The organism is Halorientalis brevis, assembly GCF_023077655.1.
In genome coordinates this window covers 55,568-109,040 of the sequence record NZ_JALLGV010000001.1, presented here as the reverse complement: position 1 = coordinate 109,040, position 53,473 = coordinate 55,568, and the positions used below count along the sequence as shown (strand labels likewise).

The following is a 53,473-nucleotide window of genomic DNA, read 5'->3' as shown; positions in this document are numbered from 1 at the left end:
GGGCTTCGACGGTGATCGCAGTCGTCAGCGTTCGGGTGTACGACTGGCCGTCGCTGAACACGATGTTTCCGCCGACGATGAGGATCGACCCGACCTCACTGATCGCGCGTCCGAAGCCGGCCAGCACGGCCGTGACGATTCCGTAGCGTGCTTCCTTGATGACGACGAGGCCGACGTCCAGTTTCGTCCCGCCCATGGCGAACGCAGCGTCACGGATGGGTTGGCCGATGCTCTCGACGGCTGAGAGGCTGATGCTCATGATCACCGGCGTCGCGAGGATGAACTGCGACGCGATCATGGCCTGTGGCGTGAACGCGAGTTGGAGATCGCCGAGCGGCCCGCTGTTCGAGAGCGTCATGAGGACGACCAGCCCGACCACGACGCTCGGGAACCCCATTCCGGTGTTGATGACGGCAGTCACCACCCGTTTCCCGGGGAAATCGGTGAACCCGATCACGAGTGCGATGGGCAGACTGACCAGGGTGCTCAGTCCCACGGCCGTGACGCTCACGTACAGCGACACGACGACGATGCTGACGATGTATCCCCAGCCACCCTCGGGAAGCAGCTGTAGGAGCGTCATCAGCTCAGAAATCCGCGGGTACCTGTTCGTCGACCCAGTAGAGGAACTGCTGGTCTCTTCGGGAGAGGCTCTGTGCCTGTTGGGCGGAGTAGCCCTGCGGGACGTACTCTCCGAAGGTCGGCTCTTCGCTGACCGCGTTCGGGAAGAACAGCTGTGAACCGTTGGCGGTGTAGTTCTCGATCATCGACTGGCCCTTCGGACTCGTCAGGAAGCCGATGTACGCCATCGCCGCCTGGTAGTTCACGTTCTCGTACTTCGCGGGGTTGACCGCCATCACGCCGTAGGGATTCTTCAGGAGGACCGGACCGCCTTTGAGCGGGCCCTGGACGTGGATGACCAGCTCGATCTCGTCTTTCATCGAGAGGTACGTCCCGCGGTCGGCCAGCGTGTACGCGCCGGTCTGGCTCGCCTGGGTGAGCGTATCGCCCATCCCCTTTCCGATCGCCTGATACCACTGGCCGCTCGGGTCGACGCCGGCCTCGTCCCAGATGATGAGCTCTTTCTTGTTCGTCCCCGAGTCGTCGCCCCGAGAGACGAACGTCGACTGCTCCCGAGATATCGTGTTGAACGCGTTCGTCGCGCTTCCCATACCGTTGATTCCGGCCGGATCGTTCTCCGGGCCCACGATGACGAAGTCGTTGAACATGACGTCGCGCCGGTTGACACCGAACCCGTCCTGCATGAACTCGTCCTCGGCGTTCCGCGCGTGGACCAGAATCACGTCGGCGTCACCGTCCCGCGCCGTCCGGATACTCGCTCCCGTCCCCTTCGGGATCGTCTTCATCGTGATACCGTACTTGTTCTCGAACACGGGATTCAGCTCGCCGAGCAGCCCGGTATCGTACGTGCTGGTCGTCGTCGCGAGCACCAGCTCGTCGTCGCCGATGGCCCCGGACCCCTGCTCCGTGGTGGTGTCGTCGTTGCTCGGAAGGCTACACCCAGCGAGTCCGAGTGCTGCCCCGGCCCCCGCCGCTTGCAGAAACCGCCGTCGATGTATCGGCATAAGTATAACGGGCTTCTGCAGGTATTTAACCTTTTCACTGAGAAAGCGACGATCGGTTTCGGGACCGCGCTCAGGCGCCCGTCACGTAATGGATAGCAGTTTCGGAGTAGTGTCTGAGACGGGTCGTCTTTTCACCACCACGACATTCGACTCGCCGGTGATTTCGCTGGAGTCTCCCGTGAAAGAGCACAAGGCTGAGTACGCTGGCACCTGAGAGTCGACCAGATGGCGACCAAGACGGACACCCGGTTTCCGGTCGGCACGCTCGGCAGAGGGTCGATAGCTGCGGCTGTCGTCTCCGTCCAGATCGTCGCGTTCGCCGTGGCCTACAGTATCGGTCGCCCCACGTGGTACGCCCTGTTTCTGGTCGTCAGTGCTGCTGGGTTAGGCGTCGCCAGTCGGGAAGGACCGTTCGGCGTGGCGATGGCGACGCTCGGGAGCGTGCTCCTCGTCGCGCTCGGACTGCCGCTGTTCCTGTTTCTGGCGCGCCAGTCCCCGTCGCTCGTCGCCGAGAAAGCGGCGGACCCGGCCGTCCACAGAGTGCTGTACCTCGGCGTGTACGCGCCGTTCCTGGCGGCCGCCGTGAGCCTGCTCTTCGGCGTGCCGCTGGCGTACCACCTCGCCCGCGGGTTCCCCGGTCAAACGCTCATCGAGAGCCTGGTCGACCTCCCGCTGGTCGTCCCCCACAGCGTCGCCGGCATCATCATCCTCTTCGGGTTCGGACAGGGCGGCGCGTTCCCGGGACAGTCGATCCTTGGCACGCTCCCGGGGATGGTGCTCGCACTGACGTTCGTCAGCGCTCCCTACGCCGTCAACGCGGCTCGCGAAGCGTTCGAGGCCGTCGACGACCGGCTGGAGTACGCCGCGCGCGTCCACGGCGCGAGTCCGTGGGAGACCTTCCGTCGGGTCACCGGTCCGCTGGCCGTCCGCGGGATGGTCACGGGCGGCGTCCTCGCGTGGGCGCGCTCGGTCTCGGAGTTCGGTGCCGTGGCCGTCGTCGCCTACAGCGTCGAGTTCTTCTATCCGGTTCAGGGCGAGCAAGTGGTCGCCCAGCACGCCCCCGTGTTCGTCTACAACACCTACCTCCAGGGCGGCTTAGACGAGAGCGGTGCCGTCGCGGCGCTCCTGTTGGCCGTCTCGGCCGGCATCTTCCTGCTCGTCAGGTGGCTCACGAACGACGCCAGCAGTTCGCGGGGGATGCCATGATGCTCGACATCGACGTGGCAGCGTCGTTTTCGGCCGACGGAGCCGATCGGTTCGACGTGGCTGCCGACTTCGAGGTGGAAGACGGCGAGACGGTCGTCGTCCTCGGTCCGAGCGGGAGCGGAAAGACGCTCCTGCTGGAGACGGTCGCGGGCTTTCACGATCACACCGGTACCGTCCGAAAGAACGGGACGCTCGTCTCCGACGAGCCGCCCGAGACTCGCGACTTCGGCTTCGTCTTTCAGGACTACGCGCTGTTTCCCCACATGACCGTCACCGAGAACGTCGCGTTCGGCACGTCCTACCGGGAGAGCGATCGTGACCCGGAGCAGTTGTTGGCTGATCTCGGCGTGAGCGATCTGCAGGATAGGTATCCACCCACGCTCTCGGGTGGCGAGCAACAGCGCGTCGCGCTCGCGCGTGCGCTCGCGGTCGATCCCGAAGTGCTGTTGCTCGACGAACCGCTCTCGTCGCTCGACGTGCCAACCAGGCAGTCACTCCGTGCAGATCTTCAGGACGTGCTGGCGGAGGTGACAGCCATCTACGTCACCCACGACCGCACGACTGCACGTGCGTTGGCGGATCGAATCGTCGTGATGAACGACGGCGAAGTCGTCCAGACCGGGACGCCCGAAGCGGTGTTCTCACAGCCAGTGTCGCCGACCGTCGCCAGATTTACCGGCAGCAATTGCGTGTCGCTCGCGGAGACGCCGGAACTGGTGGCCGCACTGGGGCTCCAACCAACGGCAGACGAGACACACGCCGCCATCCGCCCGGAAGACGTCATTCTCGAGCGTGCCGATCCGGACCTCACTGGCACCGTCGACCGCGTCACCAGGGAGGAGACCGCTTCGCGGGTCGTCTTGACGCTCGCTGACAGTACCACGACCATCGAAGCCTTCGACGACGCACCGCCTGAACCGGGTAGCACCGAAGGGATCTCGTTCCCACGTGACAAAATCACGCTTCTCTGACAATTTCTTTGACAGGGTAATTATATAAGTTGTCCGTGGCTAGCTGACCGTATGAGCGGCGAGTTACTTTCGACTGGTATCGACGAGTTAGAAGACATCTTGTACGTGTTCTCGGTGGACGGTGACTTTCTGGAGTGGAACGAACAGTTACCCGAGATAACCGGCTACGACGACGAGGAACTCGGGTCGATGGAGCCGAGGGAACTGTTCTCCGGTGACGATCGGGAGGCCGTCGACGAAGCCATCGAGACGGCGATAGACGAGCGACGCCGGAGCGCGGTTCAGGCCAAGCTCGAAACCAAGGGTGGCAAAGAGATGGTCTACGAGCTGTCGGCCGCGCCGATCGAACGCGACGGCGACCTCGAGGCGATCGTCGGGATCGCCCGGGACATCACGGATCGGCTCGAAAACGAGCGTCGACTGCGTGAGATGGCCAACGAGATCAGAGACCTCTCGATGCCGGTCGTCGAGATCTGGAGCGGCGTCATCCTGACGACCATCGTCGGCTCGCTGGACACCCAGAAAGCCGAGAGGTTGACCGAAGACCTGCTCCAACAGATCGTCGAGGTGGAAGCGGCAGTCGCGCTGATCGACATCACGGGCGTCTCGGCGCTGGATACGGCGACGGCCCAGCACCTCATCGACACCATCAACGCCGTCAACCTCCTCGGTGCGAACGTCGTCATCACGGGGATTAGCCCCGACATCGCGCAGACTCTCGTGCAACTGGGCGTCGAACTCAACGACATCGAAACGCAGTCGTCGCTGATGGAAGGCCTCCGCGTCGCGCTCTCGTGGCAGGGAGTGGACTTCAACTGATGGCCGAACAGTCGACAGCGGTCACGCAGGTGTTCGACGTGCTGGTCGCGACGTTCCCGACCCGGCCGACAGACCAGGCCGTCGACGAGCTCCAGCGAGACGTCCTCGAAACGATGGAGACAGCCCAGCCACGTGGCGTCGTCCTCGACATTTCCGAAGTGACGACGCTGGACTCGTTTTTCGCCCGGGTTATCTCCGAGACGGCGAGCATGGTGTCGCTGATGGGCGGCGAAGCGATCGTCGTCGGGATGCGTCCGAGCGTCGCGATCACTGCGGCCGAACTGGGTTTCGATCTCGGCGAGATCGAAACTGCCCGCAGCACGGACCACGCGCTCTCACTACTCGGGATTCAGGCGGACGTCCCGGAGGAACGCAATGAATGAACGGACGGAATCAGCGGCCCAGCTAGATGGGTTCGATGGAGACGTCCTCCGTTCGGGGTCCGTCCAGATTCAGTCGGAAAACGACATTCTGCAGGCGCGAAAAACGGCACGGGAGATCGCCCAAGAGATCGGGTTCAGCATTACGGACGTGACCCGGACGGTGACTGCGGTCTCGGAACTCGCACGGAACATCCACCTCTACGCCGACGAGGGCGTCATGGAGTGGTCCGAGCTACAGGACGGCTCCAGGTCGGGGATCGAACTGACGTTCGACGACGACGGCCCCGGAATCGACGACGTCGAGGGCGTGTTGCGCGCCGAGTACTCGACGTCCGACGGCATGGGCCGCGGTATCCAGGGGACGAAAAAGCTCATGGACGAGTTCGGGATCGCCAGCAGCGCGGCCAAGGGGACGACGGTCACGATACGGAAGTGGCTCAAATGACTGCCGACGTCGACACCGAACGGACGGTCCGGGAAACGGTAGCCCAGGACGGGGACGAGGTACTCGTCCGCAAGGCCGCCGAAGACGTGGCGACTGACGTCGGATTCGACGAGACGGGCGCCGCGGAGGTCGGCATCGTCGCCGCGGAGCTGTCGACGAACGTCCTCAAACACGCAGGTACCGGCGAGGTGACGATCGAGCACGTGACGGACGACGACCGAGACGGCGTGCGGATCGAGTCCCTCGACGCGGGACCGGGGATCGACGACGTCGATGCGGCGTTCGCGGACGGAGCGTCGACGGTCGGCACCCTCGGGCGTGGACTCGGGGCCGTCAACCGACTCATGGATCAGGTGACGGTGGCAGCACCCGGGGAACCCGACTACGGAACGCACGTCGTGGCCGACCGGTGGCTCCGACCAACGTACGAGGCGACCACTCCGTGTCCGCTGGGGTTCGGTGCCGCGTCCCGCCCGAAGTCACCGGGGACGTCCAACGGCGATAGTTTCATCATCAAACGCTGGAACGATACGGCGCTCGTCGGCGTCATCGACGGTCTGGGACACGGACCGAAGGCCCACGACGCTGCGATAGCAGCCAAAGGGTACGTCGAGCGCCACTACGATCGGTCGATGGAGTCGATCTTTACCGGGACCGAGCGCGCCTGCCGGGGGACGCGTGGGGTCGTCATGGCCCTCGCTCGCTTCGACTGGGCTGCAGAGTCGGTCACGTTCGCGAGCGTCGGGAACATCAATTGCAAGGTTGACGGGCCAGCGGACCTGAGTATCGTGCCGCGGCGGGGCGTTCTCGGCAGTAACGGCCCCGATCCCGTCGTCACCACCAGCTCGTGGACGCCAGACTCTCGAATGGTCCTGTTCTCCGACGGGATGGTCTCACACTGGGACTGGGCGGAGTACGACGCTCTCTTCCAGGAACCGGCGACAGTCACGGCACGGAAGTTACTCGCGCAGTTGGGAAAGGACCACGACGACGCCACGGTCGTCGTGGCGACGGCTGGGCCGGACGAGCCCGTACCGGAGTCGTGACGCGGATACGCAGCGCTCGTGACGAGGCTGGAACGATTCCGGATGCTTTACTGTGCTCGGACGAGGGGCAAGTATAGGACGAATGTCGGATACGACGGACGATCTCGGGGATCGACTGACGGCTGCCGCGGAGGAGCACGACGGCACAGTCGCTGACCTCCTGACGGACGCTGCCGAACAGATCACTGCCCAGCGCGACCAGGTGTCGGAACTCCGGGCCGAACTGGAAGAGACGAACGAGGGGATGGTCGCGTTGACGCTCGAACTGGAGGAAGCAGAGGAACGGTATCGGTCCCTGTTCGAGAACGCCGTCGAAGGGATATACAAGACGACGCCCGATGGCCACCGCTACGTCATGGCGAACCAGTCGATGGCCGACGTGCTCGGATACGAATCACCGGCAGCACTGCAACGGGCAGTCAGCGACGTCAGCGAGGACGTCTTCGTCGACCAGGACCGGTTCGAGGAGTACAAAGCGGCGCTCCGTGAGGGCGAGGCACTCGAAAACTTCGAATACCGGGTTCGGCGGCGGGACGGCGAGATCCGGTGGGTGTCGGACAACGCGAAACCGCTGTACGACAAAGGTGTCTGCTCGGGATTCAGGGGCGGTGTCATCGACATCACCGAACTCAAAGAGTACGAGGAGCGCCTCGAAACGCGCAACGAGGAACTCGAAGCGCTCAATCGCGTCGTCAGACACGACATCAGCAACGACATGCAGATCATCCGGTCGTGGGCCGAACGGCTGGAGCGGCTCGTCGGTGAGGAGGGTGAGCGAGCCATCGAGAACATCCTCACCACGAGCGATCACATCATCAGTCTCACGGACGACGCACGCGAGTTCGTCGAGACGCTTACCGGGCCCGAAGAGCCCGAGATCGAACCGGTTTCACTGGACGAGATGCTCTCGTACGAACTCGAACGCCAGCGCGACGCCCACGAGGACGCGACGTTCAGGCTGACGACCGAGGTACCGACCGTGAACGTCACCGCAAACGAGATGCTGAGTTCGGTGTTCAGGAACCTCCTTCAGAACGCCGTCCAGCACAACGACACCGACGACCCGACCATCGAGATCACGTGTGACGTTCGGGACGAGACGGTCGAACTCCGGTTCGCGGACGACGGGCCGGGCGTCCCGGACGAACGTAAAGAGCAGATCTTCGGAAAGGGCGAGCAGTCAATCGACAGCGAGGGAACGGGGATCGGCCTGTATCTTGTAAACCAACTCGTCTCGAACTACGGTGGAGACGTGTGGGTGGAGGATAGAGAGGGACGCAGTCCCTCAGGAAACCGGCCGCAGGCCGGTGACAGATCGGAGCTTCGCTCCGCAGGCAGTCGGCCGCAGGCCGGTGACAACGAGCCCCGCGGGGCGGTGTTCGTCGTTCAGTTGCCGCGGGCCGACTCCTGAGACCACCGGCCCTCCGAGATTTGGTTGCAGAGATGAGAAAAGTAAAGGAATGACTTCTCTTACTGTTCGCATATGGATCTGAGCCTTACGCAGGAACAGCGACAGATCAAGGACATGGTGTCGGAGTTCGTCGACGAGGAGGTCAAACCGCGGGCCGCCGAAATCGACAAGAAAGACGAGTTCCCGTGGGACCTCGTCGACGAACTCGCGGAACTGGGTCTGATGGGAATGCCGTTCCCCGAAGAGTACGGTGGGGCCGGCCTCGACTATCACGCCTATCCGATGGCGCTCGAGGAGATCTCGCGGGGGTCGGGAGGTCTCGGCACCATCGTCGCCGCTCACATCAGTCTCGCGGGCAACATGCTCTACGAGTTCGGGAACGACGAGCAGAAAGAGGAGTACCTGACGCCGCTCGCGGAAGGGGACGACATCGGTGCGTTCGCGCTCTCCGAGGCGGGCGCCGGCTCCGACGTTCCCTCGATGGAGACGACTGCCGAGAAAGACGGTGACGAGTACGTGATCAACGGCAGTAAACTCTGGATCTCGAACGGCTCGGTCGCTGACACGGTCACCCTGTTCGCCAAGACCGACCCCGACGCCGGCAACAAGGGAATCTCCTCCTTTATCGTCCGCCCCGAAGAGGACGACGGCTTCATCGTCGAAGGCACGGAGGAGAAACTCGGTGACAAGGGCTGTCCCACGGCGGAACTGCGCTTCGACGAGATGCGCATTCCGGAGGATCGCCTGCTCGACGAGGAGGGCGCTGGCTTCGTCCACGCGCTGAAGACGCTCAACGGCGGCCGCATCACCATCGCCGCCCGCTCGATCGGGATCGCACAGGCCGCGCTCGACGAGGCCGCCAAATACGCCGGCGACCGCGAGCAGTTCGGCCAGCCCATCGGCGAGTTCCAGGCGATTCAGCACAAACTCGCCGACATGGACACGAAGATTCGCGCCGCCCGCCTGCTCATGCACGACGCGGCTGACAAGAAGATCCGCGGCGAGAACTTCATCAAGGAGGCTGCGCAGGCGAAGCTCTACGCCTCCGAAATCTCCCGCGAGGTCGCCAACGAGGGCATCCAGATCCACGGCGGCTACGGCTACACGAAGGACTTCCCCATGGAGCGGTTCTACCGCGACGCCAAGCTCAACGAGATCTACGAGGGTACCAGCGAAGTCCTGCGCAACACCATCGGCCAGCAACTCCTGGACTGAACGGTCTCACCCTTTCTGTTTGTACGCGCTTCACCCGACGAGTAGACCGAAGCCGACGAGTATCAACAACACGGCCTGCCACGTCGGCGTCGACGCCGCGATGCTCTCATCGCCCCCGATCCCCAGCGCGAAGATCCCCCAGACCATGGGCAGGCCCAGTACCATTTTCACGAGTGAGTTCACCCGACGATCGACCATGTACTGACTAGTAACTGAGGCGACAAAAGCACCAGGGGCGTTCGATCGACGCGAAAGATTGACTTAAAAAGTTGATTATCGAACCCACAGATTTCCTACAGCGCTCTCCCATGTCATGGGTAGACATGTCTGGAAAGACAGTGGTCGGACAGGGCGACGAACTTCCCGCACGGGACGACGCCGACGATGCGCCGACGCTCGCTGCGCTCGTCGACGATGCGCTCCGCGGCGCTGTCCCGGAGGCGATCGTGTATCGCGAGAACGACGGGACGCTCGAACAGCCGCGCGACGAGTGGCAGCGGTTCTCGTCTGTGGCGGAACTCCCGGAGCAACCGCTCGACGGGTGGGACGAACTGTACGTCTACACCGAGTCGTTCGTCTATCGGTGGGTCGGCGTCGGCTTCAACGCGGGCCCGGAGCGACTGCCGCGATCGCCCGACGTGCTTCCCGAGGCCTGACGCTGATTCGATCCCTCGCATCCCTTCTCTCCGCTCCCCGGACGGGAGTCGGAACGGTCTAAAGGGCGACCCGACTAGCGACTGTGATGTTGGCCATCTCCGAGCTGTTCCTCTCTTCGCCAGACCTCGTGCTGGCACCGACCATCGACGAGAACCCCGATGCGAGCGTCCGAATCGAGTCCCAACCGGCGATGGACCCGGACCAGCAGCGACTCTTCGTTCACGTCGAATCCACCGACTTCGAAGCGTTCGACGCCGCCCTCGAAACCGATCCCACCGTCGAAGAGCCGCTCACTCTCTCCGAGGGCGAGGAGTTCCGCATCTACCGGCTCACGCTGACTGACAAGGTGACGATCGTCTCCCCGCGCGTCGCCGAACTCGGTGGGATGGTGCTGGAAATGCGGAGTCGGAATCGCGGCTGGCAGGTCAAACTGCAGGTCCCCGACCGCGAAACGCTGGCGGCCTTCCGGGACTTCTGTGTCACACACGACATCGAGTACACGCTGGAACGGCTCTATCAGACCGAGCCGAACCGCGAGACGGACGTGTACCTGCGAGAGAGCCAGCGGGAGACGCTGCTGACTGCCTTCGAGGCCGGATACTTCAAGGTGCCACGAGCGGTCAGTCAAGCTGATCTCGCGGCGGAACTCGGCATCTCGGACTCGGCAGTCTCACAGCGGGTCCGCCGTGCCGTGGACACGCTGATCGCTAACACCATCGCTAAGGACTCCGCTCTTCGGGACGACCTGTGACACCACTGGGTCACTGCATCTGATCGCTGGCTGACTTGCACACACAGGCCGTGTCGTTTTCCGGATAGCAGGCCAATTCCTGTCACTCATGGTTGATATCATGGGGCACGTAGCGATGGGGCTCCTGTGGGCCCTTCCGGCGTGGTTCATCTGGAAGAAGCGAGTTGCGCTCGCGTTCGTCGGCGTGGTCGTCCCGACGGCGCTCCTCCCCGACGTTGACCTCTGGCTACACAGACTGTTCCCGGCGATGGTCCATCATCACGGCGTCACCCACACCGTCGTCTTCGTCGCAGGGCTGAGTGTCGTCTTCGGTGGCATCGTCGCTGCTCTGTTTACCGACCCGATCGACCGCTGGTTGCAGAGCGAACGGTTTACCTCCGGTAAGCTGTTCGGGTTCGCACTCGTCGCGTTCCTGCTCGGTGGCTTGAGCCACCTGTTCGCAGACATGCTCTCGGCGCCGGACATCGCAACGCCGATCGAGCCATTCTGGCCGTTCTTCGACAAGCCGTGGGCCGTCGACGTGATCTGGTACAACTCCCCGGTGTGGAACGCTGGGCTCCTGGCCGTTGCCGTGCTCCTCCACGTCGTCGTCGCAACCGTCACAGACCCGACCGACCATTCGTACCGACTTACGGACGTGTAGGCGGACGGGTCAGCACCGGCTGACACGCCAGCGTTACCAGTTTAAAGGATTGCATATCGAACCCAATCACTTCCGGAGTCGTAGTCCATCGAGAGACATAGTCATGGAGATCCGGACTCGCGAGTCGGCATCGAACGAGCGGGTCGGTACGGACGGCGAGTCGCGGTCCGTCCGGCGACTCGTCACGGACGCACTCGGGAACGAACAGTTCGTCGCCGGGTTTCATCGGGTCACCGAGGGGACGCCGCGCCATCCCGAGACGCATCGGGTGCGGTACGACAACCTCGGCGACCTTCCGACGGCGCCGCGGGACGACGATCCCGTCTGGGAAGAACTGGTCGTCTATTCGACGTCACACGTGTATCGATGGAAGGGGTCGCTGTTCGACGCGGACCCGACTCGTCTGCCCCGATCACCGGGCGACGTGCAACGACAGGGATAGGAGGCGGTGATCCATGAGCGATCCATTCGACATCGATTTGCCGACCGGGTGGGACGTGACGACCGAACCGGATCGCGTCGCCTATCACTCCCCGACAGACGACGTGACGGTCGCAGTCGCGGCCGCCGTCCAGGGGATTCGTCTCCACTATCGAATCGAGTGTGACTGCTCGTCGAACGTCGAGCGCGAGTTCGAGCCGACCGTCTACACCGACGAGTCCACGGCGGCCGCGAAGGCCGAAGAACTGATCGAACGACTGAGTTGAGCGCGGTGTTCCGTGCCGTCAGTTTTCGAGCGTGTCGCGCATCCACTCGTAGTGGGTCTGTAGTCTGCGGTGTCCCGCGTCGGTCAGTGTGTACACGTCAGTGAGCCCCTCGGTCCGAGACTCGACGAAGCCCTTCCGTTCGAGGTCTTCGAGCGAGCCGTAGAACCGTTTGGGCTCGATGCGGCTGTCGTAGTGGCGTTCGAGGCGCGTCTTGAGTTTTTGGGCGGGAATGGCCGCGTCGTCTGCGCCCGCGATGAGCACACAGATGTCGCGGCGGGTCCCGCTCTGGAGCCACCGGCTCATGTCCGAACGACGACACCGCGCCGATACGGGTCTTTCTATTCGACGCTCCGCTAACTGCTCACCGACTGCGGTGCGTCGCAGTCAGGTGCGCCAGCATTTCGTCGACCAGACCCGCGCGGTACGTCCAGAAGCCGCTGTAGACGTTCTCTCCCACTTCCTGTGCGAGCAAGCCGCACTTCTCCCGGTCGTCTCCGTCGCCGTCGAAGAGGACGAACCACGAGCGCGCGATCTCGTCGCTGTCGATCCCGTGGACGTTCACGTCGATGGCGTCGGAGACGGCAGCGTCGGACACGCCGTACACGTGCGTCTCGACCTCACTCTCGCCGAGTTTCCGGTAGATGCGGTGCTGGCTCTCGACGAGGGAGAGGCGCTGGAACCCCGTGTGGAGTTGGCCGTCGCCCACGTCCCAGGCCCGCTTTTCGATCTCCCGGGAGGCGATAATCATCCGTCGCTTCCCGAACTCCGAGAACGTCGTGTCGTCGACGTGTCGGAGCACGTCTGGATACTCGAACTCGCCCAGTTCCGTCGCCGTGTGGAGCCCCGTCTCGATGTCGACGTGCGAGTACACGTCGCGGAAGTCCGAGGCGGCGACGAACTCGCCGTCGTCGTGAAGGACCACGAAGTTCGTCGGCCGCCCCTTCTCGGACGTGTCGCTGACGAAGCGGACCTGCTGGGGTTCGAGATAGTTCGCCACCTGTTCGACGGCCCTCGGTGGTGCGTCGACGTTGAACAGGGTTATCGTGTTTCGCGACCCGTTGACAGAGTCGATGATCTCCCGGAAACTCATCGCCCACTAAACCTGTAGGCGTCGCGCTAATAAAAACGCGCCCGGACTCGGCAGTCGTCCCGCCGGAGGTCCCACGGCCGGTCACGGGCGCTCGGCACCGACGTCCTCGTCGGCCGGCCCCTGTCCGTCGAAGGTCGCCACGAACTCGTCCAGTCGAGCGGGGTCGTCAGCGGCCGGGAGCCGCTCGTCGGCCGTGCGACACTCCGCATCGACGGCGAGCCGGTCACAGACCAGATCGGCTGTCACCTCGGCCATCGCCCGGTAGGTAGTTAGCTTTCCGCCGACGATACTCGCCGCGTTCTCGACGCCGTCTGTCGCGTGGTCGAGGCAGACGTAGCCGCGTGAGATTCCCCGTCCCTCGCGGTCGGCTTCCGCTGGTTCGTACAGCGGGCGAACGCCCCACCACGAGCGACGTGGGTCCGCATCCGTGACGCCCGGAAGCAGCTTCGCACACTCGTCGAACACCGTCTCGATTTCCCACTCGTCTCGACGGAAGTCGTCGGGATCGTCGACCGGAACGCTCGTCGTGCCGAGGACGACCTCGCTCTCGTGCGGGACGATGATGTCGCCGTCGGCTGGCGGCCGACACCTGTTCAACACCGGTCCGAGACCCTCGTACTCGACTGCGATCATGAGTCCCTTCGTCGGCCGCATCTCCACCGTGAGTCCAGCCATCCGGGCGACGGAGCCCGCCCATGCCCCCGCCGCGTTCACGACGTATTCCGGCGCAACCGTCTCGTCGACGTTCCCGCCGACGGCGACTCCCGTGATCTGTCCGCCCTCGATGTCGATCCGTTGGACGGGCGCCCCGGTCAGTATCGTGGCACCGTGCCTGCGCGCGTCCTCCGCGTTCGCGGCGACCAGTCGCGACGGGTAGATCACCCCGTCGGGAACCCTGAGCACTCGCTCTGCGGCTTCCGCGAGCCCCGGAACGTCCTCACGGGCCGCTGCACTGTCTACGACTTCGGTCGGAATCCCGAGGTCCTCACAGGCGGCTCGCTTCTCGGCGAAGTACGCCGGATCGTCCTCGGCGAGTTGGACGAAAAAGCCGCCAGTGTCCCGCACGCACGCGCCGGCGATCTGTTTGAGTATGCGAGTCTCCTCGATGCACTCGACTGCACCCGCGCGGTCCGACTCCGCGTAGCGGGCGCCGCTGTGCAAGAGGCCGTGGGTGCGACCGGTGGTGCCGGCCGAGAGCCCGCCGCGCTCGACGAGCGTGACGTCTAGCCCGCGGAGCGCAAGGTCGCGAGCGACGCCGGCCCCGGTGGCTCCGCCACCGACGACGAGTACGTCAGTCTGTCGCATACCTCGTGGTTCGGTGTCGACGGGAATGTGAATGACGGCGAGAGCGCCCCGATTGCTACCCGGTGACGGGCGGCTGTTGCTCGGGGAGTTCAGGCCGTTCGGCCAGCGTCACGTTCACCTGCCGGCGCTCGCCGTCGCGCACGACCGTCAGCGTCACGTTCTCACCGGCGCGAACGTGCGTGAACAGGTAACTCGTCAGCACTTCGCCGGAATCGACGTCCCGTCCGTCGACAGAGACGATGACGTCACCGCCGACGGGGACGCGCGTCCCGTTCACGAACGTGAACTGGGAGGCACCCCGGAGCTTGTCTGCCGCCGGCGTGCCCTGGACCGTCGAGACGACGTACGCGCCCTCCGAGACGGAGAAGTTGTTGGCCGCGACGAGGGGCGGGGTCACCTGCGTGGTCGAGACGCCGAGGAACCCGTGTTCGTACTCGCCGGTCCTGGTCAGCGTGGGAACGACGGCGTCGATGACCGTGCTCGGGACGGCGAACCCGATGTTCTCGGCCCCGGCGCTCGCGATACCGGCCGTATTGATCCCGACCACCTCGCCCTGACAGGTGACCAGCGGTCCACCGCTGTTCCCCGGACTGATCGGGGTGTCCGTCTGCACGACGCTCGGGATCGAAAAGCCGAACACCGTCGGGAGCGTCCGATTGACGCCGCTGATGATCCCGTGCGTAATCGTCTCCTCGAGGCCGAAGGGGTTTCCGAGCGCGGCGACCTTCTGCCCGTGTGGCGGCGTTTGTTCTGCCACTGCAAGCGCGTCTGCGTACCCCGGGGTCTGGTTGACCCGCACGACTGCGAGGTCCGCGAACACGTCGCTGCCGACGACGGTTCCGGCCACCGTTTGCCCCTGACTGAACCTGACGAGCACTTCCTCGGCGTCGCCGACCACGTGTGCGTTCGTGACGACGTAACTGCTGTCGTTCACGTCTCCCTTCCGGTAGACGAATCCCGACCCCTGTCCGATCGGCGTCTGGATCGACACGACGGAGTCGATCGTCTCGTCGTAGAGCGAGACGTAGTCGCAGCCGGCCTGCTGGGGTGTGGCCTGCCGACCAGTTGCGACCCCGGTCCCGACACCGGTGCTCGCGACTACCACGACCAGGAGAACGCCCCAAATTCGGCACTTCATGAGTATCCCACACGGGTCAGAAACGGTTAGCGGACTGCAATCGTTTTGTTGCTTTGGCGCGGTCAAATGTCTCCGTTCCCTGGTCTTACTGTCGATAACCTCGGCCAAACGGAACGCTGGCGAATTGCCGACGGGTCAGCGGTGGTGACAGACGGTCGGAGATCGACAGGTACGACCCCGTCCCCTCCATACGACCGGTCATGACCGACGCCGACGCCGAGCTAACCGCGGACGGTATCACGGCTCGCTACTACGAGACGGCCGAAGAGCGCGTGCTCAGTTTCGCGCGTGAGGGTGCGACCGCCGCCATCGCACAGAACGTCGATGGCTACGCCATGCTCAAGGTCCGTCCAGCGCCCGACGGGGACGAACTCGAACGCTACTACGGGTTCGACATGGCCCTCGATCACGCCGCCGAGCTGCTCGGCGTCGCCCCCCACGACCTCCCGATACCGGACCCCGCGGCGGACATGGGGATGTAATCCGATCGAAACCGCCCGACGGTGATTGAACGAGGTTCCACGAACCGAACCCATATCGCGTCTGATACCACTCGTCACCGGCAAACATAAATGCTGAAAGACCCCTACCGGTGAGTGATGTCAGACCCACGCGTAGCCGGCATCGGCCTCACCCACTTCGGCAAACATCCCGAGCGAACGGGACGTGATCTGTTCGCCGAAGCGGGGCTGGCCGCCCTCGACGACGCGGGCGTCGACCCCGACGACGTCGAGGAACTCTTCTATGGCAATTTCATGGGCGAACTGGCGGAACACCAGGGCCACCAGGGCCCGTTGATGGCCGAAGCCGTCGGCCTCGACGTTCCCGCGACGCGCTACGAATCCGCCTGTGCCTCGAGCGGCGTCGCCGTCCGCGAAGCCGTCAAGACGGTCCGCAACGGCGAATCCGACGTCGTCATGGTCGGTGGTGCCGAGCGAATGACCAACATCGGGACTGCCGGCGCGACGGACGCGCTCTCTATCGCGGCCGACGACCTCTACGAGATCCGCTCGGGGATGACGTTCCCCGGCGCGTACGCCCTGATGGCTCGCGCGTACTTCGAGGAGTACGGCGGCTCCCGCGAGGACCTCGCCGCGATCGCCGTCAAGAACCACGAGCACGCCCTCCCCAACGAGTACGCGCAGATGCGCCAGGAGATCACCGTCGAGGACGCGCTCGACGCCCCGACCATCGCCGACCCGCTCGGCCTGTACGACTCCTGTCCCATCACCGATGGCGCGAGCGCCGCCATCATCGCCAGCGAGGAGTACGCCGAGGAGAACGACCTCGACGCGTCCGTCGCCGTCACCGGCACCGGCCAGGGTGGCGACAAACTGGCACTGCAGGACCGCCAGTACCACGCCCGCGCACCGGCGACCGAGGCCGCCGCCGATGAGGCCTACGCCGACGCAGGCATCTCGTCGGACGACGTCGATTTCCTGGAAGTCCACGACTGCTTCACGATCGCCGAGGTCCTGGCGCTCGAAGGCCTCGGCCTCTACGAGTACGGCGAGGGTATCGGTGCGGCCGCCCGCGGTGAGACGACCCGCGAGGGCGACCTGCCGGTGAACCTCTCGGGCGGGCTGAAGGCGAAGGGGCACCCGGTCGGTGCGACCGGCGTCGCTCAGATCGTCTCGCTCACGAAACTGCTGGAGGGACGCCACCAGCGAGCCGACGCCGTCGAGGACGCGACGACCGCGCTGGCCCACAACGCGGGTGGCACGGTCGCGAGTGCAACTGTTCACGTTATGGAGGTGCGAGAATGACTGACGCACGAGACGGCGAGTACGACGACCTGCTCGACGCCATCGAAGACGGTGAGGGGTACTATCTGGAGTGTGAGAACGGCCACGGGTCGCTCCCGCCGCGACTGGCCTGTCCGCAGTGTGGCTCACAAGAACTCTCGGAGGAACCGCTCCCAGAGTCCGGCGAAATCTCGACCTACACCGTAGTGACAGTCCCAACGCCGCAGTTCGAGGACGACGCCCCCTACGTGACTGCGATCGCCGACTTCGGCCCGGTTTCGATCACCGGCCAGATCACGGACGTCGACCCCGAAGACGTCGAGACCGGTGACGTCGTCGGCATCGGCGTCAGCGAGACGGTTACCAACGAAGAGCGACTGATCGCCTTCGAACCGCGGTAATCAGTCGCCCGTCTCTCGTTTTCTTTCGCTGCTCTCTCTGAGTGACGTTCTGCTTCTCCGACGCGTGCAATTTCGAGATGGACGGCAATAACCGATGGGCCGAGGGCGATGGCGACGCTCACAGCACCGATACCAGCAAGGACGGCGATCAGCCTTCGGAGCGGTGGCCTGCTCTGTTGGCTACTCTCGCGTCGTCGCGTCCTCGCCGCCCACCTCTTCGATCTCGATGTCGGTCATCGCGCCGGGGAGGTTTTCCCCGCGGACGACCTGGCGGACGAACTGGTCCGGGTGTTCGACGTGGGGCTGGAGGTCCGCCTCGTCGAACACGACGAGGCGCGCGTTCGCGGCTTCTGCGAGCCGCTCGCCGCCTTCCAGGGGCGTGGTCTTGGCCTGACGGCCCCAGACGAGCGTCACGGGCGCGTGCACGTTCGAGAGGACGGCCCCCAGGTCGACGTCCGGGTCCAGGAAGCCGGCGATGAACGAGGCGGGGGCGAATCGGCTCCCGGGCTGGTGGGCAGTTTGCCACTGGTACTCGACGAGGTCGTCGGTGATGTTGTCGGCGTCGTAGTAGCCGTGGTCGGCGTTGAAGTACCGGATGGAGCGCTTGCTCGTGATGACGTTGAACAGCGCCTCGCCGACGACCGGCGCGCGCAACAGCGAACGGAGCCAGACGCGACGCCCCGGCATCGTCTCCGCAGTCGGGCAGATCAACACGAGTTCGTCGACGGCGACGCTCTGGGCGGCGACCGCTGCGTACGCGCCCGAGAGCGACGAAGCCAGCACTCGGGGTTCGTCGGCCATCTCCGAAAGGAAGTCCTCGACGAAGGTGCTGTACAGCGACCCGGAGTACAGCAGTGGTGGGCGATCCGACCGGCCGAAGCCAGGGAGGTCGGGCGCGATGACGTGATACTCCTCGGCGAGCGCGTCGAAGACGCCGCGGAACTCGTGGCTGCTTCCCGACGCGTTCACGCCGTGGAGACACACCAGGTCGGGGGCGTCGGGATCGCCGGCCTCGGTGTAGCCGACGTCGAACCCGCGCCAGCGGTAGGTGCCCTGTTTGCCGTCGAGCGGCGGTTCCAACTCGCTGGCTCGCATGCCCAGTAGTCTGTTGACCCCCGCGGTCAGCCCGATACCCCCACCGATCCCTGCGACGAGCTTACGGAGCTTCATGTCTCGACCAACGGCAGACAAGCGCTTATACGTGGTGACTGATCAGGGACGCTGACGTTTTTCAGTAGCTGAGTGAGGCTCGAGGGAGCGCTCCAGTGCGCTCGAACCTATCAGGTGTCCCAGACCGTGCGGACGGCGACGGCCAGTGAGACGACGAACCAGGAGAGCAGTCCGAACACGTTCGTCGCCGGAGAGCCAGCGGCCGCGCCCCGCGTGAACGCTTCGCCGACGGCGAGCGTCAACACCAGGCCCCGGTACGCGCTGTTCGGGCTGAACGCGAGCAGCGGTTCAACCTGGCCCGGCGAGATGATGCCGCCGGAGAGCGCGGCGACGATGGACGCGTCGAAGCCGATGACGAGCGAGATGAACAGGATCGAGACCAGGGCGAGCGCCTCTCGCGTCGAGCGCGCGACGGCGGAGACAGCGGTCGCGATGGCGAGCGTCACGACGCCGAACCCCGCAGTCAGCGTGACGAACCGGAGGTAGATCGCCGGCGTGTCGATGGTCTCGTGGGCCGCGATGACCGTCACCTGCTCGGTCGGGGTGAAGGCCACGAGTGCGCCGGCGATCAGCAGCGGTGCCAGGACGACGGAGAGGAAGCCCGCGAGGCGGCCGAGGTAGACGCCGGCCACGAACGTGGGGCGTGAGATCGGATACGTGCGGATCGTTTCGAGTTCGCCGCGCTCCGCGTCGGCCATGATCGCCCGGTAGCCGAAGGCAAAGGCGAGGATGGGGACGAGCACTTCGGCCGGTCGCATGAGATCGAGCGTGAGGGGGAGATAGCCGCTGGTTCCGGCCCCTACGACGAGGCCGAGTAGGACGACGAGATACCCGAGCGCGAGGACGGCGATGGTTTTGGTCCGGAGGAGCGTCTCGAACTCGCGCTGGGCGAAAACCGCCGTCGTCCGCGCCGCCTTGCGCGCGTTCATGCGTCTCCCCCCTCGCCGTTTGCGCGCGGTGACTGCGCCGTTCGCGTCGCGACTTCGTCGCCCTCGTGGCTGACTAGCGCCGACATCGCTTCTTCGAGGTCGCTCGCCCCCGTGTCGGCGAGCAACTCGTTGGGCGCTCCCGTCGCCGCGACGTGTCCGCGGTCGATGAGGACTGTGTCGTCGGCGATGCGCGAGACCGCCCCGAGGTCGTGCGTGGCGACGATGACCGCTGCGCCCTCGTCGGCCAACTCGGCGATCGTCTCCGTGATGTGGTGGCTCATCATCGGGTCCAGGCCGCTGGAGGGCTCGTCGAGCACGAGCAACCCGGGATCGCCGATGGTCGCCTGCGCGATGCCGAGCAGGCGCGTCATCCCGCCGGACAGCGCCTCGACGCGACGGTCGCGGACGCCGCCGAGCCCCACTCGCTCCATGGCCGAGTCCGAATCGACGTCCTCGCCGACGAGGTCGGCGTAGAACGACAGCGTCTCGCGGACGGAGAACTGCGAGCGGAAGGCCGGTGCCTGCGCGAGATAGCCGACGGGGCGCGCGCCGGTCGTCGGCCTGGTCACGGTCCCGGAATCGGGCTGGAGCAGTCCGGTGATGACGCGCAAGAGCGTGGTCTTGCCGGACCCGTTCGGGCCGATGAGACAGGTGACTGTCCCGGGGTCGACCCCGAACGAGACGTCCTCGATGACGGTGAGGTCGCCGAAACTGACGGTGACTGCTTCCACGTCGAGTCCAACTGTGTCTGTCATGGGTGTGTTGCGTTCAGTTTGGCGAGCGTCTGGGGATGGGTCGGCTCCACGAGCGGCGCGTTGTCGACGATGCCGCTCTCCCGAAGGCCGGGGACGGCGTCCTGCAGGGTCCGGAGCATACCGACCGCGGGCGATTCCCGGAGGGTGAGTACGCCGTCGGCTTCCAGCAGGGCGCCTTCGATGTCTCCCGTCGGATGGTGGGCGGTGTCGAGCGTGCCGTCGCCGTCCTCGTCACGACCCGGGAGCGGTCCCCAGTAGTTGCCCCGCTCGTCGGTCCAGATGCGAACTGGGCCGCGGACTGCACCGACCTGGACCTCGTTGTCGACGATGTCGTTTTCGATCACCTCGTTCGAGGGCATCAGCGTGTCCGCTCTGATGCCGAGGCCGTTCCGGACGACGACGTTTTCCCTGGCCAGCGACCGGGTCGCCCCGATCGAGATGCCGATCTCGTTGTTCACGGCGACGTTGTCGACGATGAACGAGGAGGTGCCGGCGACCGAGAGGCCGATGTCGCTCCGGCGAACGTCGTTTCCGAGCAGGACGTTGCCCCGCGGCCGAGTCATGACGATGACGCCCGCGTTCGTCTCTCGCATGGTGTTGTTCGCGACGAGCGCACCGGAGGTGTACATCTCGTGGACGCCGTACCGCAGGTCCACCATCCGGCTGTCCCTGACGACGATCCCTTCAGCGCGATGGGTGTAGACGCCGTCGCGACCGCCGTGGATTGAGGTGTTCTGGACGACGACTGGATCGTACATCGCCAGGACGCCCATGAACCCGTCGGCCCATTCCTCGCTCCCTCGGACGGTCGTGTCACGAACGACAGTGCCGGGACTGTTGCGCATGATGACGCCCGTCGCCTGGGTGTCGACGTGAACGCCCGAGACGAGCGACCCGGTCGCGTTGTCGAACCGGATCGCCGAGTCGCCGCTGCCGTAGGCCACCCGGATGCGGGCGTCCCACTCGTCGTCGCCAACGTCGGCGATCGATCGGGAGCCGTTGGGCCCAACGCCCGAAATCTGCAGGTCGGTGACCGCCGATCGCGGCGCCCGGAAGTTCAGGACGGTCCCGGTCCCCGGTCCCTCGACGTGGGTCTCGTTGCCGACCCCGGAGATCGTCACCGGCTTCCGAACCGTTAGATTGGCGTCGTAGGTGCCGGCCGGCAGTTCGACGGTCGTGTTGGGCGGCGCCTGCTCGATCGCCGCGGCGAGGGTCGGCGCGTCCTCGCCCACGACGACCGAAACCGGCCGATCGTCGAGCGTCTCGGTCTCGCTGACCTGTTCGTCGGCCCACGCCGTGCGGTTCGTCACGATGGCGTCGAGTCGCTGTTCGGCGTCCGCACCCTGGCGGCCGGTCCGACTCAGGAGTTCGTTCCAGCCGACGACCGTCCCGCCGTACTCGCTCGCGAACGACTGCGCAGCCGCTTCCGATCCGAAGGGGACGACCGCGGCACCGCCGGGCGTCCGCGCCCGGCTGTCGACGACGAAATGCGCGTTGCGCGCCGACACCCACCCGACGTCGATCTCGTTCCGGGCGACGAGATAGTCGTCGCTCGTCAGCGCCGGGTCCGCGTTCGCGTAATCGGTCACGAACACGGCTAACGGCCGGCCGAACTGCTGATTCGTTCCCCTCTCACTGAGGTGGTCGGCGGCCTGGCCGACGCCGTAGTAGCCGATGACGTACTGGTACTGCGAGTAGAACACCTCGGCTTGCGGAATGCTGTAGCCCTCGTCCTGGGCTTCCTGCACGTCGACGCCCGTCAGGCCGAGCGTCAGCGTCTCGTCGAACGACACCGGTGAGACGCGCTGGTCGAGGGTCGGCGTGACGGCGAACCCGGTCGCCATCACCACCAGCACAGCCAGCAGGCCACCGAGGACGTACTTCACGTACATCGGGTTACATCCCGAGCTGAGCGATCATTTGCGGCGTCACGTCGTCGACCGTCACGAGTTCGCCGCCCCACTCGTCTTTGAACGACTGGGCGTCCGATTCCTTCGAGAACGCGATGAGATCTTTCCCCATCGCGCCCTTGACCTCCGAGCCGACGACGAAGGTCACTTTCCTGGCAGCGACGAAGTCCTCGGCGTTCACGTGGGTCGAGATCATCGTATCGCCCTGTTCCTCGAAGGTCCGGTAGTCGACGTTCGAGTAGTCCGTGACGTACATCACCGCTCGCGTCCACCCGCGGTCCTGGCGCTCGAAATCGTAGTTGAACGCCTCCCAGGTGCTGTCGAACCGCGCCGGGTTCTCGTGGCCTGACGGTTGCTCCCCCGGATAGAAGATTTCGGTCGTCGGGCCGGGATGGTTCGGAATGATCATCCCACAGACCTCACAGGCGTCGTCCGTGGTCAGGGTTACCGCGCCGGGAACGTTCTCGCTCGTCGTCGCCCCGTCGCGGTTCCCGATCTGGGTGCAGCCCGCGAGCGCCAGGGCCGCGCCGGCGGTCGCGCCGGTAAGGACCCGTCGCCGTGACAGTGCTGGGCTACAGTCGTGCGCTCGTGGTTGCGAGTGATCGTGCGAGCATGCGTGCTTTGCTGATCGTTCGTGTGAACAGGAGTTCGCGTGGGTGGGGTCGTGCATCGATGGGAGTGGTGTGGATGGTGTGCAGTTCTAGAACGTGACGTGTCGCTCTTTCCCGGATCTAGACGTTCGATGACTAAGCAGGTTTTCATCGTTCCCACACGATGGGAACTCCTCGGTCGCTACAGCCACTGGCAACGGTTTCGAGGCGGCGCTCTCAGTCTCGCTGGTCGCGGACGCACTCTTCGATCGGGTCGAGAACCTCGTCTGCGATTGTGTAGGGGTCGGTTTTGCGGTCGAGTACGCGGTCGACGAACCCGTCGATGCCGCCCCGCGCGTCGATCTCCGATGCCAGCAGTTCGCTGGCGTCCTCTCGGAGGAGCGTCCGAATCTCGGCGGCGTATCGCGAGCGGGCCTTTGCTTCTAGTTGCCCGGACTCGACGAGGTAGTCGGCGTGGTCCTCGAGGACGTCGATGAGGTCACCGATCCCGTCGCCGGTTTTGGCCACCGTCTCCACGATGGGGGGCGTCCACGACTGGCTCTCGTCGCTCGCCGTGCTCGTGGTCTCGGCCGTCTCCGCTTCCATCGCGCCGTGATGACCGGTGGCGACTGCGACCTCGTTTCGGCGCATCTCGACCATCTCTTTGAGTTCCTGGACCGTCCGGTCGGCGCCGTCGAGGTCCGCCTTGTTGACGACGAACAGGTCTGCGATCTCCAAAATTCCGGCCTTCAACATCTGCACGTCGTCCCCGCTCCCGGGCGGCACCAGCACCGCGACGGTGTCGGCGGTGCGAACGATGTCGACTTCGTTCTGGCCGGCGCCGACCGTCTCGATGATGATCTTGTCTTTGCCGAAGGCGTCGAGCGCCTTCACGGCGTCCGTCGTGGCCGTGGAGAGCCCGCCGAGCGACCCGCGGGCCGACATCGAGCGGAAGAACACGTCCATGTCGCCCGTGTTCGAGGCCATGCGGATGCGATCGCCCAGCACGGCACCGCCCGTGAACGGCGAGGAGGGATCGATGGCGATGACGCCGACGGTCAGGCCCTGCTCGCGGTACGATTCCGCCAGTTTGTCGACCAGCGTCGACTTGCCGGCGCCCGGGCTGCCGGTGACGCCGATGACGTCCGCGTCGCCCGTGTGTTCGTGCAGCTGTGACACCAGCTCGCGGTAACCCGGCGACCGGTTCTCGATCTTCGTGATGGTGCGGGCCAGGGCTCTGTGTTTGCCCGCGAGCAACTCCTCGATGAGCTGATCTGTCATTCTCGCTCGGGCACGTTCTCCTCGACGTACTCGATGATCTCGTCCATCGACGCCCCCGGACCGAAGATCTGGGCGACGCCCAGGTCGAGCAGGTCGTCGCGGTCCTCGTCGGGGATGATCCCGCCGACGAGGACGAGCGTGTCGTCGAGCGCGTCGTACTCTTCGAGGCCGTCCATGATCTTCGGCACCAGCGTGTTGTGGGCGCCGGAGAGAATCGAGATCCCCAGCACGTCGACGTCTTCCTGAACCGCCGCCTGGACGACCTCGTCGGGCGCCTTGTGCAGGCCCGAGTAGATGACTTCGAATCCCGCGTCGCGGAACGCGCGCGCGATGACGTGTGCACCGCGGTCGTGGCCGTCCAATCCGACCTTGCCGACGAGACACCGAATCGTCCGCTGCTCCTGGTCAGCGCTCATGCCAGTTCATAGCACGTTGGGCGCTTTCACTCTTGCCTTTCCACGGCGCAGTCGGGGACTCGCGGGCCCGAACCCGACGGACTCATGGGGCTGCCGTCCACAGAGCCCAGTATGGCTGTCGCCGATGATTCCCAGAGCTGGCCGAAGGCACACCCCCGCGCCGTAACCGCCGTCCTCTCCGCCCTCGGATACGTCCTCGTCGTCGGTGCGTTCGCCGGCCTCCTGCCGCTGCCGACGATCAGTCGCGACGCCGTCATCTTCCTCGGCGACGCGATCGCTGTCGTGAACACGCTCGCGCTCGCCGCCATCGTCGCCGGCGTCGCGTTCATCAAACGGGACCAGATCCGCAAACACCGGGCCGCGATGCTGACCGCGTTCGCACTCATCATGGTCTTCCTCGTGCTGTACCTGGTCAAGGTGGGCGGCGGGTTCGAGAAGTCGATCAACGCGACCGGACCGATCTACTACGCCTATCTCGTGATGCTGGCGGTTCACATCCTCCTGTCGGCGCTGGCGGTGCCGGTCGTCCTGCACGCAGTCGTCCTCGGACTCACGCACACGCCCGACGAACTCCGCGACACCAGTCACGCTCGCGTCGGCCGCATCGCCGTCGGGGCCTGGGGACTGTCGCTCGCGCTCGGGATCATCACGTACGTCCTCCTCAACCACGTCTATGGCTGGGAACCGCGCCATGCGCTGCTCTTGCTCGTCGCCACGACCAGGCCGCTGGTTCCGACGGCCGAGTGACCGGTTCCGGAAGTCGACTTCGTTGAGCCGAAAGTACATATCGGATGGCGGGGAACCCTTCCCTGGAGACATGAAGAAGGTCCTCGCACGCGTTGGTATCGGAAACGCCACAGTGGATACAGTACTGCCCTCTCCGACGGTTCGACCGGGGGAGACGATCGACGCCGAGGTCAACATCGTCGGCGGGAACGCCGAACAGGAGATCGGCGACATCCGGTTCGAGTTGGAGACGCGGTTCCGGACCGAAGACGGCTATCGCGAGATGGACATCGACCGGTTCACGCTCGCGGAGGGGCTGACCATCGCTCCGGACCAGGAGGAGACACGGCCGGTCTCGATCGAGATTCCGTACGACACGCCGGTGACTCTCGGGAACATCGAGGTGTGGGTCGAGACTGAACTCGACATCGACCTGGCGGTCGATCCGGAAGACAGAGACTACCTCGACGTCGAGCCGACGCCGCGGCTCCAGACCGTCTTCGACGCACTGGAAGACCTCGGGCTCTCGTTTCACAGCGCGGAGTGCCAGGCCGATCCGTACAACCGGTACACGAGCACCCGGTTCATCCAGGAGTTCGAGTTCCGTCCCGCGGGGGGACCGTTCCGCGGCCAACTCGACGAACTCGAAGTCGTCGCCCAGCCCGGCCCCGACGAACTCACGCTGTTCCTCGAAGTCGACCGGCGTGGGGGGCTACTCAGCGAGATGACTGACATGGACGAGCAACACGTCCGGACGACGGTGACCAGCACTGACGTCTCGGAGGTTCGGTCCGATCTCGAAACGCTGATCGAGCAACACGCCTGACGCCGGCGCGATTCCGGCTGTCAGTCCGTTCGCGGGAGTGCCACCGCACCGGCGGCGAAGAACACGAACGTCAGTCCGGCGAGTACGCCCAGGTAGAACAGCGGTCCGGGCGCGGCCATCCCGAAGAACGGCTCCGTCGAGGGCTGGAAGGTGACCGACCTGACGCCCCGGGAGAAGAAGGTCAACGGGGAGAGTTCGGTGGGGAGCCACGCCGGCAGCATCGACGGCGGCACGAACGTCTCGGAGAGAAAGAGGAGCGGCAGCGCGAGCGCGTTGCTCGCCGCGATGACGCCGTCCTGCGAGTCGGCGAAGCTCCCGAGCATCGCACCGACGCCACAGAACAGCGCCACGCCGAGGCCGACGAAGGGAACGAGCAGCGGCGAGAACGCGATCTGTGCGCCGGTCACGACCACGATGAGGCCGAGCAGGAGCAAGCCGGCGAGCCCGATGACGACGACGTTGACCAGCGTCTGAGCGAGCAGCCACTCCCACCGCGACAGCGGCGTCGTGGCGAGTTTCTCGAACTGGTTGCCGTCTCGGTGGCGGGCGACCTCGCTCCCGACGCGGGACAGCGGCGTGAAGAGGACGACGACGGCGAGATACCCGGGGACGTAGTACGCGGGCGGTTCCGTGAACAGCCCGCCGCCGGTCGCCTGGGTCTGGACCAGCGCGCCGAAGATGAGGATGATGATGACCGGGAAGAAGAACGTGAAGAACACCGCCGTCCGTCGGCGAAGGAACGAGTACCAGGCCGCGAGAAACGCAGCCTGAACGCGACCGACGGCGGTCATCGGTCACCCCCAGCGGCGGTATCGACACGGCCGCCGTCGGCCAGTGGAGTCTCGCCGGCCCGGACGACCTCTCCGCTGGCCGTGACTGCCTGGCCGGTCAGGTCGAGATACACGTCTTCGAGGTCCGGTTCGGTCCAACTCAGTGAGTCGTAGCTCGCACCGGTCGCTTCCAGCGTCTCGACCACGTCGCCGATGGCTTCCGGCGGCACGTCGTAGATCGTGAGCTGTCCGTCTGCTAACTCGGACGGATAGGAGAACTCGTTCGTCACGGACGGTTCTGCGTCCGTGTCGACGACCAGCCGACTGTCACCGCCGTGGTTCGCGATGAGCGAGTCGGGTGCATCACAGGCGATCAGTTTCCCGTCGGCGAGCAGCCCCACGCGGTCGGCCAGGCGTTCGGCTTCGGCCATGTAGTGGGTCGTGAGGAAGACCGTCGTGCCGCCGGCGGCCAGGTCCTCGATGAGTCGCCAGACTGCGCGGCGTCCAGCCGGGTCGATGCCGGTCGTGGGTTCGTCCAGCACGAGCAGGTCCGGGTCGTTGACGAGCGTCGTCCCGAGGCAGGTCCGGCGCTGTTGCCCGCCCGAGAGGTTCTCGTACCAGGTGTCGGCGTCGTCGGCGAGCCCCACGTCGTCGAGGACGCTGTCGACGTCCCTGGACTCGTCGTAGAGGCCGCCGTAGTAGCTCACGAGTTCGCGAGCCGTGAGGCGATCCGGTGGATCGAAGTTCTGCGGGAGGAGGCCGATCCGTGCACGATCGACGGCACGGGGCGACTGATCGAAGACGCGAACTGTTCCTTCTGCGTCGGTCGTCCCGAGCAACGCGCGGACGAGGGTCGTCTTCCCGGCGCCGTTCGGGCCGATGAGCGCGAACACCTCGCCCTCGTCGATCGAGAGCGAGACGCCATCGAGCGCGACGGTGTCGCCGTAGACCCGGCGGACGTCTTCGGCGACGACGGTTGCTGCCATGTCAGGAGAGGTGGCCGGAACGAGGGTAAGGGATTCGGTTCAGGTCACTGCGACGATCCACCGTCCGAGCGCGAACGCCACGATGACGGCCCCTTCCGGACGAGTCAACTCGGCGTCTGTCCAGGCGAGCACCACGACGACGGCCACCGTGAGCGCCAGCAATCCCACGCCGACGGGGGCCTGGCTGCTGACCTCCAGCGGCGCCAGCACGGCGGCACCACCGAGTCCGAGCGTGACGTTCGTGAGATCACTCCCCAGGAGGCTTCCGGCGGAGACGTCCTGCTGGTCGCGTCTCGTCGCGATGACCGCCGTCGCCAGTTCCGGCGTGGAGGTGCCGACGGCGACCACGGTGTTCCCGATTGCCCACTCCGACAGGCCGACCAGTCGCGCGAGGTCCGCTGCACTCGTCACGAGAAAGTGGGCACTCGCCACCACGACGACCAGCCCGCCGACGAGTTGCAACACCGAGACCACGCCCTCCCAGTGGTCGGTCGGATCGCTCGGTAGCGGCACTGTCTCAGGTCGCTCGCGCGTTCGGTTCGCGTCGGACCGAACCAGCAGGCCCACGTACCCGATCCACACGGCGACCAGAGCGAGCCCTTCGATCCGACCGAGTTGCAGGTCCAGGACGAACGCCGTCGTCACAGCACCGACGGCCAGCAGCACCAGCCCATCGCGACTCACGACTCGGTGCGGGACCGTCACTGGGCCCAGGAGCGCGATCCCGCCGAGGATGAGCCCGAGGTTGAACACGTTCGACCCGACGACGTTCCCCATGGCGATCGACGCCTGTCCCTCGACCGCAGCGTCGAGCGTCACGACGAGTTCCGGTGCGGAGGTTCCGACGGCGACGATAGTCAATCCGATGACGAGTTCCGAGAGCCCGAGGCGTTCGCTCACCGCGACTGCACCAGCGACGAGTCGTCCGGCACCGACGTACAGCCCGCCGATGGTCAGACAGACGACGACCAGGTCGATCGCGATCGCGGTGCCGGCGCTCATGCGTAGATGGTGGCGTGCCCTGGTCAAAAAGGACTCCCAGTCGTCGTCACTCAGACGTGCGAGCGCACTTGCCGGACGATCTCGTCGACGTCGAACTCGTCTTCGTGCTTGTCGAAGATCGTCTCTCCGTCGACGCTGACGGTGAAGACGCCGTCGGTGCCAGTGCGGAGCGTCACGGCATCCAGTTGCTCACCGTACGTCGTCAGGAGCGCGTGCTGGACGTCTGCTGCCCGATTCAAGAACCCGCAGGGGACGCAGTATTCGATTTCGACGGTCGGCATAATCGGCCATAGCGGGGCCAGCAGTTTCAACCCTTCTTACCGGCCGAACGGCCGCCAGTACAGCAGGCCGACGGTCGCGACGAACACGACGGTCGAGAGTCCGTAGGACTGTGTGTACACCGCGCTGGCGATCGCCGTGCCGCTGCCGAAAACCCCGGTGATGATCGTCGCAAGCACCGGCCAGGTGCAACTGACACACGAGAGCAGTCCGAGAAGCCCGGTCACGGCCGAGCCGGCCGCATCGAGCACGGTCGCGTACACCAGGTACGCGAGTGCCGCGTAGCCGATCGCCTTGTACGGGAGAATCGTGATGGTGAAGTGGGAACTACTGTAGAACACTGCCGGCCCCCAGCCCGGTGGGAGCCCCATCTGTACCGAGAACCCAGTGGGGCTCGGAATGGGGCCGGCGATGAGCCCACCGACGTACGCCAGCACCCCGAAGTAGCCGACAGCGAGTGCCAGCCCGATGCGACGGTGCCGTGTACTGGTCGGCGTCGGTCGCGTGCGAACGATCGCCCAGATGCCCACGTTGATCCAGACGAACGGATACAGCCAGTACCTGACGGCGGTCAAACCCGTCAGTTGGCTCTCCGAAACCGTCGCGTACAGGAAGAGGAGGAGGATCTCGAAGTTGACGACGATCGCTCCCCAGACGATGGTCTCCGTCTCCGGTCGCAGTCGAGTCGCCCACTCCGAGAGGCCTGTCGAGTTCGTGTTCATATGGCGAGTGCGTCGACGACGACCGCCAGGAGTACTGCGCCGAGATAGGCGTTCGAGGCGTGGAATGCCCGGAACGCGGCTGATTCGGTCTGCTCCCAGTGGAGTTTGATGACCGTCCACAGGAACACCGCTCCCAGTGTGGTCGTCGCCGTGGCGAAGAGCCACCCGAGGTCCGTGAGCGATGCCAGAACCGTTGCCGACAGGAGCGTCGCCGACAGCCACAGGAGGATGTGTTTCCGCGTGGTCGCCTCACCGCGGACGACTGGCATCATCGGGAAGCCGCCCTTCTCGTAGTCGTCCTTGTAGGCGAGCGCGAGGTTGTAGAAGTGGGCGGGCGTCCACACGAAGATGAGTCCGGCCAGCGCCAGTCCGGGCAGGCCGATCCTGCCGGTGACGGCCGCCGAGCCGATGAGCGCCGGGAGCGCTCCGGCTGCGCCACCGATGACGGTGTTCTGCACCGTGTTGGGTTTGAGCACCAGCGTGTAGATGACGCTGTAAAACAGGATTGCGGCCAGTCCGAGCGCGGCTGCGAGGGGATTGATCTGGAGGAACACACCGACCGAGGCCACGGCGAGCGCCAGGCCGAAGGTCACCGCGTTCCGCACTGGAATCTGGTGCGTCGCGATCGGACGGTCGCTCGTCCGGTCCATCCGCTTGTCCTTCTCGCGTTCGAGGACGTGGTTGAACGTTCCGCTGGCTCCGATCGCCAGCACACCACCGCCGAGGGTGAGCACGACGGTTCGCACGGTCAGCGCCGGTCCCGCTGCGAGGGCCATGCCAGCGGACGCCACGAGACAGAGGAGCCACATCAGCCGCGGTTTCATCAACCGGAAATACGCGTTCGCGATGTACTTTGCACGCGTGAGCGGGCCGACGCCGGCCAGTTGCTCGGACGCCCCGGATTCGTCGGCAGCGACTGGCTCGTCGTCGTGCGTGAGCTCTGCGGTCGTGGTCGCCGAGCGCGGTGCGCGCTCCGGCTCAAGGTGCCACGCCAGCGCGAGGGTCAGGCCCGCGAAGATTCCCATTCCCGTGACGAGATGCGCCATGGGAAGCGGTGCTGACGCGCCGGTGAGCGCCACGTACGCGCCGATGGCGATCTGGACGGGATAGAGGGCGAGCGTCGCTGCGAGCGTCGCCTTCACTCTCGTCGCGATACCGTCCCGGCGGAGGGCTGCGACGACGGTGCCGACGGCGAGCAGCCCGACGACCACCGTGACCATGCGGTGGACCCAGGCGACCAACAGCGTCGGCGTCGAAAGCGTTGGCGTCTGGTGACAGAGTGGCCAGCTAGAACAGGCGTTCGCGGCGTCGGCAAGTGCAGCCGTCGCACCGAGGACGACCAGGAGATACACTCCCATAGCCGTCCCTGCCAGCAGCGTACTGAACCGGAAGCGTGGGATGCGCTGGAACACGGCTGATTCTCTCACTACTGAACCCTTTGAGCGGGCCCACTTATGCCCCCCGCTTTTTGTGTGCTAACTCTGGTAAACGGACGGAGAAACCACGTGCAGGGGGTTCTGGTCAGTGGAAGACAGCAGCTATTTATGCCCGAATTCCCAACCCCCGGATAATGGTAAACCGCAAGCGCGTCGGGCTGATGTCGCTTTTCGGTGTAACCCTGTTTTTGGCTGCGGTCCAACCGGCCGTGGCGCAGGGAACGGAATCGACAGTCACAGAGGGTCTCATCTGGGGCCTCAACAGCAACCTGCTGTACGTGGCTGTCCCAATCACCGTGTTGGTCGAGGGCATCCTGATCTACACGGTCTGGAAGTACCGGAACGCGGACGAAGCGAAGCCGACTCAGGAGAACCGCCGACTCGAAATCACCTGGACCATCGCCACGGCGATCATTCTACTGTTCGTCGGTGTCGCGTCCTACCAGGTCCTCGGGAACCCCTACGTCTCGGCCACGTCCGACCAGCAGGTCGAGTCGCCGGGCAACATGGAAGAAATCGAGGTGTACGGTCAGAAGTACATCTGGAACTTCGAGTACCGCGTCGACGCCGAGGGCGTCAGTGGCTCGGGCCTCACGCTCGAGAACGTCTCCCTCGACGGGGCGACCGTGACGAACGTCACTGGTGACGGTATCCGCGTCGAAAACGCGCAGATATCCGGGAGCAGTATCGAGAGCGGCACGCTGGTCAACGGGACCGTCACGGGCGCGGAGAACACCACCGGTGACGACGTCTCCTTCGACGGAGTGACCGTCGAGTCCGCCGCGATTTCGGATGCGACGATCCGCAACGGAACGGCGTCGTCCTCCGGGACGATGATGATGCCGACGAACCGCGACGTCGAGATCAACATCACGTCGCGTGACTGGCTCCACTCCTTCCACGTCCCCGGACTGGGCCTCAAACAGGACGCCTTCCCCGGTGAGTGGAATACGATCAAGACCCGAGCGACCGAGACTGGACAACACCAGCTCTACTGTGCAGAGTACTGTGGCTCCGGCCACTCACAGATGCTCGGGAACGTCACCGTCGTCTCTCAGGACGAGTACCAGCGCTTCCTCGTGGAGTCCTGGCTCGAAGCACAGAGCTAATCCGAACCGTTCTCGCCGTTTTTTCGCCACGACGCTCGTGGCTCCCGCTTCAGTTTCCGACTGTCAGTCGCAACTCGCGAGTCCGAGAGAACTGTCGTCGATCTCACCGGCCAGGTACTGCTCGCCGAGTTCCGTCGTTCGATAGACTACTTCTTCGCTGACCTGTTCGACGAGTCCGTGCTCGACGAGGACTTCCGTCCGTCGCTCCACGTAGCCGAGGTGCATCCCCAGCCTGTTTGCGACGAGCGCCAGGTAGTCCGGACGTTCCTCTTTGAGGTGCCTGAGAATGTCTTCGTCGGCAGCCCGCATCCAGTTCGGTTGCGCCATGGTTCTCCGTTCCCAGACCATGGGGCTTGGTCACACATAACACTATCGGGCTGTCGTACGCGAAAAACTACAGCCGCAGTGTCAGCAGACGTTCGCCGTGGCGTACACGTCACCGGACTCGGTGATCTCGACGCCGACGCCGACCGCGTTCGCGTTCTCGTAGAGGAGACGAGGACGCAGGAACTGGTTCTCGAACCATCGATCCACAACTGCCGAGGCAACGGCCGTGTTGTTCTCGTGGTAGTAGTACTGGTTGTTGTGCTCGTACGTTCGCCCTGCTTTGGCGTACGCGATCGTTTCGAGTTTGTTTCCGTCGGCGTCGATGTTGTGTCCGCCGCCGTTAGAGAGGAAGATGCACGTGCTGTACAGATCGTTCTGGCGATACCGCTGGAGACTGGACTGGCCCTCGATGGTGTGACTCAACTTCCGCTCTTCGGCCATCTGTTTGCTGTGGTTGCGGGACATCGTCGTCACCTCGGAGGACAGTTTGCCAGTAACCTCCAACTCGTCGAGCCCGCGAGACTCTCGTTCCTCGTTGATGAGCCGGCCGATCTCCGTCTCGATCGCGTCATCCTCGAACTCCCTGACGCTCACGGTCGTCTCCTGGTCGCCAGCTGGTCCGCCGTTCTGGGACGAACCGTTCGGTGACGACCCGGGCCCCGCCGTTGGAACTGGTGTGCCTGTTCCACCGTCAGGAATCGGCGTCGCTCCGCCGCCACCGCCACCGTTGTTCGTTTGCGTGCCGGCCGTTCCGCCGAGTTGCATCCCGATGAGGATTCCGACTCCCATCGAGACGAGAACGATCACCCCGAGGACCGAGAGTGCCGCTTTGTTTACCATACTAAGTGGATATATGCTAGCTAGTAAATCAATGTTGGGTGGTGATCACGAGTCTCGCGTCGCTCGACGACACTGTTCCAGACGCACCGTAAGACGGTATTAACGTCTGGTTTAGGTACTATTTTCCGAATAATTCGCACTTATGACCGTTCTTCTGCCCAGATTCTCCTATCGAGATGTTCGTTTAGCTTACGTCGTTGCTGCACAGAGCAACCCAGTTAACGACTACATACACTAACCTTGGCTATCGGCTGGCAGGTTACTGCCCCTAAAGTCCCAGTAATCTGTCTGTTTCTGTGGCCCCGGTAGCGAGGGTCCACGCTGTCCCGTCTTTTGTTGCACAGCTGTCGTTTTCACGTGTCGTCGAGCCATCCCGAAAACCCAAACCGCTGCCGCTGCATCCACCGCCATGGTTCGCAGAAGCGTCCTGTTCTCGCCCGGCGATCAGCCAGCACTCATGCGAAAAGCACCCGGGTCGGGTGCAGACGTCGTCGTCTTCGATCTCGAAGACGCGGTCGCACCCGAGCGGAAGTCAGAGGCGAGATCGGCTGTCAACGACGTGCTCACGGACGAGTCCTTCGACCCCGAGTGTGAGGTCTGTGTTCGCGTGACGCCGCCAGACGTCGCTGCCGCCGCGGACCTCGAAGCCGTACTCGACGGATCGCCGCGCATTGACAGCGTCATGCTTCCGAAGGTGACGGACGCCGCCGACGTGGCAGCGGTCACTGCGTTGCTCGACAACCACGATGTCTCGCTCGACGTGATTCCGCTGGTCGAGTCAGCTGCTGGAGTGCTGCACGCCGAGGAGATCGCGGCGACGGACGGCACCGCTGCCATCGCTTTCGGCGCAGAGGACCTCGCTGCCGACGTCGGTGCCACCCGTACCGAGGAGGGTACTGAGGTGCTCTACGCACGGGAACACGTCGTCTTGGCTGCGAGCGCAGCCGACGTCGACGCGATCGACACGATCCACGCCGACATCCAAGACGCTGCTGGCCTCCGCGAGCAGACGGAGTTTGCCATCGAACTCGGGTACGACGGGAAGATGGCGATCCACCCGTCGCAGGTCGACGTCATCAACGACGCATTCACCCCCTCGACTGACAGGATCGAATGGGCCGAACGGGTCCTCGCCGCGAAGGCCGACGCAGAGGCTGAGGGCCGAGGCGTGTTCAGTGTCGACGGCGAGATGATCGATGCACCGCTGATCGCGCAGGCCGAACGCGTCCTCGAACGGGCACGCGCTGCCGACGATCGGTGAGTTGCCACTCGAATATATATTGTATTAATACATTTGTATGGTATTGACAACATCACGTTTAATACCGCAGTCGGCAATTGATTGGCCATGGCTGAGGACGTGAACCCGTTCGAGAGCCTCCAGGAGCAGATCGACGATGCTGCTGTCTACGTCGACGTGAAGCCCGACGTTCTCGAACGGCTGAAACAGCCGGAACGGGTGCTCGAGACGAACCTGTCCGTCGAGATGGACGACGGATCGATCGAGGTATTCAAAGCGTTTCGCTCGCAGTTCAACGGGGATCGCGGCCCGTACAAGGGCGGCATTCGATATCATCCGAACGTCTCTCGGGACGAGGTGAAGGCGCTCTCTGGGTGGATGGTGTACAAGTGTGCCACCGTGGACATTCCGTACGGCGGTGGAAAAGGCGGGATCGTCGTCGATCCTCGCAACTATTCAGTGAACGAACTCGAACGGATCACGCGCGCGTACGCGACCGAACTTCGTCCGATAATCGGTCCTGACAAAGACATTCCCGCGCCGGACGTCAACACCGGCCAGCGGGAGATGAACTGGATCAAGGGCACCTACGAGACGCTGGAGAACACGACGGCACCCGGGACAGTCACCGGGAAGGCGCCGACCAGCGGCGGGAGTGCCGGTCGCGTCGAGGCGACGGGCCGCTCGGTCATGCTGACTGCCCGCGAAGCGTTCGCGTATCTCGGGAAGGACATCGAGTCTGCGACCGTCGCAGTCCAGGGGTTCGGAAACGCGGGCTCGGTCGCTGCACGACTCGTCGACGAAGAACTGAACGCGAACGTCGTCGCCGTCTCTGATTCGAGCGGTGCGATCTACAACCCGGAGGGGCTCGACGTCGCCGACGCGAAAGCCCACAAGAACGCGACCGGACAGCTCAAAGGCTACGAGGGCGCCACAACGGAATTCACGAACAGGGACCTGCTCACCGAGGACGTGGATTTGCTGATTCCGGCGGCCCTGGAAAACGCGATCGATGCGGCCATCGCCGAGGACGTCGAGGCCGACATCATCGTCGAGGCTGCGAACGGGCCGTTGACGCCCGACGCCGACGAAATCCTCGCCGACCGCGACGTCGCTGTGTTCCCCGACATCCTCGCGAACGCCGGCGGCGTCACGGTGTCGTACTTCGAGTGGGTCCAGAACCGACAGCGCTTCTCCTGGACCGAACACCGAGTCAACGAGGAGTTAGAGCGGATCATCTGCGACGCGTTCGACACCCTCACGGAGACCTACGAGGCGACTGACGCACCGAACTATCGGACTGCCGCGTACGTGGTCGCTATCGAACGCGTGGCCCGTGCCGCCAAAGATGCAGGGCAGTTCCCGTAACTGTCAGGCTGGAAACGCCGGTTTTCCCGTGAGTGCCTGATTCGCTGCCCCTACCGCACGTGTTTTGCCGACTCCGTTCCTAAACGCAGCCATGGCTGTCTACCAGCGGGAGGTTCGCGTCGCCGCGCCGTTCGAGGACGTGTGGGAGTTTCACTCGCGGGTCACTGGACTGGAGGCGCTCACGCCCGACTGGATGAATCTCGACGTCGAATCTGTAACGGGGCCGGACGGCGAGTCCGATCCGGGAATCCTCGAAGCCGGGTCGCGGATCCAGTCGTCGATCCGGCCGCTCGGGATCGGGCCGCGACAGAACTGGACGTCCGTCATCGTCGATCGCGAGGAAGGTGACGGCGCTGCGATGTTCCGCGACGAGATGGAAGGCGGCCCTTTCCGGGAGTGGGAGCACACCCACTCGTTTTTCGCCGACGGCGACGGGACTCTCGTCCGCGACCGCATCGAGTACGAACTCCCGCTCGGAGGACTCGGCCGCCGGCTCGGGCCGCTCGCGACCGTCGGCCTGGGACCGATGTTCTGCTACCGCCATCGGCGGACGAAGGAACTACTGGAGTGACGACAGGCAAGTCGCCGGACACGTCCTGACCTTTTTCGCTCCGTTCGTGGAAGCGTAAGCCATGACAGACGTTGCCGTGGTCGGCGGGGGACCAGCGGGGCTCAGCGCGGCCCTGTTCACTGCCAAGAACGAACTGGATACCGTCGTCTTCGACACCGACGAGACGTGGATGCACAAGGCGCACCTGTTCAACTATCTCGGCATCGAGAGCATGGACGGGTCGGCGTTCATGGAACACGTCCGCGAGCAAGTCGACGAGTTCGGGGTCGATCTGCGGCAGGGTGAAGCGGTGACGAGCGTCACCGACGCCGGAGACGGCTTCGAGATAGAGACGGCCGACGGCGAATACCAGGCGAGGTACGTGGTGCTCGCGACCGGCACCGACCTGGATCTCGCCGAGCAGTTGGGCTGTGACATCGCTGCGAACGAAACCATCGACGTGGACCTTTCAATGGAAACGAGTGTCCCCGGCACGTACGCGACGGGCGCGATGGTACGAGACCAGGAGTGGCAGGCAATCATCTCGGCTGGGGACGGCGGCGCGGCCGCACTCGACATCCTGAGTACCGAGAAAGGCGAGCACTTCCACGACTTCGACACGCCAGCCGACGCCGAGTGACCCGACGAAGGACTGGAAGCTTCCGTGTCGGATACATGAACGCCTAAGACCGCTCCGGTCCTCGCCGGACGTATGCGACTCGACGATTACTGGGGTGTCGGGCCGAAGACTCGGGAGCGCCTCACCGAGTCGATCGGCGAACCGGCAGCGATCGAGGCCATCGAATCCGCCGATAGCCGCGCGCTGATGGCCGCTGGCCTGAGCCGCGGACGGGCGACGCGGATTCTCCGACGGGCACAGGGCGGCGAAGGCATGGACGTCCTCGCCACGCGGGACACCCGCGACGTGTACAAGGACATCCTCGATTTGGCCAGCGAGCACGCCGTCACGCGCCACGCCGAAGATCGCATCCGCGTGCTCACGCCACTGCGCGACCGTGAGACGATGGAGTCCCGCCTGGACACTGTGCTTGACGCCGTCGACGCCTGGGATGCACTCGACGCGGCGTCACGGGCCGCGGTCGTCGAGGCGTTCGAGACGCACGACAGCATCGACGGGGGCGAGCGGTCCGCCGTCGAAACCGCACTCGAACTCGTCGATGCCGAGGTTTCGGGTGGCGTGTTCGAACAGCTCGACCCGCTGGACGCCGACGCGCTCGCCGACGCGGCCGATGCGCTCGCGGCACTCGGTGACGGCACCGTCGGCGCAGGGGTCGACGACCGACTCGACGACCTCCGCGACCAGCAGACCGCCGTCGAGGAACTCTCGGCGAACCAGGCTGACGTGCTCGAAACGGTACAGGAGGGCGTCCGCGGCACCGACGAGTTCCGCGAGGAGTTCGTCCGACACGTCACCGACGAGACCGGCATCTCGCTGACCGCAGTCAGAGAAGCGATGCCGTCGGACGCGACCGACGCGGCCGGGTTCGTCAGCGAGACGCTGCGGTCGCTGGCCGACGACCGACGACGGGCCGTCAGCGAGCGTGCAGACGAAGTGGCAGCAGATCTCGAGGGCGCCATCGAGACCGCCAGAGAGGACATCGACGCGGCGGTCACGGCGGTCGACGACATCGCCTTCTACGTCTCGCTGGCCCGGTTTGCGCTCGAATTCGACCTCACGCGCCCGACGTTTGTCGAGGACCGAGAGACGATCGCGGTGGCCGACGCCAGAAACCTCGAGCTGGTCGGCGTCGGCGACCAGTCAGTCCAGCCGATCACCTACGCCGTTGGTGAGCACGATCTCGACGTCTCGACTGCGGACGCGCCGCCCCGTGGCGACCAGGTGACCGTCCTGACTGGAGCGAACAGCGGTGGGAAGACCACGTTGCTCGAAACGCTCTGTCAGGTCCAACTCCTCGCTCAGATGGGACTGCCCGTTCCCGCCCGCGCGGCCGAGGTGAGCGTCGTCGACGTCGTCGTTTTCCATCGGCGACACGCCAGTTTCAACGCCGGCGTCCTCGAATCGACGCTGCGGACCGTCGTCCCGCCGCTCACGGACGACGCCAGGACGTTGATGCTCGTCGACGAGTTCGAAGCGATCACGGAACCGGGGAGCGCGGCCGACCTCCTGCACGGTCTCGTCACGCTGACGGTCGAACGCGGCGCGATGGGCGTGTTCGTCACCCACCTCGCCGACGACCTTCAGCCGCTCCCCGACGAGGCTCGCACGGACGGCATCTTCGCCGAAGGTCTCACGCCTGATCTCGACCTGGCCGTTGACTATCAGCCCCGCTTCGGCACCGTCGGCAAGTCCACGCCGGAGTTCATCGTCTCCCGGCTCGTCGCCGACGCCGGGGACAGACAGGAACGCGCTGGCTTCGAGACGCTCGCGCAGGCCGTCGGCGAAGAAGCCGTGCAGCGAACCCTGGCCGACACCCGCTGGACGAACTGACGAAGGAGAAACGTCACGTCGCTTCTCTCACGCCAACGACACACCGTGTTTCCGGTGAATGTCCGAGTAACTACCGTCTGCACAGACGTACTGGCAGTTTCATTTCAGAAGTATACGTTCCGAAGAATCGTCGGGCAGGCTTACGTGTCACTCGCCAGGTCGATGTCGTCCAGCGCGAGCGCGACTGACGAGGGGCCGTTTGGAGCCGGGTCGTCGAGTTCCAGTGCGACGACCATGTCGCCTTTCTTCGGCGTGTAGGTCACTGCGGTAATGGTACCACGACGTTGTTCACCGTCGATCGTCGCTGTTGCTCGGCGACCCTCGAGATTGCTCGTCAGATCGTCCGTCATAGGTGACCGTCGCCGCTCTGTAACCGTGTGTGTTGCGGAGAGACACCGTGTCCCTCCGCAGCGTAAATCCGTCGCTCGCCTGTTCCTGAAACAATGGTTACTCGTAGTAAGTGGCGGCGCTCTCCACACGTCAGTTTCCTTCGAGTCGTACTATGTGTCACACGGTAACGTTAAACATCCTCGATTTGATGCCTTCGAAGGAACTCGATTGTTGCACAACCGGACCCCGGACGTTCCGGTGGATTCGGCGGGCGCCCCTCGTAACGACGGCCGTCGAGAATCGAGAGTCGGGTCAGGACAGTCCGCGGCCCTGTGGCGTGTCGTTCGCGTCCGGCGAAGACGCCGTGCCGGGAAGTTCCGAGACGCAGTTCTGGCAGTACTGGAACCCCGGTTCGTTCGCACTCCCGCAGTCCGGGCAGACCACGGCGCGCTCCTCGTCCGATGTGGCCGTCTTCCCGCCAGGAGTAGCTGGCCGACCGTCGGTCGTGAAACCCAATACCTCGGACCGTCGATACAACACCCAGAAGACGAGCAACTGGGCGAGCGCGAGTCCGACGACTGCGCCCTGCATCCAGAGGTCCGGACCCATACAAGAGGACGCTAGCTATTTCGAACACTAAACCGTTGTGCTGTCTTGTTCGCGCCTGTCGCGAGTCGGCGTCCCGCGACGTCTCTGATCAATGTCCGTTGCCCTATACTGACTTCTCCCCGTGATTATCACGATATAATACATCTATAACTTATGGAAATGTACGACAGCGGTTCAATCAGTGTTTGAAATGCCTTCACGGGAAGGCATGAGAGAAAAATTTTAGTGCTGTCATCGCAAAGGTATTAGTGAGGAGGTGGAAGAACACTATGTCCAGAAGTGACAACACTGCGCAGCGAGGTACTGCAGACGGACGACGAGTCCTGTTTCCATCGTTGTCACGGTACGACCTCCTGCTCGCGTTCATGCCGACGGTATTCCTGATCAGTCTCGTCGTGGGGAACCTGCTTTCCATCGGCTTCCGAACCGCGTTGTCGGTCGCAGGCATCGCGGGAATCGCCGCGCTGATCGACGCGCTGTTCCTCAACCCCCCGAAGACGGGAACTGGTCGCGCGTAACGACTGTTCTCAGCAGTCGCGTTGTCCCCTGTTCGTGCCGTGTTCGTCAGTTCGTGGTTTCGACAGCTTCGGCTTCGCCTTCCGTCACGCGGACGCCCTTCGAAGAGAGGTGACGCATCCGTCGCTGTGCGAAGTCCTCTTCGTTGCTCCCGCGCGTCGCGAGGACGAACACCAGCGATCGGCCTTCCGGGCGCATCGTCCGCCCGGCTCGCTGGGCGCCCTGGCGTCGCGATCCGCCGAGTCCCGAGGCGACGATGGCCAGTTCCGCGTCCGGGAGATCGATCCCCTCGTCACCGACCCGCGAGACGATGAGCGTGTCGCGCATCCCCTGTCTGAACTCTTCCAGGAGACGTTCGCGTTTGCTGTGGGGCATCTCGCCGTTGACGAACGGAACGTCGAGCGCCGCCGAGAACGCCCGCCCCTGATCGAGGTAGTCGGCGAACACGAGCGCTTTCTTGTTCGCGTGCCGGGAGAGGAGGTGTCGGGTCTCATCGATTTTCGCCGGGTTCGTGGCGGCGAGCTGTCGCCGCTCGTGGCCGTCACTGCTGACGTACTCGTTGCGGACGTCGTCGCTCGCCCAGGGAACGTACCGGATTTCCACCTCCGGCTCGGCGACGAAGCCGGCGTCGAACAGTGCGTCCCAGTCCGTCCCGATCGGCGGCCCGATGAGCGTGTAGATGTCTTCTTCCTTGTCGTCTTCGCGGACCGGCGTCGAAGAGAGTCCGAGGCGGTGTTTGGTCTGGAGGTTCGCACTCCGGCGATACACCGCCGAAGGGATGTGATGCACCTCGTCGTAGATCACGAGCCCCCACTCTCGGCTGTCGAACAGCTGTCGGTGACGGTCCATCCCGGCCGTCTGGTACGTGGCGATCGTGATCGGCCGCACCTGCTTGGTACCGCCGTGATACTCGCCGATCTGGGCCGGTGTCAGCGTCGTCCGGGCGAGAATCTCCTCGCGCCACTGGCCCGCCAGCTCGCGGCTCGGAACGAGGACGAGCGTCTCGCCGCCCACCCGCGCGAGAATCCCCAGCGCCGCGACGGTCTTTCCTGCGCCCGGCGGGCCGACGAGGACGCCGGACTTGGTCTCCATGAACTGGCTCACCCACGCGTGCTGGTAGTCGCGGAGGTCGAGCGTGAGGTCCAGATCGAGGTCCTCGCCCGTTTCCAAGTCGCGCTCGTCCTGGACCGGATAGCCGGCTTCGTAGAGGATGCGCTTGACCTCGGCGACGGCCTCTTCGGCGACCCAGCTCTCGCTGTCCGAGATGGGGGCGCGTAACTGTTCGTCGTCGAGTTTCTCGCGGGCGACGTTCCCCATCAGGTTCTCCGTCGCGGCTTCGAGGACGACGTAGCCGTCCTCGTGTGTCCGCAGCGTGAACTGATGGGCGCGCTTCCACTGGTCTTCGATCCACTCTTCGAGCGCCGGCGACCGCTCGGGCAGCACGTCCCGGATCGTCCCGAGCAGGTCCTCGAAGGTGTCGTACGGCGCGCCCCAGACGTCCTCGCGACGGACTTCGTAGAGATAGCCGCCGCGGTGGGTGGTGTCGACGAGGTGCGCGAACTGTGAGAGTTGCGCTCGCGTGAACTGCGTCGGATGGTCGACGACGATCTGTCGGCGGCCGGGAAAGAGGATGACCCGCTCGCGGTCGGTCAGCCGCGACCAGTCGGTCGGATACCAGACGACCGGATCGGTCGACACGTCGAGTTTCTGGACGAGGTCCTCTCCAGCAAGCGCGTCGAGTGCCTCGGTCGCCGCCGACTGACTGCAGTCGAGCGCCTGTGCCACGCGGCTCGCCGTCACGACGGGTCGCCCGATGTCCTGGATGACGTCGGTGAACCCGTCGCTGTCGAGAGTCGTTGCTTCGTCCGTTTCGGAGGGCTGCTCGTCGGCTGCTGTCGAACCGGCGTCCTCACCCGCGTTCGCTTCGGCTGGCTCCTCGTTGTCGGTCACTGCCAGTCCGTAGTGGGGCGAGCATCAAACGGTTTGCGCCACGAAACTGCCCCGGATGGCGTGCCCGAGGGCGGTCACGGGGAGTCGGTCCACCAGTCGTCGCGTCGGTCGCGAGCGTCGGCACTCCGGAGCGGGTCCGGCAGGTTGTCTTCGTCGATGCCGAGTACCTGTCCGAACCAGTACCCGGTGTGCCAGCCCACGGTTTCGGTGTCGACGGCTGCCACCGTGACGGTGACGTTCGCGTAGTACTCGATGGCCTGGTCGCCGTCCGGATCGAAGCCGTACTGTTGGACAGTACTGCCGCCCGTCCCCCCGTCCGGAAGCCGCTCCCGGAACTGCACGACGACGTTGGCGTCGCTCCGGTTGTCGGCCCACGAGACAGAGACGTTCGACGGCACGGCCGGGTCCTCGTCTTTGATCCGGTCGAAGTAGTCGATGACGTGCCCGACCTGGTCACGAACGGCCTCGCGGTCGCGTTGGCTGTCCTCGGTGGCGACGTGGAACCTGAACTCGGTGGTCTGCCAGGGATAGCCGCGCTCGCTCGCGTTGGGCTGGGCGGTCAGATAGGCCGTGTTCTTCGGTTGCATGTACGCCTGGGGCTCCTCCCCGTGGCGGATGCCGAGGACGTGACCGAACTCGTGGATCATGACGTCCTCGGTGCTCTGGTGGTTGTAACCCGCTTCGATCGTGACCGTCGTCGGCGGATCGGCTCGCGTGCCCTCCGTGAGCAGCGGCGCACAGCCGAGGACCTGCTCGCTCTGTTCGACCCCGCAGGTCTCGACGGACTCCCTGATCTTCACGCGGACGTCCGCGTCGTCGGCGTCGTCGACGAGGACGTACTCGACGGTGTAGTCGCCGAACTCCGCGTGAGCGTTCCAGTAGTCGAGCGCTCCCGAGAGGGCGGAGCGGTAGTCGATCTCATCGTGTCCGCCCGCCACCAGCGCGACGGTGACGGTGTCTTTCCCCCAGGGATTGTCTGCGGGTTCGACGTTCAGCTCGGGAGTCGGCGTCGCAGCCGACTGCGCCGATTCGGCGGTCGGGGTCGGGGTCGTCTGGTCACTGGTTGCGGTCGCAGCGGACGCAGTCGTCGAGGGGTCGAGGGGCGTCGAGTCGGTCGTCTCGACCGGGTGAGTCGTCTCGACGTTCGGGGTTTCAGTCTGGGTTCCGGGTATCGCGGAACAACCAGCGAGCAAAAGCAACGAAACGAGAACGAGAGCCCGCTTCATCGAGTCACCGGTACGACGGCAAGTGGCAAAAGGGTTCGTTTGGGGCTGCTGACGTGACGGGCAGTTGAAACCGCCCGCCCGCTCACTGAATGTACGACGGGCCCTCGGCTTCGCAGTTCCCCTCGTGTTTGCGCGCGTCGCTCTGGTCGTCGAACATGAGCCCACACTCCTCACACTTGTACCAGATCGTTTCGTCGCGCTGAGTCTGGACCACCATACGTTATCATGTAACGGCCGGCATCAAATGCGTTTCTGCGGGGAACCCTCAAGACGGTGGACCGACAACCCCAGGGCATGAGCCGCGAACACGGCGACGGCGTCGCCCTCACTGTGAAGGGTGCGGACAAACGCGATGCCGGTCGCGGTGTCGCACGACTGCCGGAGGCCGCACGGAACCGACTCGGCATCCTCAGCGGCGATCCCGTCATCGTCCAGGGGAGTCGCGAGACGGTCGTGAAGATGTGGCCGATGGCCGACGGCGACAGCGACGTCGTCAAGATCGACGCGGACACGCGCGCGAACGCCGGCGTCAACATCGGCGACACCGTCACGGTCTCCACGACCACCGTCGCCGATGCGTCACTCGTCTCCGTTCGCCCGACCTCGCAACTGCCGGACGGCGACGACGTCGAATCGACCGTCAAATCGGGCTTGCTCGACCGCCCGATTCGGGAGGGAGAGCGAGTCCACGTGGACGGTCTCGGCGTCGTGGTCGTCTCGTTGACCGACCCCGACGGACCGGTGAGAGTGACCGAGGAGACCGACTTGACCGTCCACGACGGGATCGACCTCGATCTGGGAGCGGGACAGCAGTCCCCTCCGGCGCAGTCCGCTGACAGCGAGGGCGGCGAGTCGCGGGACGCCACGGACCTGGGCGTCACGTACGAGGACATCGGCGGTCTCGACGACGAACTCGAGCAGGTCCGGGAGATGATCGAACTCCCGCTGTCGGACCCCGACCTGTTCCGGCGACTGGGCATCGATCCGCCGAAGGGCGTGTTGCTGTACGGACCACCTGGAACGGGAAAGACGCTTATCGCTCGTGCCGTGGCCAACGAGGTCGACGCTCACTTCCAGACGATTTCGGGACCGGAGATCGTCTCGAAGTACAAGGGCGAGAGCGAGGAGAAACTCCGCGAAGCGTTCCAGGAGGCCGAGGCGAACGCGCCGTCGATCCTCTTCGTAGACGAGATCGACTCCATCGCGGGCACCCGCGACGAGGACGCCGACATGGAGAACCGCGTCGTCGCCCAGTTGCTGACGCTTCTGGACGGCCTCGAAGAGCGCGGCCGCGTCATCGTCATCGGGGCGACCAACCGCGTCGACGCCATCGACCCCGCGCTGCGTCGCGGCGGCCGCTTCGACCGCGAGATCGAAATCGGCGTGCCGGGCGAACACGGGCGGCGGGAAATTCTCGACGTGCACACGCGCGGGATGCCGCTCGACGACGACGTCGATCTGGACTGGCTCGCCGGACGGACCCACGGGTTCGTCGGGGCGGACGTCGGCTCGCTGGTGACCGAAGCGGCGATGGTCGCGCTTCGCCGGACGCGCGAGGAACCGGTCGTCGCCCGCGCGGACTTCGAGACGGCGCTGGCGGCAGTCGATCCCTCGGCGATGCGCGAGTACGTCGCCGAGACGCCCGACGTCGGATTCGACGACGTAGGTGGCTTGACAGAAGCCAAGACGCGCCTCGAAGAGGCCGTCGAGTGGCCGCTCAGCTACCGGGCGCTGTTCGAGGCGACCCACACCGATCCCCCGTCCGGCGTCCTGCTCCACGGGCCGCCGGGCACGGGCAAAACGTTGCTGGCCCGGGCTCTCGCCGGCGAGAGCGACGTCAACTTCATCCACGTGGCCGGGCCGGAACTGCTCGACAAGTACGTCGGTGAGAGCGAGAAGGCCGTGCGCGAAGTGTTCGAGCGCGCCCGGCAGGCCGCCCCGTCGATCGTCTTCTTCGACGAGATCGACGCCATCGCCGGCCGTCGCGGCGAGGGGAACGAGGCGACCGAACGGGTCGTCTCCCAACTGCTGACGGAACTGGACGGGCTGGCCGAGAACCCGAACCTCGTCGTGCTGGCGGCCACGAACCGGCGCGACTCGCTCGACCCCGCGCTGCTTCGACCCGGCAGACTCGAAGCTCACATCGAGGTACCGAACCCCGACGAGGGGGCGCGCCGAGCGATTCTGGGCGTCCACACGCGCGAGAAGCCCCTCGGTGACGCCGTCGATCTCGACGACCTCGCCGCGGAGACGGCGGGACGCTCCGGTGCGGACCTCGAAGCGCTCGTCCGCGAGGCGTCGATGCTCGCCATCCGCGAGTTCGCCGCCGAACACGGTCCCGACGTCGCAACCGATCGAGCCGACGAAGTCGTCATCCGCCGCGAGCACTTCGATGCCGCACTCGAACGAACGGACTCGACGTAACGGTCGGCTCCTCACTCACAGTCCTCTCGTGAGCGCTCGAAACTGCCGTTTGGTAACTATTGGCATTGTTTTCGGACTATTTCAACAGGAACATTTATTATAGATTGGTCTGTACGTCGAGGTAGACACATGATGCCGATCGTACGCGTACGCTGCCTCCTTCTTCACTAGACGCGTCTCGGTATCGCCTTCAAATCGCTGTCCGCTGTCACCATCCCAAACCCATGAGCACACAACACTCGACGACGTCCGCGCCTCGCCAGACACTGCCGTCCCAGACCGAAACGGAGACCGCACCGATGATGTTCTCGACTGAGAACGAAGTCCAGATCGAGGGCCTGTTCACCGCCAAGAGCGACAAGTACCACGTCTAAAACGGCGTTCCGTCGGGCCGATTGTCGTTGCTTTCTCGTGACCTCTCGGTAGACCAGACAGCAGTGTGGATTTATTCCCGTCGCTGTGGATGCGGGACCAATGCGACGCCGACTCGGTGTCCTCGCGACGCTTTTCCTCGTAGTGGTCGCTGGGTGTAACGCACCGGTGGACAGCGAGAGCGACCCGACCGCAGTCCACGGGACTGAATCGAGGGCGCTGGATGGTAGCGCTCCGACCGCGGTGACGACGGTGCCCGCGACGCAGGAACCGCGCCGTGCCGCGGGGAACGGCACGCAGACTGCGATCACGCCGACACCGCGGCCTGCCGACGTGGCGGTCTCCGGCGACCTGCCGGTGGACGCCGGGAAGACCTTCGGCCGGGTTCGACAACTCCTCGACGCGCGGGCGGACCCACCGGCGGTCAAGGTGTATTCGGCCACGTCGACGGGGGGAACGTTCGGTGACGTCCAGAACGACGACTTCGAGGCCGTGCTCGGTATCGGTCCGCCACAACCCGTCGAAGACAGCGAGCTCCAGACCAGTGGCATGACGTTCCCGACCGGACGGGTCTTTCTCGCCCCACGAGCGGGACGGGCGCCCGCGATCGAGCGAACGCTCGCCCACGAGTTCACCCACAGTATCCAGTTCGCACAGGGCGACCGAGCGGCGATCAGGGCCGGCCTGGCTGACGACCGACTGTCGACTTCCGACGGCACGCTCACCGCGCGAAGCCTGCTCGAAGGCGCTGCAGTCTACACCGCCAGCGAGTACGTCAGGCGGTATCAGCCTCGCTACCCGACCGAGCGGACGCAGATCAGTCGACTCTACGCGAACGCCACCGGCGGGACGAGGCTCTACTGGGCGGCGTACCACCACGGCGCCGACTACGTCAGCTCGCGGGTCGATGCGCCGGCCGACCTCGGGCGCGTGTATCGAACGCCGCCGTCGACGACGGAGCAACTCCTCCACGGAACCAGGGACTCCCCAGTTCCGCTGGGAGTGTCCGTCCCGGACGGCGACTCCCGGTGGACCGTCAGTCAGCGAGACAGTCGCGGAGAACTGTTCGTGCGGGTCGTTCTCGGGACGGAGGTGCCGAGAGCGCGTGCAGCGGCCGCTGCCGCTGGCTGGGGAAACGACCGGGTCCTTACCTTTCGCGGCGGCAGCGAGCCGTCGTTCGCCTGGATCACCAGGTGGGACGATGCCGCCAACGCGACCGAGTTCGCGACCGTGGCGTCTCAGTTCCTCGACGAACGCACCGCACCCGCCTCCCGAAGTGCAACGACGAATCGGGTCACCTTCCGAATGGAACGGCTCGACGATCGGACCGTGGTGCTGCTGGCAGGCTCGGATCGGTTCGTGTCCGAGACGAGCGTCCAGACCGAGCCGTCCAGCGTCGTCGTGCGACCGCCTCGCCGGCGCTAGCTCACGCGAAGCCGAGCGTTTTCAGGCCGCCGAACTCGAAGAGGTAGTAGTACAGTTGGACCAGCCCAGCGAGAACCATCACGGCCCCCGCGGCGCGCGTAATCACGCCGGTCCTGGCCGAGAGCTGTCGAACGAGCGTGTCCCGGCCGAGCGCCGAGAGCATCGTCACGCCGATCATCAGGACGCTCATCCCCGCTGCGTACGCGCCGAGCGTCACGATCGTGGCCGCTGGCCCACTGTTCAGCGAGAGCGAAACGATCGCGACGAAAAACGGTGCGGTACAGCCGGCAGCGGCCGCGGCGTAGATGACGCCGAACAGGACGTAGCCCAGCACCGAGCGCCGGCGCTCGGGCAGTTGGACGTGGAGCGAGGACGCCTGGAGTCGGCCCGTCGCCATCCCGATACCGAGCCCGATCAACAACAGGCCGACGACGAGTTCGAGCAGGCCCACGTGGCCGAGGATCTGCGTCCCGGCGGCGATGGCGACGCCTGCCAACGCCGCGTACACGAGGAAGAATCCGAGGCTGGTGAAGAGCCCGACGAGAGCCGCCCGTCCGAGCCGCAACGGAAGCGTGCCTTCGGGCGTATCGCCGCCGGTCTTGCCGAGATAGTAGCCGACGTAGCCGGGCAACAGCGGGAACGCACAGGGCGCGAAGAACGTGGCGGTCCCGAGCCCGAAAGCGAAGCCGAGACGAAGCGACGCCAGATCGATCATTGCTGGGCGGCGTCGATGTTCGACTGGATGGTTTCTGCCTTCGCGAGGCCCTTGTGTCGCCACACTTCCTCGCCGTCCGCGTCGATGATCACCATGGTCGGGAGCCCGTTGATCCCGTACTGCTCGCTCGTTTTCAGTTTGGTGTCCGCGGCGACCGGCCAGGTCCCCTCGTACTGCCGCCAGAACTCTCTGACGCCGTCGAGTTCGTTCTCCCAGGTGATCGACAGCATGTGCAGATCGGGGGAATTCGAGCGGACCGTTCGCAGTTCCGCCATCTGTGGCTTGCAGGGCTCACAGTACGTCGCGAAGAAATCTAACAGGGCTACTTCGCCGGACGGCTGGACCCGAATCCGGTCACCGGGTGAACCGCCGACGTCGAGCGTCTGGAGCGATATCGGTTGCGGAGTGGTTTCCGACCCGTTCGACAACCCGGGGATCTGGGTACAGCCCGCCAGTGCGGCGACGGCCGTGGCGCTCCCGGCGAGGAACCCTCGACGGCCCGTGTCCTCCATGACTCGACCTCGGTGACCCGAATAGAAAAGTAGCACGCCATCTGTGCCACAGTGATACACAACAACTCACACACCGCTGCGAGTCCGAACCGTTACCTTTGAAATTCCAACATGTGGAAGGGCCGGTCGATGACTGCGACGGCCGACCGAGTGAGTTGGGGGGCTGGAATCGTAGCGCCAGTCGTGACGCTCGGCGCGATCTTCGTCGCCACGCTGCTCTCGCCCCAGTTCTCCTGGACCGGCAACGCCCTCTCGAACCTCGGAACGACGATCAGTACTGCGTCGACCCCGACGACCCGCCTCGTGTTCAACGGCGGATTGATCGCCGGCGGCTTCGTAGGGCTCTGGTTCGGCTACGCCCTCGTGGGCGCCGCGCGCAATCGCATCGAACTCGTCGGCGTCGCGCTGTTCGGCCTGGTTCTGGTCGCGCTCGTCCTGATCGGCGTCTTCCCGCAGGGGACCGACCCGCACGTGCCGGTCGCTATCGCGTTCTACGTCTTGCTGTCGATCGCCCTGTGGACCTACGGCGTCGGGAACGTCGTTGCCGGTGACCGAGTTCGCGGCGTCGCGACGATCCTGGCGGGCGGTCTGAACGGCGCCACCTGGGCGGTCTGGATCGCGACCGGTGCCCTTCTCAGACCCGGACTGGCGCTGCCAGAAATCGTGGGTGCGGTGCTGTTTGCCGGATGGGCCGTCGGGACGAGCCTGGACGTGCGCGCGAGACTCGGCTCTGATCCAGCCGCCGGGCCGTAGCGTCGCTCCCCCGCCGATCACTCGTACTGTTTCGCGAACATCGCGATGCTCTCGTCGGGGCCGGCGACGACGAGACTGTCGTCGGTGGCGAACTCGAAGTCCGGGTCGAAGTCGGTGAACACGTCCCCGTTGCGCTCGATCGCGATGACCGTACAGCCGGTCTGGGCGCGGATGTCCGCCCCGGCCAGGGTCTGACCGGCCAGACCGTTGGCGTCGAACCGGATGACTTCGACCTGTTGATCCAGCGAGATGACGTCCTCGCCCAGGATGGTCGAAGCCAGCATTCGGCCGCTGACGGTCGCAAGCGCCAGGACGTAGTCCGCGCCGGCCTGGTAGAGTTTCCTGACGCTCTCGGTCTCGTCCGCCCGGGCGATGATCTCGACTTCGGGATTGAGTTCCCTGACCACCAGCGTCGCGAAGATGGTCATCGTGTCGTCCGGCAGCGCGAGGATGACGGTGCTGGCGTCGTCGACGCCCGCTTCCCGCAGGTCGTCCTGGTCGGTCATGTCGCCGACGAAGTCGACCCCGTTGCGCTCCTCCGTGTCGATGGTGACCGACGAGATGCCCGCCGTCTCGAGGATCGACTCGATCGTGGACCCGACCTCCCCGTAGCCGCCGATGACGACGTTCCCGCCGCCTTTCGGTCGTGTCTCGGAGAGCGTGAGTTCTTTGAGCGTTTCGAGTTGGTCTTCCTGCCCGGCGACCAACAGGATCGTCTGTTCGTCGATGCGGGCGTCTGGGGAGGGCGGGCTGACGAACTCGCCGCGGAACCACGCGCCGATCACGTTCGCGCCGGTCCGTTCGCGAATGCCGCTCTCCGCGACGGTCTTGTCCGTGAGTTCGCTGCCGTACTGGACGGGCAACTCGGCGATTTCGAAGTCCTCGCCGATCTCGATGGCGTCGCCGACGTTCGCAGTGATGCCACGGGTCACTTTCTCGGCGAGGCTCTCGCCGATGAGCGTCCGCGGCGAAAACACGTAGTCGGCTCCCGCGTACTCGTGATACGCTGCGAGATCGGGATCCTTGACGAAGGTGATGAGCGTGGTGTCCGGTGCGAGCTGGTTCGCCGTCAGCGCGACCGACGGATTCGTCTCGTCGTCGATGTCCACGACGACTGCCTGCGCGTCACTGATCCGCGCGTTCTCCAGCGTCTGCTGCGTTTCTGGATCTCCGTGCAACACGGGCACGTTCGATTCGAACAGTTCGACGGCCCGGTCACGATCGGGAACCACGACGACGTACGGAATATTGAGAATGTCGAGTTCCTCGGTGAGTTTCTGTCCGCGTGAGGTGTACGAGCAGATGACGACGTGGTCTGTGAGGTCGACCTCCCCCGCCGGGGGCGTCGTCGAGAGTCGCTCTTCGATCCAGGGCGCGATAAACAGCGGGAGCGCCATGAAGATGACGAACACGCCGGTCGCCATCATCGAGACCATCAACAGCTCCATTTCCGTCGTCTGCCAGGGGGCGTCCTCGCCGAACCCCACTGTCGTGAACGTCTGGACGACGACGAGGAGCGCTTCGGGGAACGACCGCGGCCGGTTCTCCAAGGCCTCCATTCCCCACATGTACACCAGCGTGTACAGGAGAATGAGTCCGTGAATGAGCGTCAGATAATAGAGCGCTCGTCGTCGTCGCCGACCCATATCACCCCCTGTGCCCGTCGGTGGTATAACGGTTCGGTTCGCTGTCCTCGCCGAGCCAAACATCTATATCGCTCCCGGCGCGTGATAGCGTGTGTCACGAGAGATCACCCACGACGCGACCGGACCGAAGATCGTAGACGAGGACGACATCGGCGAGAAAGGCGACATCGCCATCTGCATGTGTGGTCTGTCGGGCAACTACCCGTTCTGTGACGGCTCCCACGAGGCCACCGCCGACGAAGACGAGGACGTCCGCTACAAGTACGAGGGCGACGACGACGAGAATCCGCGCCACGAGATCGAAGAGATCGTCTTCGCCAACGACGAGGACTGACGCCGCCAGGTTGTTTCTTCGGGCCGTCGTATCGCCGTCCGCCGGTTTCTAACTCGATTTTTCACACGAAGGAAACCGGGATTACATGTGAACCTCGGCTTATTCCCTGTTTTGTGGGTCATGTACACACGAGATGACTCAGTCAACGAACAGCCACTCGGGCCAGCTCGAAGCGCCCGAACTCACAGCTGACGACGTATTGCAGGTGCCCGACCCTCACTTCACTGATGAGAACGTCGCCATCGTCACCGGTGCGGCGTCGGGGATCGGTCGCGCGACTGCGCTGGTCCTGGCCGCGAACGGCCTGACGACGGTCGCGACGGACGTGGACGAAGACGGTCTGTCCGACACGGTCGAGAAGAGCGAAGCACTCGACGTCGACGGGGAGGTCGTCCAGGCGACGGCCGACCTGACCGACGACGGGGCTCTCGAGGCACTCGTCGACGTGGCCGCCGAGGAAGGACAGATTCGATTCCTGGCCAACATCGCTGGCCTCCAGCACATCTCGCCCATCGACGAGTTCCCGATGGACATGTGGGACACGATGTACCAGGTGATGCTCCGGGCGCCGATGTACCTGAGCAAGCTGACGCTGCCCCACATCAAGGACTCCGACGACGGCCACGGAGTCATCGGCAACATGGCCTCCGTACACGGCCACTACGTGACCCAGGACAAGGCCGCGTACAACACGATGAAGTTCGGACTGCGGGGGCTCACGCAGTCGATCGCGGCCGAGAGCGACGGGAACTTCCGCTCGTTCTCGGTGAGCACGGGCTACGTCAAGACCCAGCTCGTCCTCGATCAGATCGCCGACACCGCCGAATCGCGCGGCATCTCCGAGCAGGAGGTCGTCGAGGACGTCATGCTCGGCCAGGCGCGTCTGAAAGAGATGATGGAGCCCGTCGAAGTGGGCAACCTCTTCGCGCTCGGGTTCTCGAACCACGCTCGCCACCTCAACGGAGGTGACCTGCTATGGGACGGTGGCTACGTGCACACGTACGAATGACCGTCCTGCGGACCAGCCGCAGGTCGGAGGTGACGAACTGATGTTGGACCGCAAGATCGACATCTCCGACCTGACGACGCCGTTGATGGTCGCTAGTGGCCTCCTCTGGCTGGCCGTCCTCGTCCTCGGCCTGACCGGGTACTGGTTCGTGGGCCTGCTCGTGTCGGCGTTCCTCTTCCACCCGTGGTTCATCATCGGCGCGAGTTCCCGTCAGGAGATCCCGGTGAAATTGCTCGTTTACCCCCTGGGTGTCTGGACGGTCCTCCAGCTCGGTGCGTTCGGTCTCGCCGAGTACTTCTCCGGGTCGTACGCCGGCGGCTCGGCCGGCCTCATCACGGGCATGCACCCCTCGTTCGCAGCGGTGTACTGGCTCTACTGGATCGGCGGGTTCATGACGGTCGCGCTGACGTTCGGCCTGTACTACCGTCGGT

62 protein-coding genes (2 of these 62 cut by a window edge) are annotated in these 53,473 nt (G+C 64.9%); 32 read left to right on the top strand and 30 right to left on the bottom strand.

Annotated features, from left to right (window positions below):
* A protein-coding gene (locus MU553_RS00600; RefSeq protein WP_247373162.1) for an ABC transporter permease crosses the window boundary here: on the bottom strand, window positions 1-583 show its 5' portion. Its footprint begins 119 nt before the window's first position; 583 of the gene's 702 nt are visible here — the first part of the coding sequence; the start codon lies at window positions 581-583; its stop codon lies off the left edge, out of view.
* Between the two features lie 4 nt (window positions 584-587).
* Window positions 588-1,586, bottom strand: coding sequence for an ABC transporter substrate-binding protein (locus MU553_RS00595; RefSeq protein ID WP_247373150.1), 999 nt, complete (start codon window positions 1,584-1,586; stop codon window positions 588-590).
* A 225-nt stretch (window positions 1,587-1,811) separates the two neighbouring features.
* Between MU553_RS00595 and MU553_RS00590 the strand changes: the two genes are divergently transcribed.
* The 8 genes from MU553_RS00590 to MU553_RS00555 all read left to right on the top strand — a co-directional run bounded on the left by MU553_RS00590 (window position 1,812) and on the right by MU553_RS00555 (window position 9,082).
* Complete coding sequence (locus tag MU553_RS00590; RefSeq protein ID WP_247373148.1) at window positions 1,812-2,792, top strand: ABC transporter permease; 981 nt, start codon at window positions 1,812-1,814, stop codon at window positions 2,790-2,792.
* Window positions 2,789-3,763, top strand: a complete 975-nt coding sequence (locus tag MU553_RS00585; RefSeq protein WP_247373145.1) for an ABC transporter ATP-binding protein — start codon at window positions 2,789-2,791, stop codon at window positions 3,761-3,763. The genes MU553_RS00590 and MU553_RS00585 overlap by 4 nt, the downstream gene beginning before the upstream one ends.
* A gap of 51 nt (window positions 3,764-3,814) precedes the next feature.
* Window positions 3,815-4,582 (top strand): PAS domain S-box protein, encoded by a 768-nt coding sequence (locus MU553_RS00580; RefSeq protein ID WP_247373143.1) that lies wholly within the window; start codon window positions 3,815-3,817, stop codon window positions 4,580-4,582.
* Window positions 4,582-4,965, top strand: a complete 384-nt coding sequence (locus tag MU553_RS00575) for an STAS domain-containing protein (RefSeq protein WP_247373141.1) — start codon at window positions 4,582-4,584, stop codon at window positions 4,963-4,965. The genes MU553_RS00580 and MU553_RS00575 overlap by 1 nt, the downstream gene beginning before the upstream one ends.
* Window positions 4,958-5,410, top strand: a complete 453-nt coding sequence (locus MU553_RS00570; RefSeq protein WP_247373129.1) for an anti-sigma regulatory factor — start codon at window positions 4,958-4,960, stop codon at window positions 5,408-5,410. The genes MU553_RS00575 and MU553_RS00570 overlap by 8 nt, the downstream gene beginning before the upstream one ends.
* Window positions 5,407-6,456 (top strand): ATP-binding protein, encoded by a 1,050-nt coding sequence (locus MU553_RS00565; protein WP_247373127.1) that lies wholly within the window; start codon window positions 5,407-5,409, stop codon window positions 6,454-6,456. The genes MU553_RS00570 and MU553_RS00565 overlap by 4 nt, the downstream gene beginning before the upstream one ends.
* Before the next feature lie 82 nt (window positions 6,457-6,538).
* A complete protein-coding gene (locus tag MU553_RS00560; RefSeq protein ID WP_247373125.1) occupies window positions 6,539-7,867 on the top strand; it encodes a PAS domain-containing sensor histidine kinase in 1,329 nt (442 codons plus the stop codon).
* 72 nt (window positions 7,868-7,939) lie between these two features.
* The gene (locus MU553_RS00555) at window positions 7,940-9,082 is read left to right on the top strand and encodes an acyl-CoA dehydrogenase (RefSeq protein WP_247373123.1); all 1,143 of its coding nucleotides are present in this window, start codon (window positions 7,940-7,942) and stop codon (window positions 9,080-9,082) included.
* Window positions 9,083-9,112: 30 nt separating this feature from the next.
* On the opposite strand, the gene MU553_RS00550 is transcribed toward MU553_RS00555, so the two are convergent.
* Window positions 9,113-9,280: a hypothetical protein gene (locus MU553_RS00550; protein ID WP_247373121.1), complete on the bottom strand. Its 168-nt coding sequence runs from the start codon at window positions 9,278-9,280 to the stop codon at window positions 9,113-9,115.
* Between the two features lie 125 nt (window positions 9,281-9,405).
* Here MU553_RS00550 and MU553_RS00545 point away from each other — a divergent pair, with 125 nt between their 5' ends.
* The 5 genes from MU553_RS00545 (at window position 9,406) to MU553_RS00525 (ending at window position 11,840) form a co-directional block, all read left to right on the top strand.
* Window positions 9,406-9,738, top strand: coding sequence for a hypothetical protein (locus MU553_RS00545; protein ID WP_247373119.1), 333 nt, complete (start codon window positions 9,406-9,408; stop codon window positions 9,736-9,738).
* An 86-nt stretch (window positions 9,739-9,824) separates the two neighbouring features.
* Window positions 9,825-10,490, top strand: coding sequence for a helix-turn-helix domain-containing protein (locus MU553_RS00540; protein ID WP_247373116.1), 666 nt, complete (start codon window positions 9,825-9,827; stop codon window positions 10,488-10,490).
* Between the two features lie 88 nt (window positions 10,491-10,578).
* Complete coding sequence (locus tag MU553_RS00535; RefSeq protein ID WP_247373114.1) at window positions 10,579-11,133, top strand: metal-dependent hydrolase; 555 nt, start codon at window positions 10,579-10,581, stop codon at window positions 11,131-11,133.
* Between the two features lie 103 nt (window positions 11,134-11,236).
* Window positions 11,237-11,575 (top strand): hypothetical protein, encoded by a 339-nt coding sequence (locus MU553_RS00530; RefSeq protein ID WP_247373112.1) that lies wholly within the window; start codon window positions 11,237-11,239, stop codon window positions 11,573-11,575.
* Window positions 11,576-11,588: 13 nt separating this feature from the next.
* The gene (locus MU553_RS00525) at window positions 11,589-11,840 is read left to right on the top strand and encodes a hypothetical protein (protein WP_247373099.1); all 252 of its coding nucleotides are present in this window, start codon (window positions 11,589-11,591) and stop codon (window positions 11,838-11,840) included.
* Window positions 11,841-11,858: 18 nt separating this feature from the next.
* Here the strand turns inward: MU553_RS00525 and MU553_RS00520 are convergent, their stop codons facing one another.
* From MU553_RS00520 to MU553_RS00505, 4 genes are all read right to left on the bottom strand, one after another.
* Window positions 11,859-12,143 carry a PadR family transcriptional regulator gene (locus MU553_RS00520; protein ID WP_247373097.1) on the bottom strand — a complete coding sequence of 95 codons (285 nt, stop codon included), beginning with the start codon at window positions 12,141-12,143 and terminating at the stop codon, window positions 11,859-11,861.
* 58 nt (window positions 12,144-12,201) lie between these two features.
* Window positions 12,202-12,930: a DICT sensory domain-containing protein gene (locus MU553_RS00515; protein WP_247373095.1), complete on the bottom strand. Its 729-nt coding sequence runs from the start codon at window positions 12,928-12,930 to the stop codon at window positions 12,202-12,204.
* A gap of 81 nt (window positions 12,931-13,011) precedes the next feature.
* Window positions 13,012-14,235, bottom strand: a complete 1,224-nt coding sequence (locus MU553_RS00510; RefSeq protein ID WP_247373093.1) for an FAD-dependent oxidoreductase — start codon at window positions 14,233-14,235, stop codon at window positions 13,012-13,014.
* A 55-nt stretch (window positions 14,236-14,290) separates the two neighbouring features.
* Entirely contained in the window at window positions 14,291-15,373 is a 1,083-nt protein-coding gene (locus tag MU553_RS00505) for a S1C family serine protease (RefSeq protein ID WP_247373091.1), read from the bottom strand.
* Window positions 15,374-15,573: 200 nt separating this feature from the next.
* Between MU553_RS00505 and MU553_RS00500 the strand changes: the two genes are divergently transcribed.
* The 3 genes from MU553_RS00500 (at window position 15,574) to MU553_RS00490 (ending at window position 17,519) form a co-directional block, all read left to right on the top strand.
* The gene (locus MU553_RS00500) at window positions 15,574-15,855 is read left to right on the top strand and encodes a DUF7111 family protein (RefSeq protein WP_247373089.1); all 282 of its coding nucleotides are present in this window, start codon (window positions 15,574-15,576) and stop codon (window positions 15,853-15,855) included.
* 117 nt (window positions 15,856-15,972) lie between these two features.
* Complete coding sequence (locus MU553_RS00495; protein WP_247373086.1) at window positions 15,973-17,139, top strand: thiolase domain-containing protein; 1,167 nt, start codon at window positions 15,973-15,975, stop codon at window positions 17,137-17,139.
* Window positions 17,136-17,519: a Zn-ribbon domain-containing OB-fold protein gene (locus MU553_RS00490; RefSeq protein WP_247373084.1), complete on the top strand. Its 384-nt coding sequence runs from the start codon at window positions 17,136-17,138 to the stop codon at window positions 17,517-17,519. Before MU553_RS00495 ends, MU553_RS00490 begins: the two co-directional genes overlap by 4 nt.
* Window positions 17,520-17,699: 180 nt before the next feature.
* Here the strand turns inward: MU553_RS00490 and MU553_RS00485 are convergent, their stop codons facing one another.
* The 7 genes from MU553_RS00485 to MU553_RS00455 form a co-directional block, all read right to left on the bottom strand.
* Window positions 17,700-18,689: an alpha/beta fold hydrolase gene (locus tag MU553_RS00485; protein WP_247373072.1), complete on the bottom strand. Its 990-nt coding sequence runs from the start codon at window positions 18,687-18,689 to the stop codon at window positions 17,700-17,702.
* A 110-nt stretch (window positions 18,690-18,799) separates the two neighbouring features.
* On the bottom strand, window positions 18,800-19,618 hold the full coding sequence (locus MU553_RS00480) for an ABC transporter permease subunit (protein WP_247373070.1): 819 nt from the start codon (window positions 19,616-19,618) through the stop codon (window positions 18,800-18,802).
* Complete coding sequence (locus MU553_RS00475; RefSeq protein WP_247373068.1) at window positions 19,615-20,373, bottom strand: ABC transporter ATP-binding protein; 759 nt, start codon at window positions 20,371-20,373, stop codon at window positions 19,615-19,617. The genes MU553_RS00480 and MU553_RS00475 overlap by 4 nt, the downstream gene beginning before the upstream one ends.
* Window positions 20,370-22,265 (bottom strand): NosD domain-containing protein, encoded by a 1,896-nt coding sequence (locus MU553_RS00470; protein WP_247373066.1) that lies wholly within the window; start codon window positions 22,263-22,265, stop codon window positions 20,370-20,372. Before MU553_RS00470 ends, MU553_RS00475 begins: the two co-directional genes overlap by 4 nt.
* 4 nt (window positions 22,266-22,269) lie before the next feature.
* Complete coding sequence (locus MU553_RS00465) at window positions 22,270-22,953, bottom strand: nitrous oxide reductase accessory protein NosL (protein ID WP_247373064.1); 684 nt, start codon at window positions 22,951-22,953, stop codon at window positions 22,270-22,272.
* Window positions 22,954-23,110: 157 nt separating this feature from the next.
* Window positions 23,111-24,154, bottom strand: coding sequence for a methylmalonyl Co-A mutase-associated GTPase MeaB (gene meaB, locus MU553_RS00460; protein WP_247373062.1), 1,044 nt, complete (start codon window positions 24,152-24,154; stop codon window positions 23,111-23,113).
* On the bottom strand, window positions 24,151-24,570 hold the full coding sequence (locus tag MU553_RS00455; protein ID WP_247373049.1) for a cobalamin B12-binding domain-containing protein: 420 nt from the start codon (window positions 24,568-24,570) through the stop codon (window positions 24,151-24,153). Before MU553_RS00455 ends, meaB begins: the two co-directional genes overlap by 4 nt.
* Window positions 24,571-24,681: 111 nt before the next feature.
* Here MU553_RS00455 and MU553_RS00450 point away from each other — a divergent pair, with 111 nt between their 5' ends.
* Both MU553_RS00450 and MU553_RS00445 read left to right on the top strand, forming a co-directional pair.
* On the top strand, window positions 24,682-25,317 hold the full coding sequence (locus MU553_RS00450; protein WP_247373047.1) for a DUF420 domain-containing protein: 636 nt from the start codon (window positions 24,682-24,684) through the stop codon (window positions 25,315-25,317).
* 70 nt (window positions 25,318-25,387) lie between these two features.
* The gene (locus tag MU553_RS00445) at window positions 25,388-26,122 is read left to right on the top strand and encodes a sporulation protein (protein WP_282593988.1); all 735 of its coding nucleotides are present in this window, start codon (window positions 25,388-25,390) and stop codon (window positions 26,120-26,122) included.
* Between the two features lie 20 nt (window positions 26,123-26,142).
* Here the strand turns inward: MU553_RS00445 and MU553_RS00440 are convergent, their stop codons facing one another.
* From MU553_RS00440 to cyoE, 6 genes are read right to left on the bottom strand one after another with little or no spacing between them, the layout of a single operon-like run.
* Window positions 26,143-26,913: an ABC transporter permease gene (locus MU553_RS00440; RefSeq protein WP_247373042.1), complete on the bottom strand. Its 771-nt coding sequence runs from the start codon at window positions 26,911-26,913 to the stop codon at window positions 26,143-26,145.
* Window positions 26,910-27,878 (bottom strand): ABC transporter ATP-binding protein, encoded by a 969-nt coding sequence (locus MU553_RS00435; protein ID WP_247373040.1) that lies wholly within the window; start codon window positions 27,876-27,878, stop codon window positions 26,910-26,912. Before MU553_RS00435 ends, MU553_RS00440 begins: the two co-directional genes overlap by 4 nt.
* A 39-nt stretch (window positions 27,879-27,917) precedes the next feature.
* Window positions 27,918-28,880: a calcium/sodium antiporter gene (locus MU553_RS00430; RefSeq protein ID WP_247373038.1), complete on the bottom strand. Its 963-nt coding sequence runs from the start codon at window positions 28,878-28,880 to the stop codon at window positions 27,918-27,920.
* Window positions 28,881-28,930: 50 nt separating this feature from the next.
* Window positions 28,931-29,161 (bottom strand): Rdx family protein, encoded by a 231-nt coding sequence (locus MU553_RS00425; RefSeq protein ID WP_247373024.1) that lies wholly within the window; start codon window positions 29,159-29,161, stop codon window positions 28,931-28,933.
* Between the two features lie 36 nt (window positions 29,162-29,197).
* Window positions 29,198-29,881 (bottom strand): DUF7546 family protein, encoded by a 684-nt coding sequence (locus MU553_RS00420; protein WP_247373022.1) that lies wholly within the window; start codon window positions 29,879-29,881, stop codon window positions 29,198-29,200.
* The gene (gene cyoE / locus MU553_RS00415) at window positions 29,878-31,239 is read right to left on the bottom strand and encodes a heme o synthase (RefSeq protein ID WP_247376108.1); all 1,362 of its coding nucleotides are present in this window, start codon (window positions 31,237-31,239) and stop codon (window positions 29,878-29,880) included. The genes MU553_RS00420 and cyoE overlap by 4 nt, the downstream gene beginning before the upstream one ends.
* A gap of 212 nt (window positions 31,240-31,451) precedes the next feature.
* Here cyoE and coxB point away from each other — a divergent pair, with 212 nt between their 5' ends.
* Window positions 31,452-32,426, top strand: coding sequence for a cytochrome c oxidase subunit II (gene coxB, locus MU553_RS00410; RefSeq protein ID WP_247373019.1), 975 nt, complete (start codon window positions 31,452-31,454; stop codon window positions 32,424-32,426).
* A 63-nt stretch (window positions 32,427-32,489) separates the two neighbouring features.
* On the opposite strand, the gene MU553_RS00405 is transcribed toward coxB, so the two are convergent.
* Both MU553_RS00405 and MU553_RS00400 read right to left on the bottom strand, forming a co-directional pair.
* Entirely contained in the window at window positions 32,490-32,753 is a 264-nt protein-coding gene (locus tag MU553_RS00405) for a helix-turn-helix domain-containing protein (RefSeq protein ID WP_247373007.1), read from the bottom strand.
* Between the two features lie 81 nt (window positions 32,754-32,834).
* The gene (locus tag MU553_RS00400; RefSeq protein WP_247373005.1) at window positions 32,835-33,593 is read right to left on the bottom strand and encodes a CAP domain-containing protein; all 759 of its coding nucleotides are present in this window, start codon (window positions 33,591-33,593) and stop codon (window positions 32,835-32,837) included.
* A gap of 409 nt (window positions 33,594-34,002) precedes the next feature.
* Between MU553_RS00400 and MU553_RS00395 the strand changes: the two genes are divergently transcribed.
* The 5 genes from MU553_RS00395 to MU553_RS00375 all read left to right on the top strand — a co-directional run bounded on the left by MU553_RS00395 (window position 34,003) and on the right by MU553_RS00375 (window position 39,221).
* Window positions 34,003-34,854, top strand: coding sequence for an HpcH/HpaI aldolase/citrate lyase family protein (locus MU553_RS00395; protein WP_247373002.1), 852 nt, complete (start codon window positions 34,003-34,005; stop codon window positions 34,852-34,854).
* 87 nt (window positions 34,855-34,941) lie between these two features.
* Complete coding sequence (locus MU553_RS00390) at window positions 34,942-36,201, top strand: Glu/Leu/Phe/Val family dehydrogenase (RefSeq protein WP_247372990.1); 1,260 nt, start codon at window positions 34,942-34,944, stop codon at window positions 36,199-36,201.
* Between the two features lie 91 nt (window positions 36,202-36,292).
* A complete protein-coding gene (locus MU553_RS00385; protein ID WP_247372988.1) occupies window positions 36,293-36,772 on the top strand; it encodes an SRPBCC family protein in 480 nt (159 codons plus the stop codon).
* 61 nt (window positions 36,773-36,833) lie between these two features.
* Window positions 36,834-37,391 (top strand): NAD(P)/FAD-dependent oxidoreductase, encoded by a 558-nt coding sequence (locus MU553_RS00380; protein WP_247372976.1) that lies wholly within the window; start codon window positions 36,834-36,836, stop codon window positions 37,389-37,391.
* Window positions 37,392-37,463: 72 nt separating this feature from the next.
* Window positions 37,464-39,221, top strand: a complete 1,758-nt coding sequence (locus MU553_RS00375; protein ID WP_247372960.1) for a MutS-related protein — start codon at window positions 37,464-37,466, stop codon at window positions 39,219-39,221.
* A 140-nt stretch (window positions 39,222-39,361) separates the two neighbouring features.
* Here MU553_RS00375 and MU553_RS00370 read toward each other — a convergent pair whose 3' ends face one another.
* Together MU553_RS00370 and MU553_RS00365 are read right to left on the bottom strand one after the other, a co-directional pair.
* Window positions 39,362-39,571, bottom strand: coding sequence for a hypothetical protein (locus MU553_RS00370; protein ID WP_247372956.1), 210 nt, complete (start codon window positions 39,569-39,571; stop codon window positions 39,362-39,364).
* Window positions 39,572-39,863: 292 nt separating this feature from the next.
* On the bottom strand, window positions 39,864-40,160 hold the full coding sequence (locus MU553_RS00365) for a zinc ribbon domain-containing protein (RefSeq protein WP_247372953.1): 297 nt from the start codon (window positions 40,158-40,160) through the stop codon (window positions 39,864-39,866).
* 269 nt (window positions 40,161-40,429) lie between these two features.
* On the opposite strand from MU553_RS00365, the gene MU553_RS00360 reads away from it, so the two are divergent.
* Complete coding sequence (locus tag MU553_RS00360; RefSeq protein WP_247372950.1) at window positions 40,430-40,678, top strand: DUF8015 family protein; 249 nt, start codon at window positions 40,430-40,432, stop codon at window positions 40,676-40,678.
* Between the two features lie 46 nt (window positions 40,679-40,724).
* On the opposite strand, the gene MU553_RS00355 is transcribed toward MU553_RS00360, so the two are convergent.
* From MU553_RS00355 to MU553_RS23510, 3 genes are all read right to left on the bottom strand, one after another.
* Entirely contained in the window at window positions 40,725-42,626 is a 1,902-nt protein-coding gene (locus MU553_RS00355; RefSeq protein WP_345893336.1) for a DEAD/DEAH box helicase, read from the bottom strand.
* Window positions 42,627-42,700: 74 nt separating this feature from the next.
* Window positions 42,701-43,852, bottom strand: coding sequence for a matrixin family metalloprotease (locus MU553_RS00350; protein WP_247372947.1), 1,152 nt, complete (start codon window positions 43,850-43,852; stop codon window positions 42,701-42,703).
* Window positions 43,853-43,934: 82 nt separating this feature from the next.
* Window positions 43,935-44,069, bottom strand: a complete 135-nt coding sequence (locus MU553_RS23510; RefSeq protein WP_282593987.1) for a DUF7128 family protein — start codon at window positions 44,067-44,069, stop codon at window positions 43,935-43,937.
* A gap of 77 nt (window positions 44,070-44,146) precedes the next feature.
* Between MU553_RS23510 and MU553_RS00345 the strand changes: the two genes are divergently transcribed.
* The 3 genes from MU553_RS00345 to MU553_RS00335 all read left to right on the top strand — a co-directional run bounded on the left by MU553_RS00345 (window position 44,147) and on the right by MU553_RS00335 (window position 48,073).
* Window positions 44,147-46,276, top strand: a complete 2,130-nt coding sequence (locus MU553_RS00345) for a CDC48 family AAA ATPase (RefSeq protein ID WP_247372926.1) — start codon at window positions 44,147-44,149, stop codon at window positions 46,274-46,276.
* Window positions 46,277-46,500: 224 nt separating this feature from the next.
* Window positions 46,501-46,650: a hypothetical protein gene (locus MU553_RS00340; protein ID WP_247372924.1), complete on the top strand. Its 150-nt coding sequence runs from the start codon at window positions 46,501-46,503 to the stop codon at window positions 46,648-46,650.
* Between the two features lie 100 nt (window positions 46,651-46,750).
* Window positions 46,751-48,073 (top strand): hypothetical protein, encoded by a 1,323-nt coding sequence (locus MU553_RS00335; protein WP_247372921.1) that lies wholly within the window; start codon window positions 46,751-46,753, stop codon window positions 48,071-48,073.
* 1 nt (window position 48,074) lies between these two features.
* On the opposite strand, the gene MU553_RS00330 is transcribed toward MU553_RS00335, so the two are convergent.
* Together MU553_RS00330 and MU553_RS00325 are read right to left on the bottom strand one after the other, a co-directional pair.
* Window positions 48,075-48,788 (bottom strand): cytochrome c biogenesis CcdA family protein, encoded by a 714-nt coding sequence (locus MU553_RS00330; RefSeq protein ID WP_247372917.1) that lies wholly within the window; start codon window positions 48,786-48,788, stop codon window positions 48,075-48,077.
* Window positions 48,785-49,300 (bottom strand): TlpA family protein disulfide reductase, encoded by a 516-nt coding sequence (locus MU553_RS00325; RefSeq protein WP_247372911.1) that lies wholly within the window; start codon window positions 49,298-49,300, stop codon window positions 48,785-48,787. Before MU553_RS00325 ends, MU553_RS00330 begins: the two co-directional genes overlap by 4 nt.
* 129 nt (window positions 49,301-49,429) lie before the next feature.
* On the opposite strand from MU553_RS00325, the gene MU553_RS00320 reads away from it, so the two are divergent.
* The gene (locus MU553_RS00320) at window positions 49,430-50,053 is read left to right on the top strand and encodes a DUF998 domain-containing protein (RefSeq protein WP_247372907.1); all 624 of its coding nucleotides are present in this window, start codon (window positions 49,430-49,432) and stop codon (window positions 50,051-50,053) included.
* A 17-nt stretch (window positions 50,054-50,070) separates the two neighbouring features.
* Here MU553_RS00320 and MU553_RS00315 read toward each other — a convergent pair whose 3' ends face one another.
* The gene (locus MU553_RS00315) at window positions 50,071-51,699 is read right to left on the bottom strand and encodes a potassium channel family protein (RefSeq protein WP_247372901.1); all 1,629 of its coding nucleotides are present in this window, start codon (window positions 51,697-51,699) and stop codon (window positions 50,071-50,073) included.
* Between the two features lie 91 nt (window positions 51,700-51,790).
* On the opposite strand from MU553_RS00315, the gene MU553_RS00310 reads away from it, so the two are divergent.
* From MU553_RS00310 to MU553_RS00300, 3 genes are all read left to right on the top strand, one after another.
* On the top strand, window positions 51,791-52,033 hold the full coding sequence (locus MU553_RS00310) for a CDGSH iron-sulfur domain-containing protein (RefSeq protein WP_247372881.1): 243 nt from the start codon (window positions 51,791-51,793) through the stop codon (window positions 52,031-52,033).
* A gap of 133 nt (window positions 52,034-52,166) precedes the next feature.
* A complete protein-coding gene (locus MU553_RS00305; protein WP_247372878.1) occupies window positions 52,167-53,042 on the top strand; it encodes an SDR family oxidoreductase in 876 nt (291 codons plus the stop codon).
* A 40-nt stretch (window positions 53,043-53,082) separates the two neighbouring features.
* Window positions 53,083-53,473, top strand: the 5' portion of a protein-coding gene (locus tag MU553_RS00300) for a hypothetical protein (RefSeq protein WP_247372870.1). It continues 137 nt past the right edge of the window; only the first 391 of its 528 coding nucleotides appear in the window; the start codon lies at window positions 53,083-53,085; the stop codon falls past the right edge of the window.

What these genes read in the sequence shown, in the direction of transcription:
- MU553_RS00470 (WP_247373066.1), bottom strand. Translation starts at nt 22,265, where the DNA reads ATGTACGTGAAGTACGTCCTCGGTGGCCTGCTGGCTGTGCTGGTGGTG.
- MU553_RS00330 (WP_247372917.1), bottom strand. Translation starts at nt 48,788, where the DNA reads ATGATCGATCTGGCGTCGCTTCGTCTCGGCTTCGCTTTCGGGCTCGGG.
- MU553_RS00340 (WP_247372924.1), top strand. Translation starts at nt 46,501, where the DNA reads ATGAGCACACAACACTCGACGACGTCCGCGCCTCGCCAGACACTGCCG.
- MU553_RS00375 (WP_247372960.1), top strand. Translation starts at nt 37,464, where the DNA reads ATGCGACTCGACGATTACTGGGGTGTCGGGCCGAAGACTCGGGAGCGC.
- MU553_RS00390 (WP_247372990.1), top strand. Translation starts at nt 34,942, where the DNA reads ATGGCTGAGGACGTGAACCCGTTCGAGAGCCTCCAGGAGCAGATCGAC.
- MU553_RS00520 (WP_247373097.1), bottom strand. Translation starts at nt 12,143, where the DNA reads ATGAGCCGGTGGCTCCAGAGCGGGACCCGCCGCGACATCTGTGTGCTC.
- MU553_RS00440 (WP_247373042.1), bottom strand. Translation starts at nt 26,913, where the DNA reads ATGACCGCCGTCGGTCGCGTTCAGGCTGCGTTTCTCGCGGCCTGGTAC.
- MU553_RS00395 (WP_247373002.1), top strand. Translation starts at nt 34,003, where the DNA reads ATGGTTCGCAGAAGCGTCCTGTTCTCGCCCGGCGATCAGCCAGCACTC.
- MU553_RS00505 (WP_247373091.1), bottom strand. Translation starts at nt 15,373, where the DNA reads ATGAAGTGCCGAATTTGGGGCGTTCTCCTGGTCGTGGTAGTCGCGAGC.
- MU553_RS00325 (WP_247372911.1), bottom strand. Translation starts at nt 49,300, where the DNA reads ATGGAGGACACGGGCCGTCGAGGGTTCCTCGCCGGGAGCGCCACGGCC.
- MU553_RS00515 (WP_247373095.1), bottom strand. Translation starts at nt 12,930, where the DNA reads ATGAGTTTCCGGGAGATCATCGACTCTGTCAACGGGTCGCGAAACACG.
- MU553_RS00315 (WP_247372901.1), bottom strand. Translation starts at nt 51,699, where the DNA reads ATGGGTCGGCGACGACGACGAGCGCTCTATTATCTGACGCTCATTCAC.
- MU553_RS00560 (WP_247373125.1), top strand. Translation starts at nt 6,539, where the DNA reads ATGTCGGATACGACGGACGATCTCGGGGATCGACTGACGGCTGCCGCG.
- MU553_RS00305 (WP_247372878.1), top strand. Translation starts at nt 52,167, where the DNA reads ATGACTCAGTCAACGAACAGCCACTCGGGCCAGCTCGAAGCGCCCGAA.
- MU553_RS00495 (WP_247373086.1), top strand. Translation starts at nt 15,973, where the DNA reads ATGTCAGACCCACGCGTAGCCGGCATCGGCCTCACCCACTTCGGCAAA.
- MU553_RS00480 (WP_247373070.1), bottom strand. Translation starts at nt 19,618, where the DNA reads ATGAACGCGCGCAAGGCGGCGCGGACGACGGCGGTTTTCGCCCAGCGC.
- MU553_RS00575 (WP_247373141.1), top strand. Translation starts at nt 4,582, where the DNA reads ATGGCCGAACAGTCGACAGCGGTCACGCAGGTGTTCGACGTGCTGGTC.
- MU553_RS00565 (WP_247373127.1), top strand. Translation starts at nt 5,407, where the DNA reads ATGACTGCCGACGTCGACACCGAACGGACGGTCCGGGAAACGGTAGCC.
- MU553_RS00450 (WP_247373047.1), top strand. Translation starts at nt 24,682, where the DNA reads ATGGCTGTCGCCGATGATTCCCAGAGCTGGCCGAAGGCACACCCCCGC.
- MU553_RS00335 (WP_247372921.1), top strand. Translation starts at nt 46,751, where the DNA reads ATGCGACGCCGACTCGGTGTCCTCGCGACGCTTTTCCTCGTAGTGGTC.
- MU553_RS00320 (WP_247372907.1), top strand. Translation starts at nt 49,430, where the DNA reads ATGACTGCGACGGCCGACCGAGTGAGTTGGGGGGCTGGAATCGTAGCG.
- MU553_RS00465 (WP_247373064.1), bottom strand. Translation starts at nt 22,953, where the DNA reads ATGCACGACCCCACCCACGCGAACTCCTGTTCACACGAACGATCAGCA.
- MU553_RS00570 (WP_247373129.1), top strand. Translation starts at nt 4,958, where the DNA reads ATGAATGAACGGACGGAATCAGCGGCCCAGCTAGATGGGTTCGATGGA.
- MU553_RS00555 (WP_247373123.1), top strand. Translation starts at nt 7,940, where the DNA reads ATGGATCTGAGCCTTACGCAGGAACAGCGACAGATCAAGGACATGGTG.
- MU553_RS00475 (WP_247373068.1), bottom strand. Translation starts at nt 20,373, where the DNA reads ATGACAGACACAGTTGGACTCGACGTGGAAGCAGTCACCGTCAGTTTC.
- cyoE (WP_247376108.1), bottom strand. Translation starts at nt 31,239, where the DNA reads ATGGGAGTGTATCTCCTGGTCGTCCTCGGTGCGACGGCTGCACTTGCC.
- MU553_RS00530 (WP_247373112.1), top strand. Translation starts at nt 11,237, where the DNA reads ATGGAGATCCGGACTCGCGAGTCGGCATCGAACGAGCGGGTCGGTACG.
- coxB (WP_247373019.1), top strand. Translation starts at nt 31,452, where the DNA reads ATGGTAAACCGCAAGCGCGTCGGGCTGATGTCGCTTTTCGGTGTAACC.
- meaB (WP_247373062.1), bottom strand. Translation starts at nt 24,154, where the DNA reads ATGACAGATCAGCTCATCGAGGAGTTGCTCGCGGGCAAACACAGAGCC.
- MU553_RS00365 (WP_247372953.1), bottom strand. Translation starts at nt 40,160, where the DNA reads ATGGGTCCGGACCTCTGGATGCAGGGCGCAGTCGTCGGACTCGCGCTC.
- MU553_RS00525 (WP_247373099.1), top strand. Translation starts at nt 11,589, where the DNA reads ATGAGCGATCCATTCGACATCGATTTGCCGACCGGGTGGGACGTGACG.
- MU553_RS00550 (WP_247373121.1), bottom strand. Translation starts at nt 9,280, where the DNA reads ATGGTCGATCGTCGGGTGAACTCACTCGTGAAAATGGTACTGGGCCTG.
- MU553_RS00380 (WP_247372976.1), top strand. Translation starts at nt 36,834, where the DNA reads ATGACAGACGTTGCCGTGGTCGGCGGGGGACCAGCGGGGCTCAGCGCG.
- MU553_RS00580 (WP_247373143.1), top strand. Translation starts at nt 3,815, where the DNA reads ATGAGCGGCGAGTTACTTTCGACTGGTATCGACGAGTTAGAAGACATC.
- MU553_RS00430 (WP_247373038.1), bottom strand. Translation starts at nt 28,880, where the DNA reads ATGAGCGCCGGCACCGCGATCGCGATCGACCTGGTCGTCGTCTGTCTG.
- MU553_RS00540 (WP_247373116.1), top strand. Translation starts at nt 9,825, where the DNA reads ATGTTGGCCATCTCCGAGCTGTTCCTCTCTTCGCCAGACCTCGTGCTG.
- MU553_RS00360 (WP_247372950.1), top strand. Translation starts at nt 40,430, where the DNA reads ATGTCCAGAAGTGACAACACTGCGCAGCGAGGTACTGCAGACGGACGA.
- MU553_RS00535 (WP_247373114.1), top strand. Translation starts at nt 10,579, where the DNA reads ATGGTTGATATCATGGGGCACGTAGCGATGGGGCTCCTGTGGGCCCTT.
- MU553_RS00590 (WP_247373148.1), top strand. Translation starts at nt 1,812, where the DNA reads ATGGCGACCAAGACGGACACCCGGTTTCCGGTCGGCACGCTCGGCAGA.
- MU553_RS00345 (WP_247372926.1), top strand. Translation starts at nt 44,147, where the DNA reads ATGAGCCGCGAACACGGCGACGGCGTCGCCCTCACTGTGAAGGGTGCG.
- MU553_RS00585 (WP_247373145.1), top strand. Translation starts at nt 2,789, where the DNA reads ATGATGCTCGACATCGACGTGGCAGCGTCGTTTTCGGCCGACGGAGCC.
- MU553_RS00385 (WP_247372988.1), top strand. Translation starts at nt 36,293, where the DNA reads ATGGCTGTCTACCAGCGGGAGGTTCGCGTCGCCGCGCCGTTCGAGGAC.
- MU553_RS00500 (WP_247373089.1), top strand. Translation starts at nt 15,574, where the DNA reads ATGACCGACGCCGACGCCGAGCTAACCGCGGACGGTATCACGGCTCGC.
- MU553_RS23510 (WP_282593987.1), bottom strand. Translation starts at nt 44,069, where the DNA reads ATGGTGGTCCAGACTCAGCGCGACGAAACGATCTGGTACAAGTGTGAG.
- MU553_RS00400 (WP_247373005.1), bottom strand. Translation starts at nt 33,593, where the DNA reads ATGGTAAACAAAGCGGCACTCTCGGTCCTCGGGGTGATCGTTCTCGTC.
- MU553_RS00445 (WP_282593988.1), top strand. Translation starts at nt 25,388, where the DNA reads ATGAAGAAGGTCCTCGCACGCGTTGGTATCGGAAACGCCACAGTGGAT.
- MU553_RS00420 (WP_247373022.1), bottom strand. Translation starts at nt 29,881, where the DNA reads ATGAACACGAACTCGACAGGCCTCTCGGAGTGGGCGACTCGACTGCGA.
- MU553_RS00370 (WP_247372956.1), bottom strand. Translation starts at nt 39,571, where the DNA reads ATGACGGACGATCTGACGAGCAATCTCGAGGGTCGCCGAGCAACAGCG.
- MU553_RS00350 (WP_247372947.1), bottom strand. Translation starts at nt 43,852, where the DNA reads ATGAAGCGGGCTCTCGTTCTCGTTTCGTTGCTTTTGCTCGCTGGTTGT.
- MU553_RS00545 (WP_247373119.1), top strand. Translation starts at nt 9,406, where the DNA reads ATGTCTGGAAAGACAGTGGTCGGACAGGGCGACGAACTTCCCGCACGG.
- MU553_RS00595 (WP_247373150.1), bottom strand. Translation starts at nt 1,586, where the DNA reads ATGCCGATACATCGACGGCGGTTTCTGCAAGCGGCGGGGGCCGGGGCA.
- MU553_RS00485 (WP_247373072.1), bottom strand. Translation starts at nt 18,689, where the DNA reads ATGAAGCTCCGTAAGCTCGTCGCAGGGATCGGTGGGGGTATCGGGCTG.
- MU553_RS00510 (WP_247373093.1), bottom strand. Translation starts at nt 14,235, where the DNA reads ATGCGACAGACTGACGTACTCGTCGTCGGTGGCGGAGCCACCGGGGCC.
- MU553_RS00455 (WP_247373049.1), bottom strand. Translation starts at nt 24,570, where the DNA reads ATGAGCGCTGACCAGGAGCAGCGGACGATTCGGTGTCTCGTCGGCAAG.
- MU553_RS00490 (WP_247373084.1), top strand. Translation starts at nt 17,136, where the DNA reads ATGACTGACGCACGAGACGGCGAGTACGACGACCTGCTCGACGCCATC.
- MU553_RS00435 (WP_247373040.1), bottom strand. Translation starts at nt 27,878, where the DNA reads ATGGCAGCAACCGTCGTCGCCGAAGACGTCCGCCGGGTCTACGGCGAC.
- MU553_RS00405 (WP_247373007.1), bottom strand. Translation starts at nt 32,753, where the DNA reads ATGGCGCAACCGAACTGGATGCGGGCTGCCGACGAAGACATTCTCAGG.
- MU553_RS00425 (WP_247373024.1), bottom strand. Translation starts at nt 29,161, where the DNA reads ATGCCGACCGTCGAAATCGAATACTGCGTCCCCTGCGGGTTCTTGAAT.